This is a genomic window from Paraburkholderia nodosa DSM 21604, from assembly GCF_000519185.1.
GTDB lineage: Bacteria > Pseudomonadota > Gammaproteobacteria > Burkholderiales > Burkholderiaceae > Paraburkholderia > Paraburkholderia nodosa.
Genome location: NZ_JAFA01000028.1, coordinates 57,099 through 110,462, shown reverse-complemented (window position 1 = coordinate 110,462; position 53,364 = coordinate 57,099). Strand labels below are relative to the sequence as shown.

The 53,364-nt window shown below is 65.5% G+C and carries 42 protein-coding genes (1 of these 42 cut by a window edge); 25 read left to right on the top strand and 17 right to left on the bottom strand.

Annotated features, from left to right (window positions below):
- Positions 1–284, bottom strand: a 284-nt coding sequence (locus tag A3CW_RS0131490) for an electron transfer flavoprotein subunit beta/FixA family protein (protein ID WP_035514518.1), incomplete at its 3' end; no start/stop codon positions are given.
- Positions 285–799: 515 nt separating this feature from the next.
- Here A3CW_RS0131490 and A3CW_RS0131485 point away from each other — a divergent pair.
- The 7 genes from A3CW_RS0131485 (at position 800) to A3CW_RS0131455 (ending at position 9,164) form a co-directional block, all read left to right on the top strand.
- Complete coding sequence (locus tag A3CW_RS0131485; RefSeq protein ID WP_028207122.1) at positions 800–2,911, top strand: hydantoinase/oxoprolinase family protein; 2,112 nt, start codon at positions 800–802, stop codon at positions 2,909–2,911.
- A 3-nt stretch (positions 2,912–2,914) separates the two neighbouring features.
- Complete coding sequence (locus tag A3CW_RS0131480; RefSeq protein WP_028207121.1) at positions 2,915–4,597, top strand: hydantoinase B/oxoprolinase family protein; 1,683 nt, start codon at positions 2,915–2,917, stop codon at positions 4,595–4,597.
- 10 nt (positions 4,598–4,607) lie between these two features.
- Positions 4,608–5,438, top strand: coding sequence for an NAD-dependent epimerase/dehydratase family protein (locus A3CW_RS0131475; protein ID WP_028207120.1), 831 nt, complete (start codon positions 4,608–4,610; stop codon positions 5,436–5,438).
- 38 nt (positions 5,439–5,476) lie between these two features.
- Positions 5,477–6,673, top strand: a complete 1,197-nt coding sequence (locus tag A3CW_RS0131470; protein WP_028207119.1) for an NAD(P)/FAD-dependent oxidoreductase — start codon at positions 5,477–5,479, stop codon at positions 6,671–6,673.
- A gap of 33 nt (positions 6,674–6,706) precedes the next feature.
- Positions 6,707–7,447 (top strand): SDR family oxidoreductase, encoded by a 741-nt coding sequence (locus A3CW_RS0131465; protein WP_028207118.1) that lies wholly within the window; start codon positions 6,707–6,709, stop codon positions 7,445–7,447.
- A gap of 33 nt (positions 7,448–7,480) precedes the next feature.
- On the top strand, positions 7,481–8,233 hold the full coding sequence (locus A3CW_RS0131460) for an SDR family NAD(P)-dependent oxidoreductase (protein WP_028207117.1): 753 nt from the start codon (positions 7,481–7,483) through the stop codon (positions 8,231–8,233).
- 178 nt (positions 8,234–8,411) lie between these two features.
- Positions 8,412–9,164 carry a FadR/GntR family transcriptional regulator gene (locus A3CW_RS0131455; protein WP_035514516.1) on the top strand — a complete coding sequence of 251 codons (753 nt, stop codon included), beginning with the start codon at positions 8,412–8,414 and terminating at the stop codon, positions 9,162–9,164.
- Positions 9,165–9,289: 125 nt separating this feature from the next.
- On the opposite strand, the gene A3CW_RS0131450 is transcribed toward A3CW_RS0131455, so the two are convergent.
- Positions 9,290–10,462 carry a branched-chain amino acid ABC transporter substrate-binding protein gene (locus tag A3CW_RS0131450; protein ID WP_028207115.1) on the bottom strand — a complete coding sequence of 391 codons (1,173 nt, stop codon included), beginning with the start codon at positions 10,460–10,462 and terminating at the stop codon, positions 9,290–9,292.
- 438 nt (positions 10,463–10,900) lie between these two features.
- Between A3CW_RS0131450 and A3CW_RS0131445 the strand changes: the two genes are divergently transcribed.
- From A3CW_RS0131445 to A3CW_RS0131410, 8 genes are all read left to right on the top strand, one after another.
- Complete coding sequence (locus A3CW_RS0131445; protein ID WP_028207114.1) at positions 10,901–12,049, top strand: porin; 1,149 nt, start codon at positions 10,901–10,903, stop codon at positions 12,047–12,049.
- A gap of 108 nt (positions 12,050–12,157) precedes the next feature.
- The gene (gene dapA, locus A3CW_RS0131440) at positions 12,158–13,045 is read left to right on the top strand and encodes a 4-hydroxy-tetrahydrodipicolinate synthase (protein WP_028207113.1); all 888 of its coding nucleotides are present in this window, start codon (positions 12,158–12,160) and stop codon (positions 13,043–13,045) included.
- Positions 13,046–13,103: 58 nt separating this feature from the next.
- On the top strand, positions 13,104–14,273 hold the full coding sequence (locus A3CW_RS0131435) for an iron-containing alcohol dehydrogenase (RefSeq protein WP_028207112.1): 1,170 nt from the start codon (positions 13,104–13,106) through the stop codon (positions 14,271–14,273).
- Positions 14,270–16,600, top strand: a complete 2,331-nt coding sequence (gene pdxA, locus A3CW_RS51350) for a 4-hydroxythreonine-4-phosphate dehydrogenase PdxA (protein ID WP_081771893.1) — start codon at positions 14,270–14,272, stop codon at positions 16,598–16,600. The genes A3CW_RS0131435 and pdxA overlap by 4 nt, the downstream gene beginning before the upstream one ends.
- A gap of 67 nt (positions 16,601–16,667) precedes the next feature.
- Positions 16,668–18,077 carry a sodium:solute symporter family protein gene (locus A3CW_RS0131425; protein WP_028207110.1) on the top strand — a complete coding sequence of 470 codons (1,410 nt, stop codon included), beginning with the start codon at positions 16,668–16,670 and terminating at the stop codon, positions 18,075–18,077.
- A gap of 45 nt (positions 18,078–18,122) precedes the next feature.
- Positions 18,123–19,346: a sialidase family protein gene (locus A3CW_RS0131420; RefSeq protein ID WP_028207109.1), complete on the top strand. Its 1,224-nt coding sequence runs from the start codon at positions 18,123–18,125 to the stop codon at positions 19,344–19,346.
- A gap of 173 nt (positions 19,347–19,519) precedes the next feature.
- Positions 19,520–20,308: a DeoR/GlpR family DNA-binding transcription regulator gene (locus A3CW_RS0131415; RefSeq protein ID WP_028207108.1), complete on the top strand. Its 789-nt coding sequence runs from the start codon at positions 19,520–19,522 to the stop codon at positions 20,306–20,308.
- A gap of 9 nt (positions 20,309–20,317) precedes the next feature.
- Positions 20,318–21,040 carry an SDR family NAD(P)-dependent oxidoreductase gene (locus A3CW_RS0131410; RefSeq protein WP_051481833.1) on the top strand — a complete coding sequence of 241 codons (723 nt, stop codon included), beginning with the start codon at positions 20,318–20,320 and terminating at the stop codon, positions 21,038–21,040.
- A gap of 78 nt (positions 21,041–21,118) precedes the next feature.
- On the opposite strand, the gene A3CW_RS0131405 is transcribed toward A3CW_RS0131410, so the two are convergent.
- Complete coding sequence (locus A3CW_RS0131405; protein ID WP_028207106.1) at positions 21,119–21,979, bottom strand: LysR family transcriptional regulator; 861 nt, start codon at positions 21,977–21,979, stop codon at positions 21,119–21,121.
- 147 nt (positions 21,980–22,126) lie between these two features.
- Between A3CW_RS0131405 and mdtD the strand changes: the two genes are divergently transcribed.
- A complete protein-coding gene (gene mdtD / locus A3CW_RS0131400; RefSeq protein ID WP_028207105.1) occupies positions 22,127–23,530 on the top strand; it encodes a multidrug transporter subunit MdtD in 1,404 nt (467 codons plus the stop codon).
- Between the two features lie 8 nt (positions 23,531–23,538).
- Here mdtD and A3CW_RS0131395 read toward each other — a convergent pair whose 3' ends face one another.
- From A3CW_RS0131395 to A3CW_RS0131385, 3 genes are read right to left on the bottom strand one after another with little or no spacing between them, the layout of a single operon-like run.
- Positions 23,539–24,276, bottom strand: coding sequence for an ABC transporter ATP-binding protein (locus tag A3CW_RS0131395; RefSeq protein WP_028207104.1), 738 nt, complete (start codon positions 24,274–24,276; stop codon positions 23,539–23,541).
- 36 nt (positions 24,277–24,312) lie between these two features.
- Positions 24,313–25,332, bottom strand: coding sequence for a taurine ABC transporter substrate-binding protein (locus A3CW_RS0131390; protein WP_028207103.1), 1,020 nt, complete (start codon positions 25,330–25,332; stop codon positions 24,313–24,315).
- Positions 25,333–25,356: 24 nt separating this feature from the next.
- Positions 25,357–26,208: an ABC transporter permease gene (locus A3CW_RS0131385; RefSeq protein ID WP_028207102.1), complete on the bottom strand. Its 852-nt coding sequence runs from the start codon at positions 26,206–26,208 to the stop codon at positions 25,357–25,359.
- Between the two features lie 528 nt (positions 26,209–26,736).
- Here A3CW_RS0131385 and pdxR point away from each other — a divergent pair.
- The 5 genes from pdxR to A3CW_RS0131360 all read left to right on the top strand — a co-directional run bounded on the left by pdxR (position 26,737) and on the right by A3CW_RS0131360 (position 32,834).
- Positions 26,737–28,311 carry a MocR-like pyridoxine biosynthesis transcription factor PdxR gene (pdxR, locus tag A3CW_RS0131380; protein ID WP_028207101.1) on the top strand — a complete coding sequence of 525 codons (1,575 nt, stop codon included), beginning with the start codon at positions 26,737–26,739 and terminating at the stop codon, positions 28,309–28,311.
- 151 nt (positions 28,312–28,462) lie between these two features.
- Positions 28,463–28,867 (top strand): nuclear transport factor 2 family protein, encoded by a 405-nt coding sequence (locus A3CW_RS0131375; protein ID WP_028207100.1) that lies wholly within the window; start codon positions 28,463–28,465, stop codon positions 28,865–28,867.
- 190 nt (positions 28,868–29,057) lie between these two features.
- A complete protein-coding gene (xsc, locus tag A3CW_RS0131370) occupies positions 29,058–30,869 on the top strand; it encodes a sulfoacetaldehyde acetyltransferase (protein WP_028207099.1) in 1,812 nt (603 codons plus the stop codon).
- Positions 30,870–31,035: 166 nt separating this feature from the next.
- Positions 31,036–32,076 (top strand): phosphate acetyltransferase, encoded by a 1,041-nt coding sequence (pta, locus tag A3CW_RS0131365; protein ID WP_028207098.1) that lies wholly within the window; start codon positions 31,036–31,038, stop codon positions 32,074–32,076.
- Positions 32,073–32,834 (top strand): sulfite exporter TauE/SafE family protein, encoded by a 762-nt coding sequence (locus A3CW_RS0131360; protein ID WP_028207097.1) that lies wholly within the window; start codon positions 32,073–32,075, stop codon positions 32,832–32,834. Before pta ends, A3CW_RS0131360 begins: the two co-directional genes overlap by 4 nt.
- 60 nt (positions 32,835–32,894) lie before the next feature.
- Here the strand turns inward: A3CW_RS0131360 and A3CW_RS0131355 are convergent, their stop codons facing one another.
- From A3CW_RS0131355 to A3CW_RS0131340, 4 genes are all read right to left on the bottom strand, one after another.
- Positions 32,895–34,622 (bottom strand): cobaltochelatase CobT-related protein, encoded by a 1,728-nt coding sequence (locus A3CW_RS0131355; protein WP_028207096.1) that lies wholly within the window; start codon positions 34,620–34,622, stop codon positions 32,895–32,897.
- A complete protein-coding gene (locus A3CW_RS0131350; RefSeq protein ID WP_407669780.1) occupies positions 34,619–35,626 on the bottom strand; it encodes an AAA family ATPase in 1,008 nt (335 codons plus the stop codon). Before A3CW_RS0131350 ends, A3CW_RS0131355 begins: the two co-directional genes overlap by 4 nt.
- A 44-nt stretch (positions 35,627–35,670) precedes the next feature.
- Positions 35,671–37,128, bottom strand: a complete 1,458-nt coding sequence (locus A3CW_RS48130; protein WP_407669781.1) for an amino acid permease — start codon at positions 37,126–37,128, stop codon at positions 35,671–35,673.
- Between the two features lie 675 nt (positions 37,129–37,803).
- Entirely contained in the window at positions 37,804–39,219 is a 1,416-nt protein-coding gene (locus A3CW_RS0131340; RefSeq protein ID WP_028207094.1) for an NAD(P)/FAD-dependent oxidoreductase, read from the bottom strand.
- A gap of 387 nt (positions 39,220–39,606) precedes the next feature.
- Between A3CW_RS0131340 and A3CW_RS0131335 the strand changes: the two genes are divergently transcribed.
- From A3CW_RS0131335 to A3CW_RS0131325, 3 genes are all read left to right on the top strand, one after another.
- Entirely contained in the window at positions 39,607–40,470 is an 864-nt protein-coding gene (locus A3CW_RS0131335; RefSeq protein ID WP_051481832.1) for an IclR family transcriptional regulator, read from the top strand.
- A 197-nt stretch (positions 40,471–40,667) separates the two neighbouring features.
- Positions 40,668–42,305 carry a GMC family oxidoreductase gene (locus A3CW_RS0131330; RefSeq protein WP_028207092.1) on the top strand — a complete coding sequence of 546 codons (1,638 nt, stop codon included), beginning with the start codon at positions 40,668–40,670 and terminating at the stop codon, positions 42,303–42,305.
- Positions 42,306–42,443: 138 nt separating this feature from the next.
- Positions 42,444–43,763 carry an MFS transporter gene (locus tag A3CW_RS0131325; RefSeq protein WP_028207091.1) on the top strand — a complete coding sequence of 440 codons (1,320 nt, stop codon included), beginning with the start codon at positions 42,444–42,446 and terminating at the stop codon, positions 43,761–43,763.
- Between the two features lie 52 nt (positions 43,764–43,815).
- On the opposite strand, the gene A3CW_RS0131320 is transcribed toward A3CW_RS0131325, so the two are convergent.
- The 4 genes from A3CW_RS0131320 to A3CW_RS0131305 form a co-directional block, all read right to left on the bottom strand.
- Complete coding sequence (locus tag A3CW_RS0131320) at positions 43,816–44,820, bottom strand: CobW family GTP-binding protein (RefSeq protein WP_028207090.1); 1,005 nt, start codon at positions 44,818–44,820, stop codon at positions 43,816–43,818.
- Positions 44,817–46,499 carry an amidohydrolase gene (locus A3CW_RS0131315; RefSeq protein WP_028207089.1) on the bottom strand — a complete coding sequence of 561 codons (1,683 nt, stop codon included), beginning with the start codon at positions 46,497–46,499 and terminating at the stop codon, positions 44,817–44,819. The genes A3CW_RS0131320 and A3CW_RS0131315 overlap by 4 nt, the downstream gene beginning before the upstream one ends.
- A gap of 15 nt (positions 46,500–46,514) precedes the next feature.
- A complete protein-coding gene (locus tag A3CW_RS0131310) occupies positions 46,515–47,927 on the bottom strand; it encodes a sodium:solute symporter family protein (RefSeq protein ID WP_028207088.1) in 1,413 nt (470 codons plus the stop codon).
- A gap of 75 nt (positions 47,928–48,002) precedes the next feature.
- Positions 48,003–48,206: a DUF3311 domain-containing protein gene (locus A3CW_RS0131305; protein WP_028207087.1), complete on the bottom strand. Its 204-nt coding sequence runs from the start codon at positions 48,204–48,206 to the stop codon at positions 48,003–48,005.
- A gap of 242 nt (positions 48,207–48,448) precedes the next feature.
- Here A3CW_RS0131305 and A3CW_RS0131300 point away from each other — a divergent pair, with 242 nt between their 5' ends.
- On the top strand, positions 48,449–49,366 hold the full coding sequence (locus tag A3CW_RS0131300; RefSeq protein WP_028207086.1) for an NAD(P)-dependent oxidoreductase: 918 nt from the start codon (positions 48,449–48,451) through the stop codon (positions 49,364–49,366).
- A gap of 90 nt (positions 49,367–49,456) precedes the next feature.
- On the opposite strand, the gene A3CW_RS0131295 is transcribed toward A3CW_RS0131300, so the two are convergent.
- The 3 genes from A3CW_RS0131295 to sauS form a co-directional block, all read right to left on the bottom strand.
- On the bottom strand, positions 49,457–50,839 hold the full coding sequence (locus A3CW_RS0131295) for an MFS transporter (RefSeq protein WP_028207085.1): 1,383 nt from the start codon (positions 50,837–50,839) through the stop codon (positions 49,457–49,459).
- A gap of 77 nt (positions 50,840–50,916) precedes the next feature.
- Positions 50,917–52,581 carry an AMP-binding protein gene (locus tag A3CW_RS0131290; protein WP_028207084.1) on the bottom strand — a complete coding sequence of 555 codons (1,665 nt, stop codon included), beginning with the start codon at positions 52,579–52,581 and terminating at the stop codon, positions 50,917–50,919.
- Positions 52,578–53,364, bottom strand: the 3' portion of a protein-coding gene (gene sauS, locus A3CW_RS0131285) for an acylating sulfoacetaldehyde dehydrogenase (protein WP_028207083.1). It continues 662 nt past the right edge of the window; the window shows 787 of its 1,449 coding nt (coding positions 663–1,449); the start codon falls outside the window, past its right edge; the stop codon is at positions 52,578–52,580. Before sauS ends, A3CW_RS0131290 begins: the two co-directional genes overlap by 4 nt.

Here is a 53,364-nt window from a genome sequence, read left to right as displayed (position 1 = left end):
AGCGGCTGCAGGTCTTCGTTCGACTCGATCAGGATCGCGCGATCCGCGCCGATGGCCAGCGCCGTGCGCAGCGTTTCCTGCGCTTGCGTGACGCCCGCGGACACCGCGATGACTTCCGTCGCCACNCCCGCTTCCTTCAGACGCACCGCTTCTTCCACGGCGATTTCGTCGAACGGGTTCATCGACATCTTCACGTTGGCGATATCGACGCCCGTGCCATCCGACTTCACCCGAACCTTCACGTTGTAGTCAACGACCCGCTTCACTGCTACCAGAACTTTCATCATTGTTCCCTTTCGTCCTACCCTTTCACGTCGACGGCAAGCCGCACTCAGTGCGGCGACATGAATATTTCATAGTCCTAATTCATGCATCTTCCGTAGCAACACACGGCTGCTACAGGTGGCGTCGCCGCATCGCCTCAAAATTCCACGAAAAGTTAATTTTTTACGCGGCGATAACCTATCAGTGTTTACGCTGATAACCGCGTCACAACGAACCTCTTTCGTTGCCGTGACACGAACAATAAATCATGAAAAACAATGTGTTACAGCGGTAGCCCGGTACGGCAAGAAGCCACGAAACATGAAAATCTTTTTGTTCGTGTTGACAGCACTGTAAGACGTCACTCATCATATGTCAACGAGCAAAAAATAACGTTCGGAGACGCCAGACACGCATCAACGAGCACGCGAAAATCGAGGTGCGGCACGCTCGCCAGCGCCCCCTCACAAGGATCGTCAACAGCAGTTCGCGGAACACGCATTCCGCATACGTTTAGGCTTTGAACAGGAGAGTCATGGTGGCCAGTCACGACAAGGCACGGGTAGGTGTTGATATCGGCGGAACGTTCACCGATGTCGCGCTGGAGCTGGGTGGAGAACTTTTTTCCACCAAGGTCCTCACGGATTACACGGCGCCCGAGCGCGCAATCATCAAGGGCGTGGGTATCGTCGCCGCGAAGGCTGGCATCGGGTTGAAGGACATTGGCGTCATCATTCACGGCACCACACTCGCGACGAACGCACTCATCGAGCGCCGCGGCGCGAAGACGGCCTTCATTACCACGGAGGGCTTCCGCGACACCATCGAGATGCGCACGGAAAACCGCTTCGAACAGTACGATCTGAACATCAAGCTGCCGCCGCCGCTCATCGAGCGCTGCGATCGCTTCACGCTCGCCGAGCGGATCGACGCCCAAGGCGGCGTGCTGCTCGCCCCCACCGAAGCGCAGATCGATGCCATCGCGACCCGCATCGAGCAACACGGTTATGAAAGCGTCGCAGTCGGCTTCATTCACGCGTACGTGAACGGCGTGCACGAGCGCATGATGCGCGACGCACTCGAAAAGCGTCTGCCGCACGTGTCGGTGTCGATCTCCAGCGAAGTGTCGCCGCAGATCCGCGAGTTCGAGCGCTTCAACACCGTTTGCGCGAACGCCTACGTTCGCCCGATCATGAAGTCGTATCTCGACCGCCTGCTCGGCGAGGTGCGCGCGGCGGGCGCCGTTTGCCCCATCTTCATCATTCACTCGGGCGGCGGCATCGTCTCGATCGAAAGCGCGTCGGAGTTTCCGGTGCGTCTCGTCGAATCGGGTCCTGCGGGCGGCGCGATCTTCGCGGCGCATATCGCAGCGCGCTACGATCTCAACACGGTGCTCTCGTTCGACATGGGCGGCACTACGGCCAAGATCTGCCTGATCGACGACCTCACGCCGAAGACGGCCAACACGTTCGAAGTCGCGCGCACCTATCGCTTCAAGAAAGGCAGCGGCATGCCGATTTCGATTCCCGTCGTGGAGATGGTGGAAATCGGCGCGGGCGGCGGTTCGATCGCTTCGCTCGACGTGATGCGCCAGATTCGCGTGGGCCCGCATAGCGCGGCCTCGGAGCCTGGCCCCGCGTGCTATCAGCGCGGCGGCGTGCAGCCCACGGTGACCGACGCCGACCTGCTGCTCGGCCGCCTCGATCCCGCGAATTTTGCGGGCGGCAGCATTGTGCTCTCCACCGAGAAGGCCGCGAGCGCGATGGTCGAACAGGTCGGCGGCGCGATCAATCTGAGCCCCGATGAAACGGCGTATGGCGTCGCCGAAGTCGTGGACGAGAACATGAGCAACGCGGCGCGCGTGCATGCCGTGGAAAGCGGCAAGGATATCGGCGACTACACGATGATCACGTTCGGCGGCGCGGGTCCGCTGCACGCCGCGCGTCTGTGCGAAAAGAGCGGCATCAAGAAGTTCATCGTGCCGCCGGGTGCCGGCGTGGGTTCCGCCATCGGCTTCCTGCGCGCGCCCTTCGGCTACGAAAGCGTGCGCAGCGCGACCATGCGCTTCAACGACTTCGACGCTGCGGTGCTCAACGACATCGTCGGCGAACTGAGCGAGGAAGCCCTGCGCTTCGCGCGCCAGGGTTCGGGCGACGCCGAGCCCGAAGTCGAAGTGAAGGCGTTCATGCGCTACGTCGGCCAGGGCTGGGAAATCCCCGTGGCGTTCCCGTATCGCAAGTTCACCGCCGAAGATCGCGACGCATTCACGCAAGCGTTCACGCGCGCCTACACGCAATATTTCGGCCGCCCGATCGACGGCCTCGATATCGAAATCGTAAGCTGGGCCGTGAAGGCCAGCTCCCCGCTGCCGCCCGTCGAGCGCCTGAAGCTGCTCACGTCGCGCGACGCCGTCGTGCCGCCGAAGACGCGCAAGATCTTCGACGCCGCGCAGCATCGCTTTGTTGTTGCGGCCATCGTCGAGCGCGCTTCGCTCAAGGTCGGCGAAAGCGTAACGGGGCCGGCGATCATCGTCGAGCCGGAAACGTCGACGCTCGTCACCTCCTCCTTCGACGCCATGGTTCAGCCCGATGGCTGCCTGCTCGTCGTCGCCAAAGAACTGAATGCCGCCAAGGCCAATCAGGAGTAAAGCATGTCGCTCAGCAATCTCGATACGATTCACATGCAGGTCATGTGGAACCGCCTGATTTCCGTCGTGGAAGAACAGGCCATGGCACTCATCCGCACCGCCTTCAGCACCAGCGTGCGCGAAGCGGGTGACCTTTCCGCGGGCATTTTCGACCAGCGCGGCCGCATGCTCGCGCAGGCCGTCACGGGCACGCCCGGTCACGTGAATACGATGGCCGAAGCCGTCGAGCATTTCATGAACGATATCGGCGTCGAGCGCATGTACGAGGGCGACGTGTACCTCACGAACGACCCGTGGAAAGGCACCGGCCACCTGCACGATTTCACCGTGGTTTCGCCCTCTTTCCACAATGGCGAACTGATCGGCTATTTCGCAAGCACCGCGCACGTGGTCGATATCGGCGGGCGTGGCTTCGGTCCCGACTCGCGTGAGATCTACGAAGAAGGTCTGTTCGTGCCGATCATGAAGCTGATCGAGCGCGGCGAAGTGAATCGCGATCTCGTGAATATCCTGCGCAACAACGTGCGCGAAGCCGACAAGGTGGTCGGCGATCTCTATGCGCTTGCCTCGTGCAACGAGACCGGCCACAAGCGCCTGATCGAGATGCTCAAGGAGTTCGAACTCAAGGACGTGGAAGGGATCGGCGAATTCATTCTTGCGCGCAGCCGCGAAGCGACGCTCGAACGCATTGCCGCGCTGCCGAAGCAAACGCAGACGAACGAGATGACGCTCGACGGCTACGATACGCCGGTGAAGCTCAACGTCACGCTCACCGTTTCCGACGATCATCTGCTCGCCGATTTCGCGGGCACGTCGCCTTCGAGCCCGTTCGGCATCAACGTGCCGCTGCTGTATGCGAAAGCTTACGCATGCTACGGCCTCAAGTGCATCATCGCGCCAGAAGTGCCGAACAATGCAGCCTCGCTCGAACCTTTCCGCGTGCAGGCGCCTGAAGGCTGCATTCTCAACGCGCAACGGCCGAGCCCGGTTGCCGTGCGCCACGTGCTCGGCCACTTCGTGCCGGACCTGGTGCTCGGCGCGCTGAACAAGATCCTGCCGAACCGTGTGCCGGCCGAGGGCGCGGGCGCGCTCTGGAATCTGCACGTGAGTGCGCGAGCCGCGCAGGAAGGTTCGCGTCTCAAGGGCAGCGAGATCCTCATGTTCAATAGCGGCGGCACCGGTGCGCGCGCAGAACTCGATGGTCTTTCGGCTACGGCGTTTCCGAGCGGCGTGCACGCGATGTCGGTCGAAGCCACCGAACAGGTCGGTCCGATCGTCGTCTGGCGCAAGGAAATGCGCTCGGGGTCGGGCGGCGCCGGGCAGCATCGCGGCGGCCTCGGCCAGATCGTCGAAATCGGTCCGCGCGAGGGCTACCAGTTCCGCTTCAACGCGATGTTCGATCGTATCGATCATCCCGCGAACGGCCGCTCGGGCGGCAAGGAAGGCGCAGCCGGTCAGGTCACGCTTTCGGACGGCACGCGCATGAAGGGCAAAGGCACGCAGTTCGTCGGCGAGCACGAGCGCGTCACGCTTTCGCTGCCGGGCGGCGGCGGCGTGGGCACGCCCGCGCAACGCGATCGCGAAGCCCTGCTGCGCGACATCCGCAATGAATACATCACCGAAGCGCAGTTGCGCGACGATTACGGCCTCACGCTCGACGCGCTCACGGCGTCGAACCCACAGTAAGGAGCAAGGCATGACCGACATCACCAAGCCGCCGTTCAAGAACATCCTGGTCACGGGCGCCGGCGGCGCGCTGGGCTCCGTACTGCGCGAGAGCTTGCGCCCCTATGCACAGACGCTGAGCCTCAACGGGCGTCAGCCGATGGGCGAAGCGCGCGAGAACGAAAAGCACTTCATCTGCGATCTCGCCGATCGCGACGCCGTGTTCGAAATGCTCAAGGGCGTGGATTTGGTCATCCATATGGGCGGCGCGCCGCGCGAGAATACGTTTCAGGTCATTCTCGACTCGAATATAGTCGGCAGCTACAACATTTACGAAGGCGCGCGCCAGGCCGGTGTGAAGCGCGTGATCTACGCGAGTTCGGTGCACGCCATCGGGTTTTACGAATGCACGCAGACGATCGACGCGCACTCGCCACAGCGCCCGGACAGTCTTTACGGCGTGAGCAAGACCTTCGTCGAAAACCTCTCGCGCTATTACTTCGACAAATTCGGCATCGAGTCGGTGTGCCTGCGCATCGGCTCGTGTTTTCCGAAGCCGGTCGATCGCCGCATGCTCGCGACGTGGCTTTCGTATGACGACTTCTCGCACCTGTGCGTGCAGTCGATCATGACGCCGAGCGTCGGCCATATGATCGTGTACGGCAACTCGAACAACAGCGCGAACTTCTGGGACAACACGCAGGCCGCGTACCTCGGTTACCGCCCGAAGGATTCCGCCGATGCGTATCGCGCCGAAGTCTATGCGAACACGGAGGTGGGCGATCCGCGCAACCCGGCTGTGCGCTTTCAAGGCGGCCAGTTCGCGGCGGACGGCCACTTCGAAGACCCAAAAGATAACTGAGCCCCGCTTCCCCAACGATCTATCTGGAACACACTGAGATGGCACAGCATGCACTCAAGCCTCACTACGACGTGGTGATCGTGGGCGGCGCAGTCGTTGGAAGCGCGACTGCGTATTTCCTTGCGGAGAATCCCGACTTCAACGGCTCGGTTCTCGTGATCGAACGCGACTGGACCTATGCGAAGTCGGCGACCGCGTTGTCGAGCGCGTCGATCCGGCATCAATTCTCGAATCCGCTGAACATCCAGATCTCGCAGTTCGGCACGGAGTTCATCCGCGACTTTCATGCGCGCGTGGCCGTGAATGGCGACGCACCCGAACTCGGTTTCAAGGAAAACGGCTACCTGTATCTCGGCGATGCGAACGGCGCGCCGATGTTCGAGCGCAATTGCGCCACACAGCAGTCATGCGGCGCCGACGTGGTGCTGCTCGATCCGGACCAGCTGAAAGCCCGCTTTCCGTGGCTCAACACCGAAGGGCTCGTCAACGGTGTCTACGGCCAGTCGGGCGAAGGCTGGTTCGACAGCTACGGCCTGCTGCAAGGCATGCGCAGCAAGGCGCGCTCGCTCGGCATCGAATACATCGAAAACGAAGTGGTCGACGTGTTGCGCGAAGGCTCGACCATCACGGGTGTGATGCTCAAGAGCGGCGAGACGATCGGCTGCGGCCTGATGGTCAACGCCGCGGGCACCTGCGGCCCGGCAATGGCGCGCCTCGCAGGGCTGGACATTCCCGTCGAGCCGCGCAAGCGCTGCCTGTTCGTGTTCGACTGCCGCACGCCGCTGGAAGGCGTCGTGCCGCTCACCATCGACACGACCGGCATCTTCTTCCGCCCCGAAGGCAAGTACTACCTCACGGGCTGCTACCCCGACCCGGACCCGCTCGCGGACGTCAACGACTTCGACGTGATTCATGCGGAATTCGAAGAAGTCATCTGGCCCGCACTCGCCGAACGCATTCCCGCATTCGAGGCGATCAAGGTCGTGAATTCGTGGGCCGGCCACTACGACTTCTGCATGCTCGATCACAATGCGATCGTCGGGCCGCATCCCGAGGTGACGAATTTCCTCTTTGCGAATGGCTTCAGCGGCCACGGCCTGCAGCAGTCGCCCGCGGTCGGACGCGGTCTGAGCGAACTGATCGTGTACGGCGGCTATCGCTCGCTCGATCTCGCGCCGCTCGGTTATGCGCGCGTGGTCGAGAACAAGCCGTTTCTCGAAGAAGGCGTGATCTGATGCCCTCCCCATTCTTCCACGAAGGCTTTTGACATGAGTTCCCATTCGTATCAAACCGCGTTGATTACCGGGGCATCGAGCGGCATTGGCCGCGCGATCGCCGAGCGGCTCGTCAAGGACGGCATGAAGGTCTACGCGCTAGGCCGTGACGCGAAGGCGCTCGACGCGCTCGCGAGCGCATGCGGCGTCAAGCCTCTCGCTGTCGATCTGCACGATATCGCGCCACTGCGCGAATTGTTCGGGCGCGAAGCGATCGACGTCGTCGTGAACAATGCCGGGCTGCTGCCTGCTATCGCGAAGTTCGGCGAAACTACCCCGGCCGATATCGACAACATGATCGATATTAATCTGCGTGCGCCGCTGCATATCGCGCAACTCGCGCTCGATGGCATGGTGCGGCGCAAGCGCGGCCATCTGTTTTTCATCGGTTCGAGCGCGGGCCGTTTTCCGCATCCGAACACCGCTGTTTACGGCGCGACCAAAGCCGCCGTGAGCATGTTCTGCGATTCGCTGCGCTGCGACCTGCTCGGCACGAAAGTGCGCGTCACCGAAATCGCGCCGGGCCGCGTGCAGACGAATCTCTATCGCACGGCGCTCGGCGAGCAAGGCGCGAACGAAAAGCTCTACGAAGCCTACCGTTCGATTCAGCCCGAAAACATCGCGGAACTGATCGCGACGGCGCTCGCACTGCCCGAAGCGGTAGACGTATCGCGCATGGAAGTCTTCCCCACCGACCAGGCAGCGGGCGGCTCGCAAATCGTCACGGTCGACTGAAAACCCTGCTTTAAAACCGGAAATCTACGCATCATGAAAAATCAACGAGTGGTGATCGTCGGCGGCGCCTCGGGTCTCGGCCTTTCTGTCGCCAAACTGATGCTCGCCGATGGCGCGCACAGCATCGCGCTGATCGACAAGAACGGCCCGTTGCTCGAGGAAACCGTGGGCAATTTGAAGGCGCAAGGCCATACGGTCTTCGGCGCCGAAGGCGATATCACGCGCAAGGAATCCGCGCACGCCGTCTTCGCCAAGGCGCTGGACGCGCTCGGGCGCGTGGATTGCCTCGTCAACAGCGCGGCGATCTATCCGCGCCGCCCTATCCTCGAAATCAGTGACGACGAGTGGGATCTGGAGAACGCCGTCAACATCAAGGGCACGTATCACATGATGGTCGCCGCTATTGAGCACATGCGCGGCCGCCCGAAGGTCGAAGCGCACGTTGCCGGGCGCATCGTGAACATCACGTCCGTGGACGCATTCAAGGCGCACCCGCAAAACGCGCATTATGCGGCGACCAAAGCCGCGGTCGTGAGCCTCACGAAGTCGTTCGCGCAGGAAGTCGCGAAGGATGGCATTCTCGTGAACTCGGTCGCGCCCGCAGGATTCGCGACGGACCGTGCAAAGAAGCTCGGCTTCCTCGGCGAACTCGCGAGCGCCAATCCTCTGGGCCGCGCCGCCGAGCCCGAAGAGATCGCGCAGTGGGTCGTCATGATGGCCAGCGAGCGCAACACCTACGCCACCGGTGAGAACGTGATCGTAAGCGGCGGCTATATCTACGCTTGATGGAAATCAATACCCGCTTGAGCCGCAACGGCGGGCGGGATGAGCCTGCGCCGGACTGTGTTACAGTCATAGTATGTCATACGGCGCAGGTCAGACGCGACTAGCAACTGCCGCGCCACGCGGTACGTCTGCATCCGTGAATTGCAGCGCTCTCCTGATCCGGTGTGGAGCACTCGGAATGACTCTGGACGCTGAAACCCTACTGAAGAATGCTGCGAGTTCCGGCAAGCGGCGCAGCCTGACTGAACTCGTCATTCAGGCACTCAACGACAAGATCGACCGGGGCGAATACCCGCCGGGCGGCAAGTTGCCGACCGAACCCGAACTGTGCGAAGAATTTGGCGTGAGCCGCACCGTGGTGCGCGAAGCCGTTGCCTCGCTCAAGCTTGGACGACGACTGATCGCGCGGCATGGCGTGGGCGTGTTCGTTTCCGAAGCACCGAATCAGCCGGCGAGCCCCGACTTCATCGACGGCACCACGCTCAACAATTCGATGCACGTGCTCGAATTGCGGATTGGCGTGGAAACGGAATGCGCGGCCTACGCGGCGCAGCGCCGCTCCGAAGCCCACCTGCGTGCGCTCAAGGAAGTCTACGCGCGCATGGAGATAGTCTCCGTGGAAGACGACGCCGAATGCGCGCGCGCCGATTTCGAGTTCCACCTCGCCGTCGCGACATGCTCGGAGAATCCCCATTTCGCGTCCATCCTGCGCACGCTGGGTCAAGAAATCATCATCGACCTGCGCCTCAAACATGGGAAGGCGAACGCGAAGGAGCGCAAGACCTATATCCGGCGCATCCAGCGCGAACATGCGGATATTCTCGACGCCATCGAAAAGCAGGATGTGGCGGCCGCGCGTCGCGCCATGCGCCGCCATCTGAACGAAAGCCTCGAGCGGTACCACAATCTGTCGAGTACGCGCGTCGAGTAAAGATGTGCGCGGAACGAACGCTCCGCGCACATGCGCCAGTTGGATCGATGGCGAAGCGGGTGTCGAGTTTTCATCTGCATTCCTGATTAATCAGACAATAACCAGGCGCGACACCCGCTACGCAATCAGTTCTGCAGCGCCGAGACCTTTTCGCCGTACGCGACCGCCTGCGGCACCCACTTCCCGTCGATCACCTTGTAGAACGTCGCAGCCGGGTCTTTCATGTCGCCGTTCGGCATGAAGGCAATGTTGCCCGAAATACCCGTGAACGCGACCGACTTGATGAACGGGCCGTAGACCTTCGGGTCGGTCGAATTCGCCTTCTTCATCGCGTTGACGAGCACCCATGTCGCGTCATACGCCGCGGGCGCATAGGCCACGACGCCTTCGCCGTACTTCGCCTTCATCTTGTTGTCGAAATCCTTGCCTTGCTTCATTTTCGACAGCGGCACGCCGTAGTCCCACGACACCGCGCCGTTCGCGCTCTCGCCGGCGACATTCAGGAAGGTCTCGTTCTCGAAGCTGCCGCCGCCCAGCAAGGTCGCGCGCATGCCCAGCTGGCGCATCTGTTTGACGAGCATGCCCGCCTGCTGATCGAGGCCACCCCAGAACACCACGTCGGGATTGAATGACTTCATGCGGGTCAACTGCGCCTTGAAGTCGACGGCCTTGTCCGTGGCAAATTCGCGGTCCACGATCTTGCCGCCCGCCTGCGTCACGCCTTTGACGAACTCGTCGGACATGCCCTGGCCGAATGCCGTCCGGTCGTCGATCACGGCGATGCTCTTGCCCTTGAGCGCCTCCACCGCCGAGTGGCCCGCCAGCTGACCCATCTGCGCGTCCGAGTTCACCACGCGAAAGACGTTGCCGAAACCCTGCGAGGTCAGTGTGGGGTTGGTCGCCGTGGGCGAAACCATCGGAATGCCCGCTGAGTTGTAGATGCGCGAAGCCGGGATCGTGGTGCCCGAATTGAAGTGCCCCACCACGCCCGCCACCTTCGCGTCCACCATCTTCTGCGCCACCTGCGAGCCCACGCGCGGGTCGGCCTGATCGTCCTCCGCGTCGAGCACGAAATGCACGGGCTGGCCGCCGATGACGAGCTTCTGTGCATTGGCGTCGTCGAGCGCCAGTTCCGCGCCGCGCTTCAGATCGATGCCGTAGTGCGCCGATCCACCGGTCAGCGGCGCGGCGAAGCCGATCACGACGTCGCCCGCCAGAGCGGCTGCGCTGAACGACGCGGCGCCCGCCGCCACGAAAACGGCGAGCGCGGCGCGCTTGTATGCAAACGGTACTTTCATGGGATACCTCAACGTGTTGTGGTCAGGGAGAACTATTCGGTCGAACCGCTTTTGCCAGACAAAACCGGCTCGCCAGCTCCCGATGACCTGGACGTGCGCTGACCTTCCAGAGAAGCGCGAGGCCTGCGGCGACCGCCGTCATCGAGTCGGCTTAGTCGTCAAGGTATTAGGTGAGACGTCATATGTCAATCACTCAAAAAGCGGCCGCTCACCAGGGATTTCATGGGTGCCTGCATCCCGCCGGGCCGCCCACGCAATCTGTCGGTGCGACCGATGTTTTGATCGATTCAATCATTTATAGGGTTTTACCGTAGTTGTATTGCTCGATTCAATCAAATAAGATGACTGAACTGATCGAGTCAAGCGAGCTGTGGCAGGTAAACACCCCGGGCTTGATCGAAACAGTCAAAAAACTAACCCTGCCGGAGACAAGAAACGATGAGAAGGACCACCGCCATGCTTGGCCTGTTGGGCGTCGCGATCGGCGCACATGCGCAAAGCAGCGTCACCCTCTACGGTTTGATCGACACGTCGCTCGTGTACACGAACAACCAGAAGGGTTCGGCGAACTACCAGATGTCGAGTGGTGTCTTGTCCGGCAGCCGCTGGGGCCTCAAGGGCACCGAGGATCTGGGCGGCGGGTATGCGGCCATCTACCAGCTGGAAAACGGTTTTAGCAGCACCACGGGTACGCTGGGCCAGAACGGCCGCATGTTCGGCCGCGCGGCCTGGGTGGGCGCGTCAACGCCGTTCGGCAGCGTCACGCTCGGCCGCCAGAACGAGCCTTCGGCCGATCTCGTCGGACCGCTCGTCGTCGCGAATCAGTGGGCTGGCGGCATCGGCGCGCATCCGGGCGACACCGACAACCTGTATGTGAATTCGCGCGTCAGCAACAGCATCAAGTTCCTGAGCCAGAGCTATCACGGTTTCCGTGGCGGCGCGCTGTTCAGCTTCGGCGGCACGCCGGGCGCCTTCAACAACAACCGCATCTGGAGCGTCGTGGCGGGCTACTCGCAAGGGCCGCTCGCGCTGGCCGCGTCGTACATCAACACCTCGCGCCCCAACACCGCGCTGTGGGACGGCACGGCCGGCGCCGCGCCCATTTCTCCGAACAACTCGCCGATCTTCTCGGGCTACACGTCGGCGCGCACGCAGCAAGTCGCCTCCGTGGCGGGCAACTACACGTTCGGCAACGCAAAGGTCGGTCTCGTGTATTCGAACTCGCGTTTCGAGGATCTCGGCTCGGGCGCGGCGGCGGCGCCGATTGCGGCCTACCGCGGGGCAACGGCGGTGTTCGACAACGCCGAAGTGAACTTCAGCTATCAGTTCACGCCTGCGCTGCTGATGGGCGTAGCGTACGCATATACGAATAGCCACGGCGCCGGCGACGCGCACTACAACCAGGCCAATATCGGCGGCGACTATCTGCTTTCGAAGCGCACCGACATTTACCTGACCGCCGCTTACCAGCGCGCGAGCGGCACCGACTCGACCGGCAAGGCGGCAGTGGCCGCGCTCTGGCCGATCACGGCTTCGAGCAATTCGCATCAGATCGTCGCGGCATTGGGGTTGCGGCACCGGTTCTAGCAAGCAAACCCGCAGGCAAATCAGCAGGCAAACCGCGCGGCGCGCCCCATCGCGCCGCCAGGCTGGAGGACAACGTGGCGTTGCCCTCCAGCGAAGTGGAGAACGAACATGGCAGTGAATTTCCGGGGCATCATCCCCGCCCTCATCACCCCGATGACCGCCGACGAAGAAGTCGACGAAGCCGGCCTGCGCACGCTCGTCGAGCGCCTGATCGGCGCGGGCGTGCACGCGCTGTTCGTGCTCGGCACCAACGGTGAATTCATCGCGCTTTCCGAGGCGGAAAAGCTGCGCATCGCGCGCATCGCCGTGGATCAGGCGCGCTCGCGCGTGCCTGTGATCGCGGGCACCGGCGCCTACGCCACGCGCGACGTGATCGAGCTGAACAGCAAGATGCAGGACACGGGCGTCGACGCCGTCTCCGTCATCACGCCATACTTCAACGGTGCTTCGCAGCCCGAACTGTTCACGCACTACGAGCGCATCGCACGCGCCACGCCGCTGCCGGTGATGCTCTACACGATTCCGGCCAAGGCGGGCGTGACGCTCACCATCGACACCGTGCGCCGACTCGCCGAGATTCCGAACATTCGCGGCATCAAGGACAGCGGCGGCGATTTCGACCGCCTGCTGCAGCTCATCAACCTGCGCCGCGACGATTTCGCCGTGTTTACGGGCACCGATTCGATGATCCTCTGGTCGCTGATCGCAGGCGGCGACGGCGCCGTTGCCGCCACGACGAACGCGGTACCGGGCGTCGTGATGTCGATCTGGAATCACTTCCAGGCAGGCGAAATCGAGGCGGCCCGCCGCGCCCAGGAATCGCTGCGTGCGCTGCGCGACGCCTTCGCGCTCGGCACGATGCCGGTCGTGCTCAAGACCGCGGCCGCCATGCTCGGCATGCCCGCCGGCCCGGCGCGCTCGCCCGCGCAGCCGCTCGACGCCGCCACGCGCGAACGCCTCGCGAAGGCGCTCGAAATCTACCCGCGCGTAGCCTGACGCCCCGACTGCCACAGAACGAACGCCCCTCCGCAAGACCGAAATCGAGACTCACGATATGAACCCCGTCTATCACTTCCAGACCGTCAAGCACGTCGTGCACGGCGCCAACAGCCTCGACCAGCTGCCCGAAAAGCTCGCGCTGCTCGACCGCCCGGTTCGCCGCATTGCGTTCATCACGCAACCGGTGATGGAGGAGAACGGGGTCGCGGCGCGCGTGGTGGCGGCACTCGAAGCGAAGGACATCGAAGTCTTGCTCGTGCGCGACGTGCAGCCCGAGCCGACCATCGAGAACGTGGAAACGGTGTTTCGCGGCCAGATCGAGCCGTTCGCACCCGACGCGGTGCTTTCCGTCGGCGGCGGCAGCGTGCTCGACGCCGCGAAACTCTTCGCCGTGCGCCTCACCAACGCGCAGCCGCTGCGCGAATGGCTCGGCATCGACCTGATCAAGACGCCGGGCGTGCCGCTCGTGCTCGTGCCGACCACGGCCGGCACCGGCTCCGAGGTCACGCCCAACGCCATCGTCACGCTGCCCGACGAAGCGTTGAAAGTGGGCATCGTGAGCCGCCATCTGCTGCCGCAGCTCGTGATTCTCGACGCCACGCTCACGCTCGATCTGCCGAAGCCCATTACGGCTGCCACGGGCATGGACGCGTTCATTCACGCGCTCGAGTCGTATATCTCGACCAAGGCCAATCCCATCAGCGACATGTTCGCGATGGAATCGATGCGGCTGATCGGCGCGAACCTGCTCGAAGCCTATGAGAACGGCCATTCGCTGAAGGCGCGCGAAGCCATGCTGCTCGGCTCGATGTACGGCGGCCTTGCGCTCACCGCGGCCGGTACGGCGGCCGTGCACGCCCTCGCCTACCCGCTCGGCGGCATGTTCAATATCACGCACGGCGTGGCCAACTCGATGCTGCTGCCGCACGTGATGGCGTTCAATCTCGACGCCATCGTCGGCCGCCTCGCCACCGTCGCGCACGCGCTCGGCATCGCGCAGCACGACGACAGCGATCAGGCAGCCGCCGATAAATTTCTCGAGCGCCTGCGCGACTGGACCGCGGCGCTCGCGATTCCGCAGGATCTGCGCCAGTTCGGCGTGTCGGAAACGCATCTCGACGCGCTCGCCGTTGCGGCCGCCAAGGTCAAGCGCCTGCTCGGCAACAACCCCAAGGCGCTGAGCCTCGACGACATCAAGGCGATCTACAGCCGTCTGCTGCCATGAACACGCCAACCACCCGCAACGTGCGCCTGCTGATACTCGGAGACGATCTCTCCGGCACGGCCGACTGCGCCGTGAAGAGCACGCATCGCGGCCTTGCCAGCGTGGTCTGCCTGAACGCGGCGGCGGCGCAAGGCGGCGGCGACGCTCCTGACGTGCTCGCGATCGACACCGACACGCGCCGCGCCTCGCCCGCCGACGCCGCGAGCGCGAACGCGCAGGCCTGGCGTGCGCACGCAGCCGGCCGGCGGCTCTACAAGAAGATCGATTCGACACTGCGTGGCAACGTTGCCGCCGAAGTGGCCGCGCTTGCCGCACACGCCGGTATGGCGATCGTGGCGCCCGCGCTGCCGGAAGCCGGCCGCACGACACGGGGCGGATGCCTGCTCGTGAACGGCACGCCCGTCGAAGAGACGGAAGTCTGGCGCAACGAAAGCATCGGCGGCACGGGCCATCTGCCCACCATGCTGGCGGGCGCCGGCTTGCAGGTCGCGCACATCGACCTGCAGGCCGTGCGCGAAGGCGCTGAGCCGTTGCGCGCGCGTCTCGATGCCTTGCGCGCCGCAAAGTGCGAGGCCGTGGTCTGCGACAGCGAAACGGACGCCGACCTCACCATGCTTGCCGAAGCCTCCGCCACGCTCGACGGCGTGTTCTGGGTCGGCTCGGCGGGACTCGCACAAACGTTGATCGTGCGTCTCACGAACGACAACGCGCAGCAAAGCACAACGCCCCCGACAGCCGTTGCACCCGCAACGATTGCGCAACACCCGCGCGGCGTGCTGGCGGTAGTGGGCAGCATGTCGAGCATCTCGCACGAACAGGTCGCCACACTGCGCGCCAATGCGGGCGATGCGTTCGACGTCTTCACTGTCGACGCCGTTGCACTGCTCGACCCCGTGAGCCCCGAGTCGCTCACGCTGGGCACGCGCGTGACGAACACGCTCATGCGCGGGCGTCACGCGGTGGTTGCCGTGAGCCAGACCGAGCGTGTCCTGGTCGGCGACGGCGAACTGCTTGCCCGCCAGCTAGCGGAGTGCCTCGCCCCCGCTGCTGCGCACGCGGCCGCGCTGATCGCCACGGGCGGCGAAACGGCGCGCGCGCTGCTCGCGGCCATGGGCGTGGCCACGCTGCGCGTGATCGAAGAAATTGAAAATGGCGTGCCGCTCATGGCCGCCGCCCAGGCGGCGCGCGTATTGCCCGTCGTCACCAAGGCGGGCGGCTTCGGGCGTCCCGACACCCTTTATCGCGCATGGCAGCGTCTCGCCGCCATGACGCAAGCGGACGCGAACGCGCCGCGCCACTCCAGCAAAGAGGAAGCCATGAACTATCGTCCCGTAATCGGCATCACGATGGGCGATGCCGCCGGCGTGGGCCCGGAAATCATCATGAAGAGCCTGGCGCACCAGTCGGTGTACGACGGCTGCCGCCCGCTCGTGATCGGCGACGCCAGGCGGCTCGTCGACGCCGGGCGGCGCGTCGGCGTCACGCTCGAAGTGCGCTCGATCAAGGCCCCCGCCGAAGCACGCTTCCAGCTCGGCGTGGTCGATTGCATCGACCTCGGCCTGATTCCGGAGTCGATGCCCTATGGCCAGCTTTCCTCCGTCGCCGGCGACGCCGCGTACCAGTACATCGCGCGCACGGTTGAGCTGACCTCGGCGGGCGAGCTCGACGCGATCTGCACTGCGCCGCTGAACAAGGAAGCGCTCCACGCGGGCGGCCATATCTTCCCCGGCCACACGGAAATGCTCGCGCACCTTACGGGCATTCCTGAAGTCTCGATGATGCTCGTGGCACCGAAGTTGCGCGTGATTCACGTGACGACGCATATCGGCCTGCTCGACGCGATCCGCAAGATTGAGCCGGGCCTCGTGCAGCGCACGATCGAGCGCGCGCACGAAACGCTCGTGCGCGCCGGGATCGAAGAGCCGCGCATCGGCGTTTGCGGCATCAATCCGCATGCGGGCGAAAACGGCCTGTTCGGCTATGGCGAGGAAGAGGAAAAGATCATGCCTGCCGTGGCCGTGCTGCGCGAGCGCGGCTGGGACGTGGAAGGCCCGCTGCCCGCCGACACCCTGTTCTTCCGCGCGGGCCGCGGCGACTTCGACGTGGTCGTGGCGATGTATCACGACCAGGGCCACGGCCCCGTGAAGGTGATGGGCCTCGAAGCCGGCGTGAACGTGACAGTGGGCCTGCCCGTGATCCGCACCTCGGTCGATCACGGCACGGCGTTCGATATCGCGGGCAAGGGCATTGCCGACGAACGCAGCATGCTCGAAGCGCTGAAGCAGGCACAAGACCTCGCCACGCGCCGCGCCGTGCAAACGGCTTAGTGCGGCCCCGCCGGCGTCCGAGCGCGGTCGCCGGCCGCCCAGCACACAATAATCGGAGACATCACCTATGAATCGCCTCACCGTGTGGGACACCTCCATCATCATCGCGATGGTGGTCGTGTATATCGTCGTCACGGCCTGGATCAGCATCCGGCTGCGCAGCAAGACCACCGAACAGTTCATGGTCGCGGGCCGCTCCACGCCCGCCATCGTGATCGCCATCCTGCTGATGTCGGAGTATATCGGCGCGAAGTCGACCATCGGCACCTCGCAGGAAGCCTTCAACGTGGGCATCGCGGCTTCGTGGTCGGTGATCTCCGCTTCCATCGGCTTCGTGTTCTTCGGCCTGTTCATGGCCAGGCGCCTGTATCGGTCCGGCGAATTCACGATCTCGGGCTTCATCGCGCAGAAGTACGGCAAGACGGCCAGGCTCGTTGTTTCGGCCGTCATGATCTACGCGCTCTTCATCGTGAACGTGGGCAACTACGTGAGCGGCGCCGCGGCCATTTCGACCGTGATGCGCGTGAACCTGCCCACCGCGGCGTTCATCACCGCCGTCGTCAGCACGATCTACTTCGCCTGGGGCGGCCTGAAGAGCGTGGCCTACGTGACGATCCTGCACAGCACCGTGAAGCTCATCGGCATTTGCATTCTCGTGTGGGTCGCGCTCTCCATGACCGGCGGCGTCGCGCCGATGATGCACGCCATGCCCGCCCAGTACTTCACCTGGAACGGCATGCTGGGCGGCGGCACGATTGGCGCATGGATCATCGGCACGGCCGGGGCGATCTTCTCCACGCAGTTCATCATTCAGGCGATCTCGGGCGCGAAGTCGGCGAACGAGGCGCGCAACTCCACGCTGATCGCAGGCGCGCTGTGCCTTCCCATCGCGATTGCGCTCGGCTTTCTCGGCGTCGCGGCGAAGTTCCTGTTCCCCAACATCAAGAGCCTCTACGCGCTGCCGATCTTTCTCCAGCACATGCACCCGCTGCTCTCCGGTGTGGTCACGGTCTCGCTCGTCGCCTCGATTTTCGTGAGCGTGAGCACGGTGGCGCTCGCCATCGCCTCGCTGATCGTCAAGGACTTCTACGTACCGCGCTATCGCCCGACGCCTGAGAAAGAACTTCGCGCCACGCGCACGATCTCCTTCGTGGTGGGCTTCCTGCCGCTCATTTTCGTACTGTTCGTGCCGCAGATTCTCGCGCTCTCGTTCTTCACCCGCGCACTGCGCCTTTCGGTCACCGTGGTCGCGCTGATGGGCATTTACCTGCCCTTCTTCAACAGCAACCGCGGCGCGATCAGCGCGCTCGTGGTCGCCACGATCGCCACGACGATCTGGTATGTGCTCGGCAATCCGCTTGGCATCGACAACATGTACGTCGCGCTCGTTTCGCCTGCGATCGTGATGGTCGTCGAGAAGCTGCTCGCGCCCACGGCGAGCGGCAACGGCCAGCGTGTCGTGCATTCCGACTCGTAAGGCGCGACTCGCGAACCCCTTGCCACACCGCAACAGGAATTCATCATGACGACTCCCTCCACGCTGCCTGAAGCCGCGTTCACCATGCCTGGCCGCCTGCACGCCGCCGCCGGCGACGCTGCGCGCACGGACGCCTACCTCCCTGCCGCCACGGTGCAGTGCCACGCGGCGAACCTGCTCGCGCTTGCCAACGGCGACGTGCTCTGCGCATGGTTTGGCGGCACCCAGGAAGGCGTGCCCGACATTTCGGTCTACCTCGCGCGCCTGACCAGGGGCAGCGACACGTGGAGCGAGCCGGTGCGCCTCTCCGACGACCCCACGCGCTCCGAGCAGAACCCGGTGCTCTTTGTGGCGCCCAACGGCGAAATCTGGCTGATCTACACGGCGCAACTTTCCGGGCACCAGAACACCTCGATCGTGCGCCGCCGCGTTTCCAGCGATCAGGGCCGCACCTGGGGCCCCATCGAAACGCTGTTCGACCGCCCCGGCACCTTCGTGCGCCAGCCTGTCGTGGTGGCGCGCGACGGCGCATGGCTGTGCCCCGTGTTCCTGTGCCGCGTGCAGCCCGGCGAGCGTTGGTCGGGCAACAACGACGTGAGCGTGGTGATGCGCTCGACCGACAACGGTGCGAGCTGGACCGAGCACACGGTGCCCGCGAGCGTGGGCTGCGTGCACATGAACATCCAGCCGCTCGCCGACGGCTCGCTCCTCGCGCTCTACCGTAGCCGCTGGGCCGATCATATCTACGCGAGCCGCTCCCCCGACGGCATGACGTGGAGCGCGCCCGAACCGCTCGCCCTGCCGAACAACAACTCGTCGATCCAGTTCGTCGCGCTCGCCAACGGACACCTGGGCCTCGTGTTCAACGCGAGCAGCGCGGCGCAGAGCACCGGGCGGCGCGCCTCGCTCTACGACGACATCGAGGATTCGGAGGACAGCGGCGAGCTGGTGACGCAAGCCGCCTCCGCGCACGGCAGCGCGTTCTGGGGCGCGCCGCGCGCGCCGATGACGCTCGCCATCTCGACGGACGGCGGCCGTACCTGGCCCATCACGCGCAACCTGGAAACCGGCGACGGCTACTGCATGACGAACAACTCGACGGACAAGCTCAACCGGGAGTTCTCGTATCCGTCGATCGCGCAGTCGCCCGACGGGCGCCTGCATATCGCTTACACGTACTTCCGCCAGCGCATCAAGTACGTGAGCGTGGCGGAGGAATGGGCCAGCGCGGCGGGCGCCGCGTCACAGCCCGCGCCCGCCGCCGCCTGACGGGACACTGGGATACACCGGGAGCCCACGCGATGAACGCGAGGCGGTGGAAAGTGGCTACAGTACGGGGTGCAGCACGCGGTAAAGTACCGTGTAAACTGCGTGCGCGCCGTATTGTCCACGCCGTCTGCCTCGCCGCGAAGCGGCGCCCCGAACCCAACGCCGAACACTCCATGAAAGTAGCCCGCCGCCGCGAAGCCATGCTCCAGGCCGTCCTCTCCGGCACGACCGAAGTGTCCGAGCTGTGCGAACACTTCGGCATGTCGGAGGCCACCGTGCGCCGCGACCTGCGCGCGCTCGCCGACGAGCGGCTCATCCTGCGCACCTATGGCGGTGCGGCTTCGGTCGGCACGCATGCGCCCGAGGAATCGCTCGAAGAGCGCCGCCAGAGCTTCCAGGCGGAGAAGGACGCCATTGGCCACGCGGCTGCCGCCCACGTGCGCGCCGGCGACACGATCTTCCTCGACAGCGGCACCACCACCGCCGCGCTGGCGCGCGCGCTCGCGCAGGCGGGGCGCCATGACATTCGCGTGGTGACGAACAACCTGCTCGTCGTCCAGGCACTCGCCGGCAGCAGTGTGCCGCTCACGCTGATCGGCGGCGAGGTGCGCGAGTCGAGCATGAGTACGCTCGGGCCGATCGCGCAGCTCGCGCTCACGCGCGTGACGGTCGACAAGGCCTTCCTCGGCGCCGATGGCGTGGTGGCCGGCCGCGGCCTGTGCGAAGCGACCGCCGATCAGGCCTACCTCAAGGAATGCCTCATGCGGCAGGCCGCGAGCCTCTTCGTGCTCGTGACCGCCGACAAGCTCAACCGCGACAGCCAGCAGCACTGGGCGCCGATCGAGAAACCGTGGACGCTCATCACGGACGCGAGCGCTTCGCATGGCGAATTGCAGGCGTTCCGCAATCTCGCGGGGCTCACGATCGAGCCGATCGAAGTGCGTGCGGGAGCCGCGCATTGAAAGACGACAATGGACAACGCAACGAACGCAGCAAATAGCACGGCAGCAACCGCCACGAACAAGCGTATGGTCGTGACGGGCGCAAGCTCCGGCATCGGCTACGCCATTGCGCAGCACCTGCTCGCCGAAGGCCACGACGTGATCGGGCTAAGCCGCAGCGCGCCGGACCTCGATCATCCCCGCTTCACCTGGTGCGCCGCGGACCTCGACGATACCGCCGCGATTGCCGGACTCGCGCAACGCCTGGGCGCGGTCGATGGCCTCGTGCACGCGGCCGGCTTCATGAAAACAGCGCGCATCGGCGAACTCGACGCAGCGAGCGGCGAAGCGATGTGGCGTCTGCACGTGGCCGCCGCCTCGGCGCTCGCCAACGCGCTCGTGCCCGCCATGCCCGAGGGCGGCCGCATCGTGCTGATCGGCAGCCGCGTGTCGGGCGGCGCCGCCGGGCGCAGCCAGTACGCCGCCGTCAAGGCCGCCATGGTCGGCATGGCGCGGTCGTGGGCCATCGAACTCGCGCCGCGCGGCATCACCGTCAACGTGGTTTCCCCCGCAGCAACCGCCACGCCCATGTTGAACGACCCGAAGCGCACGTCCAGCGCGCCGGTCATGCCGCCGATCGGGCGCTACGTGACGGTGGAGGAAGTGGCCTCGATGGTCGCGTATCTGCTCGGCCCGCAGGCCGGCGCGATCACGGGGCAGCAGATCATGATCTGCGGGGGGAGTTCGCTGTAGGCGCGTTCGAATACAGAGCGTGCGCATCGACACCTGATCCGCGCGCCGCGCCGCATTCCCGGCGTTCCCGCCTCGCGCTCATTCACCGATCCACGAGCCGCGCAAGTCGCTGTCGTGCATGAGTTGCAGCAGCGTTTGCGCCGGGCGGGAAAGCCGCTTTCCCGCGAGCGCGATGAATTCGACGTTGGGCAGCGCCGGCAGGCTCGCGACATTCACGGGCGGCGCCAGCCCGCGTGCCGCAAGATATTGGGGCCGTACGGTGACCCCGAGTCCGGCGCGCGCCGCCGCCACGCAGCCCGAATGGCTGCTGCTCGTACACACCAGTTGCCAGCGGAAGTCAGTCTGCGCAAGCGCGTCGAGCACCACGGCCCGCGTCACGCTCGGCTCGGCCACAAGAATGAGCGGCAGCGGCTGCGCGAGATCCATCGTCGTGCCGGCGCGCGCGAGCCATTCGAGCCGTCCGGTGAAGAGCACCGTGCCGCGTTTGTCGCCCAATCGCCGCTTGCCCACCATCAGGTCGATGGCGCCGGAATCCAGCAGCTCGTAAAGCCGGCCCGTCATGCCGATGGTGATCTCCAGCTCCACGTCGGGATGCGCGTTGCGAAACGCCGTCAGCACGGCGGGCAGCGGGCCCAGCGCAACGTCGTCGGAACAGCCGAGCCGCACCCGCCCGCGCAGGCGCGGCGCGCGGAACTGCGACTCGGCGCGGTTGATCGCCTGCAGGATGCTGCCGGCATGTGCCAGCATCGCCTCGCCATCGGACGTGATGGCGAGCGAATGCGTGTCGCGGATAAACAGGCGGCGCCCGATCGCTTCTTCAAGCCGGCGCACGTGATCGCTCACGCTCGACTGCGTGAGTCCGAGCTGGCGTGCCGCTTCCGTGAAACTGTGGCAGCGCGCGACCGCTTCGAAGGTCCTGAGCCAGATGGGGTTGAGCATGGCGGATGGTTATCGGCAATGCCGATGACAGTCAAAGTCTCTACTGGGGTTCCCGATGAGCGATGGTAACAATATCATGACGGCATTGATGATGATTGCGCCGCAAAGCCGTACCCGCCCCTGACGCGGCGCGCCGAGAAGTCCCAGATGAACAAGAATTCGAGCCACACGGCGCTGCTATGGATCGTCGCCGCCGGTTTTTTCATGCAGACGCTCGACACGACGATCGTCAACACCGCGCTCCCCTCGATTGCGCGCAGCCTTGGCGTGCGACCGCTCGTGATGCAGCCGGTCATCGTCGCGTACACGCTGACCATGGCCATGCTCACGCCCGCATCGGGCTGGCTCGCCGACCGCTTCGGCACGCGCCGCGTCTATTTCGTCGCGATTCTGATCTTCGTGCTCGGCTCGCTGTGCTGCGCGAGTGCGCACACGCTCGAGCAGCTGGTGGTCGCGCGCGTGCTGCAGGGGATCGGTGGATCGATGCTGATGCCCATCGGCCGGCTCGCGGTGCTGCGTGCGGTGAGCGGCGAGCAATACGTCTCGGCGCTCGCGCTCATTTCGGTGGCGGGCCAGGTGGGGCCGATCGTCGGCCCGACGCTGGGCGGCTGGTTCGTGCAGGCCATTTCATGGCACTGGATCTTCCTGATCAACGTGCCGATCGGCCTCGCCGGCGTGTTCGCGGTGCACCGCTATCTGCCGAACGCGACGAGCACTGCGGCGCCTCGGTTCGATCTCGCCGGCTGCGCACTCGTGTCGCTGTGCATGATTGCGTTTTCACTGGCCTTCGACACACCGGTCCAGACGCATCGCGCCGCGTGGTCTGCCGGGCTCTTCGCACTCGGCATCGCGGCCGCCTTCGCTTACGTGGCGTATGCGCGCGGCCGCCGCGATCCGCTCTTCAAGCTGCGCTTGTTCGGCGAGCCGAATTTCAGCGTCGGCCTGATCGGCAATCTCGTCTGCCGCATCGGCTCGAGCGCCGTGCCGTTTCTCGTGCCGCTGCTCATGCAACTCGAGCTTGGTTACTCGCCGCTGCGCTCGGGCCTCATGATGCTGCCCGCCGCGCTCGCGGGGACGGTCGCCAAACGCTGGATTGCGCCGCTGATCCGCCGTTACGGCTACGAGACATTCCTGCTGGTCAACACGCTGATCGTGGGCGCATCGATCGTTGCGTTCGCACTGATCTCGCGCGGCACGCCCATCGCCGTGGAGATTGTCGTGCTGGCCATCTTCGGCGCGGCCAACTCGATGCAGTTCGCCGCGATGAACAGCGTCACGCTCAAGGACCTCTCCCACGAAGACGCCGGCAGCGGCAACAGCCTCTTTTCCATGGTGCAAATGCTCGCCATGGGACTCGGCGTCACCATCGGCGGCGCGCTCGTGAGCCTTGGCGAGGCACAGTGGGGATCGGTTGCGCCCGGCTTTCGCATGAGCTTCGCAGGTGTGGGCGCGATCACGCTGATCTCCGCCCTGATCTTCCGCCGCATCGACACGCAGACGCGCGTCGCTGCTTCGCCTTCGGCGATGGCGGCCACGGCCGCCCGCCGCTGAGCGCGCGATCAGTGCGCAAGAATTCCCATCGCGCGTTTCTTCAGATCCAGGAAGTGTGATTCGAATGCGACCTGAGGCGTACGCGGTCTTTCCAGTTCGATGGGTACGTCGAGTGCCACCCGCCCCGGTCGCGCTGAAAGCACGACAAGGCGCGTACCGAGAAAGATCGCTTCGTCGATGTCATGGGTGATGAAGACCACCGTGCAGTGGAGCTGCTCCCACAGCGCGGTCAAGAACGTCTGCATGGAACTGCGCGTCTGCGCATCCAGCGCGCCGAAGGGCTCGTCCATCAGCAGCACCTTCGGCTTCATCACGAGCGCCCGCGCAATTGCCACGCGCTGCTGCATGCCGCCCGATAGCTCATAGGGCTTATGGTGGGCGAAAGACTCCAGACCGATGATGCGCAAAATGTCCGCCGACTCCTTGCGCCGTTGCGCCTTGGGCACCGAATGCAGTGACGGCCCGAACTCGATGTTTTCTTCCACGCTGAGCCACGGAAACAAGCCGGCCTGCTGGAACACGACGACACGGTCGGCCCCAGGCTGGTCCTTGATCTCGCCATCGACATAGATGTTGCCCTTGGTGGGCGACGTCAAGCCGGCAAGCAAATGCAGCAAGGTCGTCTTTCCACAGCCCGAGGCGCCGAGCACGGTGATGAATTCGCCGCCCCGGAACTGCAGATTGATGTTTTCCAGTGCCGATGTGGCGCCGAATGTCTTGTACAGAGAATCGATGACGATGTTCAAGTTCGTCTCCTGCTCGACAGTCAGACAGTCAATGGATCAATGCGCCAGATGCTTCGAGTACTGCGGCGCGACGTTGTTGTCGAAACTCGCCGGCACACTCGGAATGCGGCCTATCGAGTTGAGCACCTTGGCCGTGTTCACCAGAGTCAGGTACGTGGCGGAGGTTTTGACGCCTGCGTCGAGGCCCATGACTTTCGGCGTGGTCTGGTCGGCGCCGGAAAACAGCTCATAACCGGCGAGCTCGCTCGTCGCCACCGGCACTGTCACGCCCGTTGCCTTCGCCATCTCGGCGAGCGCCTTGTCGCGATCCTTCATCGTCACCTGATAGCCCTGGTCGAGCGCCGCGACGAAACCGCGGACCAGGTCCGGATGCGCCTTCGCCCACTCGGAGTTGGCGATACAGACGTTGTAGCTCGAAGCTTCGCGCGGCAGATCGCCGTCCGTCTTGATCGCCTTGCCGCCGGCCGTACGCAGCGCGCTGAATACCGGATCCCAGACGATCGCCGCATCGATCGCACCGGTCACCCACGAGGTGCGCATCTGCGGCGGCGCCATATTGATCTGCGTGACGGACGCATACGGCACGTGCGCAGCCGCAAGGAAGGTCGCCAGTTCGAACGAGGCCTGCGAGCCGGCGACGATCGCGATCTTCTTGCCTTGCAGCCCCGCGACGTCGTGGATGCCGCTATCCGGCTTGACCACGATGCCGGCCGCATTCGTGTAGCGCTCCTGGTTGTACACGATGGTCATCGGCAAGCCCTGTGCAATAGCCGTGACGAGCGGCGGAACGCCCAGCCCGCACATGAACGTGAGACTGTTCGATGCCAATGCACTCATCGCCGCCGGACCCGAACTGAAGAGCTTGTACTGGACATCGGCGTTCATCTGCTTTTCGAACATATGCTCGGCCATCGACACCATGTACGGATCGGCGCCGTTGTCCTCGTAGCCGATGATCACCTCGGGCTTGCTCTGCGAATGCACCGCGCCGGGAATCAGACAACTGCTCGCCAGCACAGCCGCGCTCATGCCATAGATCCATTGCATCTTTTTCATTTTTCGTCTCCTCCGATTACCCGATTAGTTATGTCCGCGCCACGGTACGACGATATTTTCGATCTTGCGAATCGCCAGCTCCATTCCATATCCGATCAACCCGATGATCACGATGCCGACGATCACGATGGCAACCTGCAAGGCCTGTCCGGCGAACTGGACGAGCCAGCCAAGGCCGCTGCTCGCCGCGATCAGTTCCGCGGCAACCAGACAGGTCCACGCCACGCCGATACCCACGCGCATTGCGGTGAAGATCTCCGGCATTGCCGAGGGCAGCACGACCTTGCGGAAGATTTGCGCGTTGGTTGCGCCAAGCGTGCGGGCAACCTCGATGCGCAGCGCCGGCGTGCTTTTCACGCCCGACATCGTGCCGATGATGATGACCGGAATGGTGCCGACCAGAATCAGAATGGCTTTGGGCAATTCGCCGATGCCGAACCACACCACCAGCAGCGGAATATAGGCAAGCGGCGGAACCGGCCGGACGAACTGCAGCAGCGGATCGATGATGTCGAACACGATCTTGTTGCGTGACATCAGCAGCCCGATCGGCACGCCGATCGCAATCGCGCCCACAAAACCAATGACGATGCGAAAGCAACTAATCAGGACATCGCTGACGAGCGACTGGCCGCCGTAGCCGTTGTGGACGATTTCGACGAAGGCCTGCCACACCGCCACCGGCGAGGGCAGCGCGAACGACGGGAAGATGCCCGCCATCGATACCGCCTGCCAGAGCAGGACGCATATCACGATCACGGCAGTGGTCAACGCCCAGGAATTCAGTTTCCCGTGGCCGCGGCGGATCTTGATGACCGGCTCGATCGACGAATCCGCGTGATGCTTCATCATCTTTAGTCTGGGTAGGGCTCTCACCGCCGTCTCCTCAAGTTGAAAAACTATGCGCACGCCAGCGCGAAGTTCCGCGTCCGGTTCGGGTTCCGTCTCAATTCAAGTATAGTCAGCGGCTACAGGGCAGATTTCGGCTTCTTTTATTTCGCACTCGCGAACTCGCCCGTTTAGTCAAGCATTCTCAATCAATAAAGCGGCGGGTAGTACCAGGCAGGAAGTTCCGATGGGGCCAGTCGCGGATGACCGCTGTCTCCCGCTTTCCCGACGCGCAGCAGGCCCCGTCCAGCCGATTTCTTCCGATTATTTGCCCCCCGCGCGCTCGCAGCCCCAACGCCCGCCAGCCGGTCGCGCTGCGCCGCAGCAAGGGCCTGGCGTGCGCGCGCGCGTCGAGTTTCTTGCCGAAAGCGGCGTGCTGACCGTTTCGTCGCGAACCGTCGCTCCGAAATTTACCTAATCGACTCGGACGGCCAGTGTTGAATATCGTGTGTTGATTGAGCGGCCGATTTCGCCGCTCAAACGTCCTCACCCCCGTCATCGATCACAGGAGCCAGCATGCCGACCCGTACCCCGTCCGCCCTTTGGGCACAGCAATTCCGACGGTCACCGGAGTCGAAGACTAGTCTGCAGCACCAGATCCGCGAGATGCTGGTGGCCTCCATCCTCGACGGGCAGTTGCCGCCGGACTCCGCCCTGCCTTCGAGCCGCGAGTTGGCCGAGCAACTCGGCGTAGCGCGCAATACCGTGGTGCTCGCCTACCAGATGCTCGTGGAGGAAGGCTATCTGGTCTCGCGCGAACGCAGCGGGCACTTCGTCAACCCCGAGATGCTGGAGGGCCTGCACGGCGTAACGGTCCAGCAGCGGGTCCAACAGCGGGTCCAGCAGCGCGTGCAGCAACGGGTGCAGCAGCCCGACATCGTCAAGCCCCATGGCGCCCAGTCGCCCGCCCCGCCCGCGTGGAAATCGCGCATCGTGCGCCCGCCCTCCGCCCAGCGCAACATCGTCAAACCCGCCAATTGGCAGAACTACGCATATCCCTTCATCTACGGGCAATTCGATCAATCGCTCTTTCCGACCAACGACTGGCGCGAGTGCTGCCTGAAAGCGCTCTCGATCATGGAGATCCGCAACTGGGCGCCCGACCTGATCGAGCGCGATGACGAGTCGCTGATCCAGCAGATCCGCACGCGCGTGCTGCCGCGGCGCGGCGTGTTCGCCATGCCCGAGGAGATCATCATCACGAATGGCTGCCAGCAGGCGCTCTATCTCGTCGCCGACCTGCTCTGCGGCAAGAACACGACCGTCGGCTTCGAGAATCCGGGATATCCCGATGCACGCAATATTTTCGTGAATCGCAACGCGCAGCTGCTCGAATTGCCGATCGACGGCGAAGGGATCGACCCGGAGCGCCTGCGCGACTCGCTCGCCCGCTGCGATTACGTGTTCGTCACGCCGAGCCATCAGTGCCCGACCACGGCCACCATGCCCATCGCGCGCCGCCAGGCGCTGCTCGAACTGGCCCAACAGCACGACTTCGTCATCATCGAAGACGACTACGAGAGCGAAAACACCTTCTCCGGCACGCCGCATCCGGCCTTGAAGAGCCTCGACACGGCCGATCGCGTGATCTACGTGGGCAGCCTTTCGAAGACGTTCGCCCCCGGCCTGCGTCTCGGTTACGTGGTCGGCCCGCAGGAACTTGTGCGCGAGCTGCGCTCGCTACGCCGCCTGATGGTCCGGCACCCGGTGGCCTATATCCAGCGCGCGTTCGCGACGTTTCTCGCGCTCGGACACCACGACGCGCTGCTGCGCCGGCTCGCGCATGCCTACAAGGAGCGCGCCCGCGCGTTGATGGCGGCGCTCGACACCCATCTGCCCGAGGTGCGTTACGTGCCGATCGGCGGTGGCGCCTCGTGCTGGGTCGAGGGCCCGGCGTGGCTGGATTCCGCGCGCCTTGCCGACGACGCGCGCGAAGCCGGCATCCTGATCGAGCCCGGCGGCGTGTTCTTCGCCGACGAAGCCGAACACAGTCCATGGTTCCGCATGGGATTCTCCGCCATCAAGCTCGAGAAAATCGAACCCGGCGTGCGCGCGCTCGCCGAGGTCGTGCGCAAGCAGCGGCCCGCCTGAGCCTCTCAGGAAGCATTCGGGCGCTGGCCCAGGCGAAAGCTCCGCACTGGTGCTACCGCCGTCGAGAGGCAAACCCTAACGTGTCGATATACCGTGCCGCGCGCGAGTCCTCGCGCACCGGCCGGCGCCGGCTTTTCCACTGGAGACACGTATGGCAGACACGCTCAGCGCCCAACCCGCCGTCACGGCCGACACGCTCGCCGCCTTTTCCGACGCCTTCAACCGCCATGACGCCGACGCGCTGATGGGGTTCATGACCGAAGACTGCGTGTTCGACGCGGCCGGCGGCCCCGAGGTATACGGCGCCCGCTTCGTCGGGCGTGAGGCGGTGCGCGCCGCTTTCGAAGCGGTCTTCCGCACGTTCCCCGACGCCCATTGGGGCGGCGGCCGCCACTACGTCGCGGGCGAACGCGGCGTATCCGAATGGGTGTTCAGCGGCACGCATGCCGAAGGCTGGCGGATCGAAGCCGAAGGCTGCGATCTCTTCGAATTCCGCGACGGCCTGATCGCCGTGAAGCGCGCGTTCCGCAAGGAGCGCCCGAAGCAGGCCGCCTGACCCGCGTGCAGCGGCGCAGCGGCGCATCGGCGCAGCGGCGCAGCGGCGCATCGGTCGCCCAGTGTTTTGAAACGAAACGTTCCATTCCATTTCAGATTCACCCATCAAGGACGGAATCCCTTGACCCTCATTGGGTGCCGAATAGCATTCAAAACACGGCGTTCCGTCAAACGATAACCGGAGACAGTTGATGAGCGAAAAGACCCCCACCCAGACGGCCAGCGGCCCGCAGGACATGACCCCGTCCGAGGCCTTTGTCGAAACCCTCGCGGCCAACGGCGTGACCGACATGTTCGGCATCATGGGCTCCGCGTTCATGGATGCGATGGACATCTTCGCGCCCGCCGGCATTCGCCTCATTCCCGTCGTTCACGAGCAGGGCGCAGGGCACATGGCCGACGGCTACTCGCGCGTATCGGGCCGCCATGGCGTCGTGATCGGCCAGAACGGTCCCGGCATCAGCAACTGCGTGACGGCCATCGCGGCGGCTTACTGGGCCCATAGCCCGGTCGTGATCGTCACGCCCGAAGCCGGTACGATGGGCATCGGCCTCGGCGGCTTCCAGGAAGCGAATCAGTTGCCGATGTTCCAGGAGTTCACGAAGTACCAGGGCCACGTGACGAACCCCGCGCGCATGGCCGAGTACACCGCGCGCTGCTTCGACCGCGCCATGTCCGAAATGGGCCCGACCCAGCTCAACATTCCGCGCGACTACTTCTACGGCAAGATCAAGGCCGAGATTCCGCAGCCGCGCCGGCTCGACCGCGGCCCCGGCGGCGCCGAAAGCCTCAACGAAGCGGCCGATCTGATCGCGGCCGCGAAGTTCCCCGTCATCATTTCCGGCGGCGGCGTCGTGATGGGCGATGCGATCGAGGAGTGCAAGGCGCTCGCCGAACGCCTCGGCGCGCCCGTCGTGAACAGCTACCTGCACAACGATTCGTTCCCGGCGAATCATCCGCTCTGGTGCGGCCCGCTCGGCTATCAGGGATCGAAGGCCGCGATGAAGCTGATCTCGCGCGCGGACGTCGTGATTGCGCTGGGCTCGCGCCTCGGACCGTTCGGCACGCTGCCGCAACATGGTATGGACTACTGGCCAAAAGACGCGAAGATCATCCAGATCGACGCCGATCACAAGATGCTCGGCCTCGTGAAGAAGATTTCGGTGGGCATTTGCGGCGACGCGAAGGCTTCGGCGCAGGCGCTGACCGAGCTGCTCGCGAACCGCACCCTCGTGAGCGACGCCAACCGCGCCGAGCGCGCCGACCAGATCGCGACCGAAAAGGCCGCGTGGGAAAAGGAACTCGACTCGTGGACGCACGAGCGCGACGCCTACAGCCTCGACATGATCGAAGAGCAGAAGCACGAGCGCCCGCCCAGCGGCGGCGAGTATCTGCATCCGCGCCAGGTGCTGCGCGAACTCGAGAAGGCGATGCCCGAGGACGTCATGGTGTCGACCGACATCGGCAACATCAACTCCGTCGCGAACAGCTATCTGCGCTTCAACAAGCCGCGCAGCTTCTTCGCCGCGATGAGCTGGGGCAACTGCGGCTATGCGTTCCCGACGATCATGGGCGCGAAGGTGGCCGCGCCCCACCGCCCCGCAATCTCGTATGCGGGCGACGGCGCCTGGGGCATGAGCCTGATGGAAACGCTCACTTGCGTGCGCCACAACATTCCGGTGACGGCCGTCGTGTTCCACAACCGTCAGTGGGGCGCCGAGAAGAAGAACCAGGTGGACTTCTACGATCGCCGCTTCGTGGCGGGCGAGCTGGAAAGCCCGAGCTTCGCCGGCATCGCGAAGGCGATGGGCGCAGAAGGCATCGTGGTGGACAAGCTCGAGGACGTGGGTCCGGCGCTCAAGCGCGCAATCGATCTGCAGATGAACCAGGGCAAGACGACCATCGTCGAGATCATGTGCACGCGCGAGCTTGGCGATCCGTTCCGCCGCGACGCGCTTTCGAAGCCCGTGCGCCTGCTCGACAAGTACAAGGACTTCGTCTGAAGGGCCAGCCGCAGCCGGCGCGCGCGGTATGTTGCAAGCAGGTGCGCGCGGGCTGCGTCCGATCGCCGGCCGCAGGCGGTGCACCCGCTTGTGGCCGGTTTTCGTCTGGACACGCCAACTGCTGGCGTGAGTGCATTCGTTTGTGCGTCCGTGAGCCCATGACACCATGAAAGCCCTGAACCGTATCGTCGAAAGCGCCCGCTTCGCGCCCATGCGCATCGTGCTGTGCGAAGCCGATGACCCACGCGTGCTCGCCGCCGCGGCGCGGGCGCATCAGGAGGGCATCGCGCGCATCATGCTCCTGGGCGACCCGGGCACCATCCGCGCGGCCGCTGCGCGCGAGTCGCTCGATCTCGGCGAGATCACGCTGATCGACCCGCAAAAGAGCGCATGGCGAGCGGCCTTCGCCGACCAGCTGGTCGCGCTGCGCGGCGCCAAAGGCATGACGCCCGCGCTCGCGTGGGAGGAGGCCGCGAAGCCGCTCGTCTTTGCCAACCTGATGGTGCGTCTCGGCCACGCGGACGGTTCGGTAGCGGGCGCCGTTCACACGAGCGCCGATGTGGTGCGCACGGCCATCCAGCTGATCGGCGTCGAGCCGTCGTTCAAGCTCGTATCGAGCTTCTTCCTGATGATGCTGTGCGAGCCGTTCCATCGCTATAAAGGCGGCCTGATCTTCTCCGACTGCGCGCTCGTGGTGGACCCCGACGCCGCGCAGCTCGCCGAGATCGCCATGGCCGCCGCCGACAGCGCGCGCAGCCTGCTGATGGAAGAGCCGCGCGTGGCGATGCTGTCGTTCTCGACGAGCGGCAGCGCCCACCATGCGAGCGTGGACAAGGTGATCGAGGCGACACGGCGCGTGCACGAGCAGCGCCCCGCCCTCTGCGTGGACGGCGACGTGCAGCTCGACGCGGCGCTCGTGGCGGAGATCGCCGAGCGCAAGATCGAGCATTCGCAGTGCGGCGGCCACGCGAACGTGCTGGTCTTCCCGAATCTCGACGCGGGCAATATCGGCTACAAGCTCGCGGAGCGTCTTGGCGGCGCGAAGGCCATCGGCCCGCTGATGCAGGGCCTGAACCGGCCCGCCAACGATCTCTCGCGCGGCTGCTGCCCCGAGGATATCTATTACGTGATCGCCACCACGGCGGTCCAGGCGCAGACGGCCCGCCAGCGCGACGTCACTCACTCGAAGGAACCCCACGCAGCATGACGCATGAGAAGGTCCTGGTGCTGATCGCCGTGATCGGCGCGGCCAGTTATTTCCAGACGATCACCGGCTTCGGCCTCAGCATGATCGTCATGGGCGCCACGAGCGGCTTCGGCCTCGCGCCGCTCGCAAGCATCGCCACCCTGCTGAGTCTCGTCACGCTCGCGAACAGCGCGGCGGCACTGCCCGGCAAGCTTCACCATATTGACTGGCGGGCCGTGGGCGCCGCGACGCTCGGCGTGCTGCCCTCGGTCGTGGTGGGTGTCCTGGTGCTCGACTATCTAAGCGCTTCGGCTTCCGGCATGCTGCAATTGCTGCTCGGCGCCGTCGTGCTGTACGGCGGCCTGGGCGCCGCGCTGCGGCCCGCGCCGCTCGCGCAACGCTCGGGCGACCGCAGCTTTTTCGTGAGCGGCGTGTGCGGCGGCCTCCTGAGCGGCATGTTCGGCGTGTCCGGGCCGCCGCTCATCTTCCAGTTCTATCGCCAGCCGCTCAAGCTGATCGAGATTCGCTGCGCGCTGATCCTCCTTTTCACGGTGACGTCGCTCACGCGCGTGCTGTTCAGCGCCTGGGAGGGCGAGCTTCCCACTTCGATCTGCATCGAGGCTGCGCTCGCCGCGCCGGTCGTGATGCTGATGACGCTCGCGGCGCGCCACTACCCGCCGCCGCTTTCTTCCCTCGCGATGCGCAGGCTGGCGTTCGGCGTGCTGATGATCATTGGCGCTTCGCTCGTGCTGTGTGCGGTGAAGGCGCTGATGGTTTGATGTGAGCTGGGGATTGCCCGCGCAGGAATCGATAACCGCGCGCAGGCCGCCGCCATTGCGCTAACGCGGCGCGCCAATCCATCGCGCAAGATCGATCAGCCGCGCCATATCGAGCGCCTCGCCAGAGTCGATCGCGACGCAATGCCGGTAGTACGGACTGAGGTCCAGCCCAACACCCAACCCGATCACATCGACATCGCGCATCGCCTCGTGCCTCGCCACCACCTCCTTCAGGTGGTTGTCGAGATAGAAGGCGTCGTTCGTCTGCGCCGTGGCCGTGTCCATCGGGCTGCCGTCCGAGATCGCAACGAGAATGCGCCGCGCCTCGGCGCGGCTCGCGAGCCGCGCGCACGTCCATTCCACGGCCTCCCCGTCCACGCCCTCGCGAAACAGGTCCGCCTTCAGAAGCGCGGCGATGGCCGGGCGGGCGCGCCGCCAGCTCTCGTCGGCGGACTTGAACACCATATGGCAGGTCTCGTTCAGGCGCCCCGGATGGGGCGGCCGCCCGCCCCCGAGCCAGTCCGCACGCGCCCGGCCGCCGTTCCAGGCGAGCGTCGTGAAGCCGAGCACTTCCGTCGCGATGCCCGCCTGCTCGCATGCGCGCGCGAGCAGATCGACCATCATCGCAACGGGCTCGATATGCGCCTTCATGGACCCCGAGCAATCGATCAGGAAGCCCACCACGCAATCGCTGCGCGGCTCGAACCGCTCGCGCCTGAACACGCGCCGCTCGGCGGGCGAGCTGACGACCTGCGCGAGGCGTCGGCCGTCGATGCGGCCGTCCTCCTCGCCGAAGAGCCAGCCGTCGCGCTGCGGCACCGCAATCGCCATCTGCAGCGCGCGCGCGAGCCGCGCAACGTTGATACCGCACGCGGCGATGCGCTCGTCGAGCCGCGCCCGATACTCGCGCAGCAGCGCTTCGCGCACGCGCTCAGCGGGACGGATTTCGCGGTCGTACTGCGTCGTGTATGCGCGATAGCCATTCGCCGCCTCGGCCAGCACGCGGCTTACGCCGGTCGGGGCGAGCGCGGGCAGCTCGACACTCGTTTCGTCGAAGTCGACCCACAGCGAGAACGACGTCAATGCGTCGTCGGGTGCGCGCGCTTCCTCGGCGTCGTCCCCTGCCCGCGCCGCGCGCGCGTCGTCGAGCATCGTCGCGACGCGGCGCGCCAGCTCGCGGGCATGCGCCGCGTAGGCGCGTTGATCTGCGCGAGTCGCGCGCAGCCCCGCAAGCTGCACGCCGATCTCGGGCACGATGCCGCCGCGCGTCGCTTCGATCAGGTCCTCGGTCTCGTCGAGCACGGGCCAGCCGCTCACGCGCGACCATACGATCTGCGCCACCGTATAGAGCAGGATGCCGAGATGGCCTTCGCTCAAGCCCGCCCGGCAATACGCGCGCGACCACGTTTCGAAGCGGTGCCGCAGGTTGTGCGCGAGTCCCGGCATGCCGGGCGGCAATTGCGCTTCGCAGCGCACCTGCTCGAACAGCTCGAACAAGAGGCGCTCAATCGGCGCGTCGGGAGACAGCCGCCGGTGCAACGCCGCGTCGGAATGGAGCAGCCGCTGCGCGGCCGCGTCGGCGGCGCCACGCAGCGAGGCGAACTCGTCCTCGTAGACGTTGCTGCGCAAATGCGGCGCATGCAGCGGCAGGGGCCGCGACTCGCGACAAAGCCGGCCGCCGCGATAATGCAGCGCGGCGTCGCCGGTGAGCGCGCGCACGGCGGCCGCGCATAACGACTCGCGCCGCAGCGCGGTGCGCACGGCCTCGGGCGTGGGCGTGGCGCTCACGCGCGAGGCTCCCGCGGTTCGCCGCCCTCGCCGCCCTTCGCGGTGGCCGCTGCGTCCAGCTCGACGCCAAAGCAGCGCTGGTAGTACTCGGCGACGATTGGCCGCTCGGCCTCGTCGCACTTGTTCAGGAACGTGAGCCGGAACGCCAGCGCGGGGTCGTGGAAAATCTGGCAGTTCTCGGCCCAGTCGATGACGGTGCGCGGCGACATCAGCGTGGAAAGATCGCCGGTCGCGAACCCCTTGCGCGTCATCGCCGCCATGCTGATCATCGAATCGACGAGTTGCCGGCCCGCGTCGTCGGTCATCTCCGGCACACGGGCGAGCACGATGCCGGCCTCCTCCTCGCGCGGCAGGTAGTTGAGCGTGGCGACCACGTTCCAGCGGTCCATTTGCGCGTGGTTCAGCATTTGCGTGCCGTGATACAGGCCGTTGAGATTGCCGAGGCCGATCGTATTGGTGGTCGCGAACAGGCGGAAGTGGGCGTGCGGGCGGATCACGCGATTCTGGTCGAGCAGCGTGAAGCTGCCGTCGCGCTCGAGGATGCGCTGGATCACGAACATCACATCGGGGCGGCCTGCGTCGTATTCGTCGAAGATCAGCGCGACCGGACGCTGCAGCGCCCACGGCACGATGCCCTCCTGGAACTCCGTGACCTGGCGGCCGTCGCGCACGACGATGGCGTCCTTGCCGACGAGATCGAGCCGGCTGATATGGCCGTCGAGATTCACGCGCACGCAGGGCCAGTTCAGGCGCGCGGCGACCTGTTCGATATGCGTGGACTTGCCCGTGCCGTGCAGCCCCTGCACCATCACTCGCCGGTTGCGCGTAAAGCCGGCGAGTATCGCGAGCGTGACTTCGGGGTTGAAGCGATAAGCCTCATCCACATCGGGCACGTGGGCGTCGCGCTCGCTGAAGGCCGGCACCATCAGGTTCGAATCGAAGCCGAAGCGCTCGTGCACCGAGACCATGCGGTCCGGCCCCTCCATCGCGCGTTCTGTGGTCATCGCGTACTCCTTGTCGCGTTCATGACTGCATGCAGGCTGCGGCTTCATTTGCCGAAGCGGCCGGCGCCCGACTCCGTTGCGGCGGGCGGCCACGTCGCGAAGGACGGCGCGTAGTCGCGGGCACGCTCACGGATGCGCGCGCGGCGCTGCAGCCATGCGTAGGTGACGAGCAGCACGGCGAGGCTCGCCACGCCGAGCCAGAGCGGCTTGCGCTGCTCGGGGATGAACGCCATCGCGACGAGAATACCCACCATGCCGGCAATCGCCACCCACGTGAGGTAGGGGAAACACCACATCTTCACGCGCAGCTCACCAACTGCAGCCGGATCGAGACGCTTGCGCAGACGCAGTTGCGATAAGGCGATCAGCAGATAGACAAAGATCGCGACCGTGCCATACGAGTTGACGAGGAACGCGAACACCGTATCCGGCGACACGTACGACATCACGACCGACACATAGCCGAACACAGTGCCAAGCAGTATCGCGCGCACCGGTACGCCGCGGCGGTTGACTTTCGCTAGCGCCGCCGGTGCGTCGCCGTGGCGGGTCAGCGCGAACAGCATGCGCGAGGCCGCATAGAGCCCCGAGTTGAGCGCCGAGAGCACGGCGGTCAGCACGATCGCGTTCATGATGTTCGCGGCGGCGGGCAAGCCCATCACCTGGAGCGCGCTCACATAGGGCGTCGACATGGCCGGCGAATTCCACGGCACGAGCGCGACCACGAGCAGTACGGAACCGACGTAGAACACGAGCACGCGCGTGATGACGGAGTTCGTGGCTTTCGCGACGGCCTTGGCGGGCTCGCGCGCCTCGGCCGCCGCGATCGTGACGATCTCCGCGCCGAAGTAAAAGCCCGTTGCCGCGACGGCGCCGCTCAATACCGGCCCGATGCCCTTCGGCATGAGGCCGCCATGGCCGAGCAGCGTCGGCAATACGGCGGTTGTGTGCAGCGACGATGGCCACAATCCAAGGACATAGAGGCCGCCGAGAAAGAGGAAAACGATGATCGCCGCCACCTTGATCGAGGAGAACCAGAACTCGAATTCGCCGTAGCTGCCCACCGAAATCAGGTTCGTTGCGCTCAGGAGTACGAGCAATACGAGGCTGATGAGCCAGGCGGGCGCGTCCGGTAGCCAGAACTGGACGAGCTTGGCGCCCGCCACCGCCTCGACGGCGACCACGATTACCCAGAAGTACCAGTACATCCAGCCGGTGAGGAAGCCGGCCAGCTTGCCCGGTCCGCGCCAGGTAGCGAATGCTAGACGTGCATATTCGTAGAACGAACCGACTGCGGGCATGGCGCACGCCATTTCGCCGAGCATGCGCATCACCAGCACGACGAGGCCGCCGGTGATGAGGAATGAGAGCACGGCGGCTGGGCCGGTCTGCTGGATCACGACGCCGCTGCCGACAAAAAGACCGGCGCCGATTACGCCGCCTAGTGCGATCATTGTCATGTGGCGCTGCTTTAGGCCACATTTCAGTTGCTGGTTGTCCATCGGGGGTTGCATGTCACCTCCACAGATATCGGGGAATCGGTTTTGGGGCGCCTTTTGGGTGGCGCTTTTTTGTTTTGCTTTGTTTTGCTTTGTTTTGTTTTGGCTTTTGTGGGTTTTCTTGTTTTCGCGTCGGGACGCAGGCGTTGCCCCTGTGCGGGGCGGCACCTACTTTTCTTTGCCAGCGGCAAAGAAAAGTAGGCAAAAGAAAGCCGCTCAAACCGCCAGCGCCTGCCACCGTTCACATCTCGCCGTAATTGGTGAATGGCTCCGGAGCGTCTGTCGCCTCGCACCACCAAAGTGAGTGACAAGGCAATCATTCATCCCGCTGCTCGCTACGCGCGCTGCGGTTGGGCCTGCAAGGGAAACCAGGGGGCATTGTCAGCCTTAGCGAGAATGCACGCGCACCAATGGTCTTTGGTTATGCCATTCGGCGCGCGGAGCGCCGCCGGAGGTATGAGCGCCTTGTCACTCCGTTTGGGGGCGAGTGGTGACAGACGCTCCGGAGCCATTCACCAATTACGGCGAGATGTGAACGGTGGCAGGCATTAGCGGTTTGAGCGGCTTTCTTTTGCCTACTTTTCTTTGCCGCTGGCAAAGAAAAGTAGGTGCCGCCCCGCACAGGGGCAACGCCTGCGTCCCGACGCGAACAAAAGCAAAGGCCAAAAGCGCACACCATCAAGCCTTCTCATCCCGCCTGAAATACTGCAAATAAAGCATCCTTTGCCCAATCCGCCGGAACGGCGCAAACAGATGCCCAGGCAACGGCGTAGTAAAAATCGGCAACGTATGCTGCCCACCCTTACCGGCGATACGCTCAGCAAGCCTCCTCCCAGCCTGCTGCGAATAAGACACCCCATTCCCCCCATAGCCAAGTGCATAAAACACCGATTGCCGGGGATCGGGCTGACACACCCGAGGCATCATGTCGTGGCTCACATCCACCCAGCCCCACCACGAATAGTCGATCTGCACGCCACGCAGCGCCGGAAACTTGCGCGCCATGCCTTCCTTGAGCAGATCGAGATGACGCGGATTAGGCGCATCATCGCCGGTAATCGCGCTGCGGCTGCCGATCTGCAACCGGCCGTCAGGCAAGAACCGATAGTAAAAACGCAGCGTGCGCGTGTCCGTGAGCACCTGAGTCGTGCGAAAGCCGCACGCGGCGATCTCGGCTTCGGTGAGCGGGCGCGTGACCATCGAATTCGAGAGAATAGGCATGATCTTGCTGCGCAGCGTGGGATGCAGCGTCTGCGCCGTGTACGCGCCGGTCGCGATGCCAACCGCGCGCGCCCGCACCACGCCGCCCGGCGTGCGCAAGTGATGCACGCCATTGATGGTCTCCCATCCCATCACCGGGCTGCTCGTGTGGACCTTCGCGCCAGCGGCACGTGCAAGGCGCAGATAACCGAACGCGAGCTTCAGCGCATGGATGCCGATCCCTTCCGGCTCGTGCAGCGCGCCGGCCGCCTCGTGGTCGTCGATGAATTCGCGGCGAAACGTCTGCGCGCTCAAAAGCTCCGACGGATAGCCGAAAACGTCCTTCCAGACCTTCGCCTCGGCGGCGAGCTTCGCCATGATGCGCGGCCGGTGCGCGATCAGGAAGTGGCCGCCAGGCTGTGGATCGCAATCGATCTCGGCAACGAGTTCCTTGAAATGATCGAAGCCCTGCTGGATTTCGTCGTGCATTTTCAGGGCGACATCCTTGCCCCAACGCTCGATCCATTGCGAGCGCGAGAGGCGCCCCGAGGCGTTCTGCCCCTGTCCGCCATTGCGGCTGCTGCAGCCCCAACTCGTGCGGTTCGCCTCCAGCACCACGGCCTTGATGCCATGCTCGCGCGCGAGGCAGAGCGCCGTGGCGAGCCCCGTGTAGCCCGCACCGATGATCGCGACATCCACGTCGAGATCTTTCGTGACGGGGCCGTCGTCGGGCGGCGGGCTGCCCGCCGTCGCGACCCAGTAGGTCGGCGCGTAATCCTTGCCGACCCCAGGGCCCGGCGAGACGAGCGGATCGTACGTGGGGTCGTACTTCGTGGAGCCGGACTCGCTCGCGGCAAAGCCCGCGGCGGCGGAATCGACTGTGCTGTATCCCATGATCAATGCTCCACAGGCTTCGTGAAGACGCTTGCATGCTCCGCTGCGAGAGCGGTTCCTGCCGACTGCCTGTTCGTCATGCCTGTCTCCTGTCGAATTGAGCTGGCGCTTTGGCGCCCGACTCTCATCCTTTGCAAAGCTGTCGTCGTTCTTTGGCGCTCTGTTGGTAAAAATTCTAGGCAGACCAGCATCGCGCAGGTAGAGCCAGTGGCCCGGTATCGCCTGGTACAGCGGCCTGGTGCAGTGGCCTGGTACAGCGCAGGGATCATTTGCATGACGTATCGGGGTAATCCGCTACGTAACCCCGCGAACTTTGCGCTCATACTGAAAATGTGCCCGGAAACTCGAACAATTCGTTTCATTTCCACGCCCTTCAGGAGGAAGCCGATGCGCGAGACAGCGCGAGAGACGACGCAAACCCCAACGCAAAACAGGGCGCAAGACAACGCCCCCGCGCTGCGCGAAGAATCGTCGGCGGACGACGCCCGCGTGTTGCGCGCGCTCGTGGTGCTGGAGCAACTGGCGTCCGCGGGCCAGCCGTATACGCTTTCGCAGTTATCCGCCCGGCTGCATATTCCCAAGGCGACGCTGCTGCGGCTCATCGATTCGCTGGAAGCACGCGGCTATGTGATCCACATGCCCGATTCGCGTGGGCACGACCGCAGCATCGCGCTGGGCCCGCGCGCGGCGCAGCTCGCGCTCGCCACGCTCGCCAACAACACCTTCACGCGCTCGTGCCGCGTGCTGCTGCGCACCCTCGTGGAAGCGCTCGGCGAAACCTGCAATCTCACCGCGCTCGACGGCGACCGCGTGCTCTATATCGAGCGCGTCGAAACGACGGAGCCGCTGCGCATGGAGATGCGTCCGGGCATGCACGTGCCGCTGCACTGCACCGCGAGCGGCAAGCTCTTTCTCTCGCAGATGAGCGTGCTCGAGCGCAACGCGCTGCTCGAACGCCTCGTGCTGACAAAGATGACGCCCCGCACCCTGACCGCCCCCAGGGCGCTCGCGGCCGAGCTTGAACAGCTCGCGGTGCGCGGCATCGGCATCGACAACGAAGAGTTCGTGCGCGGCATGGTGGCGATAGCCGTGCCAGTGCGCGACCCCGCCAGCAAACGCGTGCTCGCCGCGCTTGCCGTACATGCCCCGACTGCGCGCGCGACCCTCGAGGAACTGCTGGAGTCGGTGGGCCGCATGAAGCAAACGGCGACCAGACTCGCGCCGCTGCTCCAGGGGCTCTCGCTCGCCTGAGCGGGCGCCGGTGCGTCGCCGCTTCGGCGGCAAAACGGCCGCGCTGCGCCGTAGACTTCTGATTCCGTTTCGGCAGTTTCCGTTTCACTTTCGGCCCGTGCGCACGATCCCCGCTTGCGGTCGGCATCCCCTTCCCCGACATTGATCCGAAAACGCGGCACGTCATGCCGCTCCTGGATTTCGAGGAGACGGGATTCATGGACCATGAGGTCGACTACCTGATCGTCGGCGCCGGATCGGCCGGTTGCGTGCTTGCCCACCGGCTGAGTGCCGACGCGCGCAACGCCGTGCTGCTGCTCGAAGCGGGTGGCGAGGACAACAATCCGTGGATCCACGTCCCGGTCGGCTACTTCAAGACCATGCACAACCCCGCGCTCGACTGGTGCTACCGCACCGAGCCGGACGAAGGCGTGGCCGGCCGGCAGATCGACTGGCCGCGCGGCAAGGTGCTCGGCGGATCCAGCTCGCTCAATGGCCTGCTCTACGTGCGCGGGCAGCGTGAGGATTACGATCGCTGGGCGGCGCTCGGCAATCGCGGCTGGAGTTATGCCGACGTTCTCCCGTATTTCAGGAAGTCCGAGGACCAGGAGCGCGGCGCGAACACCTGGCACGGCGTAGGCGGCCCGCTGAAGGTCTCCGATCTGCGCTTGCGCCGGCCCATTGCCGATCATTTCATCGCCGCCGCGCAGGAAATCGGCATCCCGTTGAATGAGGACTACAACGGCGCGGTCCAGGAAGGGGTCGGCTACTTTCAGCAGACGGCCTATAACGGCTTTCGCTGGAGCACCGCGAAGGGCTTTCTCAAACCCGCACGCAAACGCAGCAATCTGATCGTGGAAACGCGGGCGCAGGCGAGCCGGATACTGTTCGAAGGACGCCGTGCGGTCGGCGTGGAATATCTGCAGGACGGCGTGAAAAAGCGGGCGCGTGCGCGAGTCGAGGTCATTCTCGCTTCGGGCGCGATCGGCTCGCCGCAAATTCTTCAGCACTCCGGAGTTGGCCCGGCGCACGTGTTGCGCAACGCTGGCGTTGCCGTGCTGCACGACTTGCCGGGCGTCGGTCAGAACCTGCAGGACCATCTTCAGGTGCGGCTCGTGTTCCGCACGCGCGAACGCACGCTCAACGACGAGGTCAACCATCCGTTGCGCAAGGCGTGGATCGGTTTGCAATACGCGCTCTGGCGCACCGGGCCGCTCACACTGGCGGCCAGCCAGGTGGCGATCTTCACGCGATCGAACCCCGCGGCCGAGCGCCCCGACATCCAGTTCCACATGCAGCCGCTGAGCGCGGACAAGCCCGGCCAGGGCGCGCATCCCTTCTCGGCGTTCACGGCGTCCGTCTGCCAGTTGCGGCCGCATAGCCGCGGCAGCGTCGAAATCCGCTCCACCGACCCGCTCCAGTATCCGGCCATTCGCGCCAACTATCTGTCCGATCCGCGCGACCACCCCGTCGTGATCGGCGGCATTCGCGTGGCGCGCCGCATCGCCGCCGCGCCGTCGCTGGCACCGCACATCGTGTCCGAGTTCGTGCCCGGCGAGCGGTATCAAAGCGATGCCGAGTTGCTGGATGCGGCGCGCCAGTTCAGCCAGTCCATCTATCACCCCGCGGGCACCTGCAAGATGGGCCGCGACGCGACCGCAGTCGTCGACGAGCGCCTGCGCGTGCATGGCCTCGCCGCGCTGCGCGTCGTCGATGCGTCGATCATGCCGGAGCTCGTCTCCGGCAACACCAACGCCCCCGTGATCATGATCGCGGAGAAAGCCGCCGACATGATTCTCGAGGACCACGCGAGCCTTTCCCGGCTGCAACGGGAGCATGCCGAAGCCTACCCCTGAAGTCACCCGGCGCAAGGGCTCGAGTAAGTAGTTTGCGCAGCACGGCAACGACACGCAGCAAACAAAGGATACCTTACGAAAATACCTGCTTTTCAAGAGGCCGCACCGCTCCAGGTGCGCCCCAAAAAGGAGACAGCCATGAACGCATTGCCCCGCACCGACGCCCGGCAGATGAGGCGCGTGGTCGTCGCGAGCCTGATCGGCGCGACCATCGAGTGGTACGACTTCTTCCTCTACGGCGTCGTCGCCGGCATCGTCTTCAACAAGCTTTATTTCCCGAGCGGCGATCCCCTCATTTCGACGATGCTCGCCTACGGCACCTTCGCGGTGGGCTTCCTGAGCCGTCCGCTCGGCGGCATCGTCTTCGGTCACTTCGGCGACCGGCTCGGCCGCAAAAGCATGCTGATCATGACGCTCTCGATCATGGGCGTCGCCACCGTGTTGATCGGCACGGTGCCGACCTATGCGCAGATCGGCCTGTGGGCGCCCGCGCTGCTGCTCGTCCTGCGCGTTGCGCAGGGTTTGGGCCTTGGCGGCGAATGGGGCGGCGCCGTGCTGATGTCGTTCGAATACGCGCCCGAAGGCAAGCGCGGCCTCTATGCGAGCATTCCGCAGATCGGCCTCGCGATCGGGCTCTGCCTCGCGTCGGGCGTGGTCGCCCTGCTCTCCTCCGTGCTCAGCAATGCGCAGTTTCTCGCCTGGGGCTGGCGCGTGGCGTTCTTCCTTTCCTTCGCGCTCGTGGCGATCGGCATGTATATCCGCCTGCGCGTGCTGGAAACGCCCGAGTTCGAACGCGTGAAGCAACAGGGCGCCGAGGTCCGCGTGCCGATCGCCGAGGTGCTCGGCCGCTATCCCGGCAACGTGCTCGCCGGCATGGGCGCCCGTTTCATCGACGGTGTGTTCTTCAACGTCTTCGCCGTTTTCACGATCGCCTATCTCACGCAGACGCTCAAGCTCTCGCGCACCGACGCCCTGCTCGCTGTCATGGCCGCCGCGTTCACGATGATCTTCACGATTCCGTTTTTCGGCCGACTTTCGGACCGCATCGGCAGAACCCGCATCTACTTCTGGGGCTCGCTCTTCACGGGCTTGTCGTCGTTCTTCGGCTTCTGGCTCATGAAGCACAGCGGCGGCTCGCCGGTGCTCGTGTGGATCGCCGTGATCATTCCGCTAGGCGTCATTTACGCTTCTGTCTATGGGCCCGAGGCGGCGCTCTTCGCGGAGCTGTTCGACGCCAATGTGCGCTACTCCGGCATCTCGTTCGTCTATCAGTTCTCCGGCATTTTCGCGAGCGGCATCAGCCCGATCATCGCGACCTGGCTTTTGCAGCGCAACGGCGGCGATCCGTGGCTCATTTGCCTCTATACGATGTTCGCGGGTCTCGTGAGCGCACTCTCGGCCGCGTGGGTGGGCCGCCGCCATCACTCGCGGCAACTTGCCATGAGCGGGGCGCGGTGAGTGGCTCGCGGCGCTTCGCGCGCGGCATGCAATGCGGCACTACATGGCGACGCTACGCGGCGGCACGCAGGCAACACGCGAGCAGTCCGTCGCGCAGCATCGCTTCGGTCTCCGTATCGATGAAGCCGATGAAGACGAGGACGCTCTCTGCGCCCGGCGCATGCTCGCCCTGTGTGGGTTGCGTCATGCGCAGCCGGCGGCCCGCGACCTGGCACACGCGCGTGCTGACGCGGCCTTCTGCATCCACCACGCGCACGAAGCCTTTTGCACGCAGGATCGTGCGCGGCAGCGCCTTGAGCCACGCGCGCAGGCGCCCCTTCTCCAATACGCCGGGCGCGGCGAGCGCCACGCTCGTGAAGGTGGGGAACACGCTGGCGCCTTGCCCGAGCGGCCGGTGCTGCCAGCGGCCGGCATCGGCGAGCGCGCGCGTTTGCGGCGCGCTGGCGTCGAACAATAGCGCGAGCGGCACGCGGCCGTAATCCGCGGGCACGACGATATCGGTCGCGGCGAGCGCGCGCACGTCCGAGACGGCGCGCTCGCGCGACTCGGGCGCGATGAGGTCGAGTTTCGCCACGATCACCGCGCTCGCGCTGTCGATCTGCTGCTGCGCCATCGCGCCGACCAGCGGATCGACCAGTGTGCGCACGAGCTCCGGCGCGTCCACGACCACGAGCACCGCCGTGAGACGAAACGCGCTGTTGAGCAGGCCCACCTGAGCGATCTTCGCCGGGTCCGACACACCGCTCGCTTCGATCAGCAGGAGGTCCGGGCGATCCTCGCGCGCGGCGAGGCGCGCGAGTGCATCGACGAGCGCGCCGCCGATCGTGCAGCAGATGCAGCCGTTGTCTAGCTCGATCACGTCGTCGCTGCGCGCGCGCACGAGCCGGGCGTCGATATTCACGGCGCCGAAGTCGTTGACGAGCACCGCAATGCGCTTGCCGTGCGGCGCCTCCAGCAGATGGTTGACCACCGTGGTCTTGCCCGCGCCGAGGTAGCCGCCGATCACCGCGAGGTCGATGGGCGCGCGCACGGTCGGCGGCGTGGCGGCGGAATTCATCGCGGCGCGCGCATGACGCGTCCGCCGAGCACCGTGCCCCATACCGGCACGTCTTTCAGGCGCTCGGGCGCACAGGTGCTCGGGTCTTCGTCGAGCACCGCGAAGTCGGCGAACTTGCCCACCTCGATGCTGCCGATCAGGTGATCGAGGCGCAGCGTGTACGCGGCGCCGAGCGTGATCGCGTGCAGCGCCTCATCGACCGTGAGCCGCTCCGCCTCACCCAGCACGCGCCCGCTGGCCGTTTCGCGCCGCACCGCGCACCACGCGGTAAACAGCGGGCTCAGCGCCGTAATGGGGGCGTCCGAATGCAACGCGCAGGGAATGCCCATGCGCTGCGCCGAGCCGGCCGGGTCCATGCGGTTCGCGCGGTCCGGGCCCATGGTCTGGCTGTAGTGCGCATCGCCCCAGTAATAAATGTGGTTCGCGAAGAAGTTCACGCACAGGCCCAGCGCCCGGATGCGCCGCAATTGCGCCGCGTCCGCCATCTGGCAGTGCTGCAGCGTGTGCCGGTGGTCGGGCCGCGGATGGCGCGCGAGCAGCGTCGCAAGCGCGTCGAGCACGACCTCGGTCGCTTCGTCGCCGTTCGTGTGGATATGCAGTTGCAGCCCTGCGCAGTGGTACGGCTCGAACACCTCGACCAGTTGCTCGGGCGGAATCAGCCACAGGCCGTTGGGCTGCCCGCCCGCGTAGCCAGGCCAGCGCACGCGCGCCGTGAAGCCCTGTATCGAGCCATCGACGATGAACTTGACCGGCCCGAAGCGCAGCTTGTCGGTATTGCCCGCCATCGCCTCCAGCACACCGGCCGCGCGCTGCGCGGGATTACGCTGCGGCGCGAACGCGGGCACGATGCGCACGGGGTAGTCGGGGTCGGCCGTGACGCTGTGCAAGGTCCGGTTGCCCTCGGGCGAAAGGTCGTTGACGAGATCGGTCGCGGTCGTCACGCCCGCGAGCTGCGCGACGCGGCCGAAGTTCCAGACCGCGTGCGGCTTCTCGCTGGCCGCGATCGCGAGCTTGCCGCCAATCACCTGGTAGATCGGGAACATCGCCGCGAATTCCTGCAGCTCGCCCGTGGGCTGGCCCTGCGCGTCGCGCGCGATGCCGTCCACGTCGGTGTCCTCGTCGATGCCGGCGAGCGCGAGCATCGCGCTGTTCACGTTCATCAAATGCACGCTCGCATGGAGGATCGCGATCGGGCGGCTCGCCGAGACCGTATCCAGTTCGCGTGTCGTCAGACGGGCCGCGCCGAAGTAGATCGGATCGAAGCCCCACGCGAGCAGCGGGCCGTCGTCGCTCATGGCGCGCTCGGCTTCAGAGAGGCGTTCGAGCACCGCGTCGAGCGTGCGCAGCCCGTGCCACAGCTTGCCGTCCGGCCCGCGACGGTCGTAGTAGCCCACGTAGACCGCATCCCATACTGCGCCTTCCATCAGGTGGCAATGGCCTTCGACGAGCCCGGGCATCAGCACCTTGTCGCGCAGCGTGTCCTCGCGCGCGCAGGCGCCGAACTGCGCCTCCCAGCGCGCGGCATCCTCGCTCGTGCCGACCGCGAGAATGCGCCCTTCGCGCACGGCCACGTGGGTCGCATGCGGCTGGCAGGGGTTGAGCGTGAGGATGCGGCGCGCCGCGAAAACCGTGACCGGCTGACCGGCAGACGAGGACGAGGACGAGGCTTGCGGATTCATTGACAGGCTCAACTCCTATGAATGACGGTGCAGCGGATCGGGCATGGCATAGCGCCGCCCGGACGGCCGCAACAGAATATGTCCCACGAAGACGACGAGTACGTTCACGCCAAGGCATACGAGCCCGAGATTGATGCCGCCGAAGCCGATATGCAGCGCGTAGCACACGATCGCGAGGCCCTGCCCGCAGACGATGCCGGCCGCCACCGCGCCCGGCCGCACCTGGCGCCCGGCGAGCAGGATCAGCATGCCGGGCAGGAACTGCGTGATGCCATAGTAGGTCGTGTTGATGAGCGAGAGCATGAGGTTCGGCGTGAGCAGCGTGGTGGTGATCGACACCACCAGATACGCCACGATCACGAATTTCGCGGTGCGCTTCTGGCGCGCCTCGGGCAGGTTCGGAATGAGGTTGCGCGTGACGATCGGCCCGATCGCGAGGCAGATGCCCGCCAGCACGAGCAGCCCCGAGAGCGCGGCGCCCGCCGCGACGAGGCCGAGCAGCCAGTCGGGCAGCAGGTGGACGGCGGCCGCGAAGAACGCGTCGTTGGGCGAGGCGAGCTTGAGGTTCGCGCTGATCGCATAGTACGAGGCCACCACGAGGAACGGGTACATCATCATGTAGAGCGGCATGGCGATCTGGGTCCGGCGGATCGTGTTGGGCCCGCGCGCGGTGAAGAAGCCCTGCGCCGCAAACGGCATCATGTAGAAGCCGAGCGACTGGAACAGCATCGTGCTCATGGAGAAGCGCAGCTGCGGCGTCGTCATCGCGTTGCTCACCTGGTGGCTCGCGGCATGGAACACCTCGCGCGTGCCGCCGGCCATCCACGCGGCGGCCACGCCCGTCACGACGATCGCGAGCAGCATCAGGATGTCCTTGAGCACGGCGATCCAGGCGGAGGCGCGCACGCCGGAAATGGCGATGTAGGTGAACGCGAGCGCGGCGCAGACGACGATCAGCCAGAACGGCTGAACGTGCCAGCCGAGTCCCTTGAGCGCGGAGACGAGGCCCGTGAACTGCAGTTCGCCCCAGGGGATCAGGAACAGGATGGACGAGCCCGCCACGATCAGCTCGAGCACGCGGCTGCGATAGTGGCCCTTGAAGAGGTCCGCCTGCGTAATGGCGTTGTGCTGCTTGCCGGCCTCCCAGATGCGCGGCCCGATGAAATAGCCGATGGGGTAAGCCAGCAGGATGTAGCCGAGAAACCAGATGCCATAGGTCGGCCCTTTCGCATAGATGCCGCCCGGAAAGCCGACCATCGTGCCGATACTGTAGATCTCGCCGGCCGTGAGGAAGAACACGAGCGCGACGCCGAACTGGCGCGACGCGACGAAGAAGTCGTGCACGCTCTGCTTGCTGTGGCCGCGCCGGGAGCGGATGGCGAGATACAGCGAAAAGGCGATCAGGAGCGAGAAGACGAATGTGGACATGCGCGGCTCTCCAGGGTGGAGACGGTGGGAGGGGCGGCGGTGGCGCGCGGATGCAGTCTGCGCAGCCGGCGCTCGCTAGTTCTCGTTCTCGTAGCGGTGCCGGTCGAAGAAATGCCAGCAGGCAAAAAGGCACCCGGAGGTCACGAGGAACCACGCGAAGATCCACGCGTAGATGAAGGGCACGCCGAAGACGTAGCGGTCCTGCTGCGCGGCCACCCAGGGGAGCGCGCCGATGACGCCCAGAAAAGGGAGGCCGATTCCGATCAGATACCTGAGCATCCTTGTCTCCTTTTGGGGGCCTGGACGCCCTGCTCCGGTCACGAGCAAGGCCGGCCAGGCCGTCTTGTTGTACCGAGTATCGGCTGACAAAAACGCGCGCGGCTAGTGCCAGACGCGCCTTATCGTTGAGTCCAGGTCGCGTCCGGGCCGGCGCCGCCTCGTGCCGACGCCGCCCAGGCGCCGCGCCGATAGCTGAGATAATGAAACCGCCCCAGCCTCAAACCCCACCCCAAGGAGCCACTGTGAGCCAATCCGCATCCTCGTCCGCCCCCAATCCAGTACGCCGTGTCGCGTTCCTGGGCCTCGGCGTGATGGGCCATCCCATGGCCGGTCATCTCGCCAAGGCCGGGCTCGACGTCACGGTCTACAACCGCACCGCCGCAAAGGCCGCGCAATGGGTCGCCGAATACGGCGGCCGCGCGGCCGCCACGCCGCGCGAAGCGGCCCAGGGCGCCGACCTGGTGCTCGCCTGCGTCGGCAACGACGACGACCTGCGCAGCATCACGCTCGGCGCGGACGGCGCCTTCGCCGGTATGACGCGCGACGCCGTATTTGCCGACCATACGACCGCCTCCGCCAACGTGGCGCGCGAGCTTTCGGCGAGCGCCGCCGAACATGGCCTGCATTTCATCGACGCGCCCGTGTCGGGCGGCCAGGCGGGCGCCCAGAACGGCAAGCTCACGATCATGTGCGGCGGCGAAGCCGCGGCCTTCGAGCGCGCGAAGCCCACGCTCGCCCACTACGGGGCGGCCGTGACGCTGGTGGGCGCGGCGGGCGCCGGCCAGCTCGCCAAGATGGTCAACCAGATCTGTATCGCGGGCCTCGTGCAGGGGCTGTCCGAGGCGATCAACTTCGGCGAGCGCTCGGGGCTCGACATGGCGCTCGTGCTCGACGTGATCGGCAAGGGCGCCGCCGCGAGCTGGCAGATGGACAACCGCGGCCAGACCATGATGGCCAACAAGTTCGACTTCGGTTTCGCCGTGGACTGGATGCGCAAGGACCTCGGCTTCTGTCTCGACGAAGCGAAGCGCAACGGCGCGGCGCTGCCGGTTACCGCGCTCGTCGACCAGTTCTACGGCGACGTGCAGCGTCTCGGCGGCAGCCGCTTCGACACGTCGAGCCTCATCTGGCGCCTGCGCAAGCTCGACGGCGGCGCATAAGGCGTACGTGGGCGGCGGCTCCCTGAAGGCCCCGGAAGCCCCCGGAAGCCTTCAGGGCCGCCGCATGCACTGCCTCACACCCTGCGAGGCTCAGCGCCACCAGCGCAGCGGGCGCCGCAGCGTATGCCGTTCGAGCCGCACCGTCGGCATGCTGTCGAGGAACGCGAACGCCCCGGCCTCTTCCGGGCCCATGCGCCGCTCGCGTTCCTCGTCGGCCTCGACCGTGCGCGAGGTATCGATGAAGAGCGCCGCGACGATGCCCAGCGCCAGCAACCCGGCCGAGATCATGAACGGCACGTTATAGCTGCCGGTGTGCTGGATCAGGTAGCCGAACACGACCGGCGACACCATCCCCGCAATGCCGAAGCCCGTGTTCATCATGCCGCCCGCCGTACCCGCGTACTTGCCGGCGATATCGAGTGGCAGCGTCCACAGCACCGGATTCGTGATCTCGAGGAAGAAGAACGAAGCGGAGAGGAAGAGCACCGCGACCATCGGGTTCGCGACGGACACCATCGGCAGCAGGAAAGCGAGCGAGCCGCCCATGCCGGTCACGAGCACCGCGCAGCGCGCGAAGCGCAGCCGGCCCGTCCACTTGAAGAGCCGGTCGGAGATCACGCCGCCAAGCGTGTCGCCCACCACGCCGGCGAGCAGCGGCAGCGCCGTGAAGAGCGCGATCTGCTTGAGGTCGAAGCCGCGCGACTCCTTCAGATACGACGGCAGCCAGGTGAGATAGACCCACAACAGCCAGCCATAGCAGAAGTCGACGAACGTGACGAGCCACATGCGCCGCACGAGCTTGCGCCACGGCGTCGCCGCGCGCTTCGCGCGGTCGCAGTCGCCCTTGCAATAGCCGATCTCGGCGGTCTCTTCGGGCGTGACGCGCCGGTTCTGCTCCGGCGAGTTCGTGAACACGAAGAGATAGAGCACCGTCCACATGAGGCTCACGATGCCGAGCAGGATGAACGCGTCGCGCCAGCCGCCCGCCACCACCACCGCGAGCACGAGCGGCGGCGTGACCGCGCCGCCCAGGCGCGCGAAGCTGTGCGTCACGCCCTGCGCGAAACCGCGTTCGCCCACCGGCATCCAGTACGTGAAAGCGCGTGTGGCCGTCGGAAACGCCCCGCCCTCGCCCACGCCGAGCGCGAAGCGCAGCCCCACGAGCATCGCGACACTGCCGGCAAAGCCCGTGGCGAGCGTGGCCGCGCCCCAGATCAACGAGAGCACGGTGAGCACGAGTTTCGGTCCGAACTTGTCCGAAAGCCAGCCGCCAATGATCTGCATGACGGCATAGGGATAGGCGAATGCGGAAAATACCAGGCCGAGCTGCACCGCGCTCAGGCCCATTTCATGGCGGATCAGCGGTCCCGCGACCGCGATGTTCACGCGGTCGATGTACGAGATGAAATACATCAGACACATGACCGCGAGAATGATATGGCGCGTCTTGACGCGCTGCGCGTGCTGCTTCATGTCGTCGTCTCCTGAGTCTCTCTTTTGTGTCGCCGGGTCGGATGCGCGCGTCGGCGCGCGAAGCGCGTAGTCGCGTATCAGCCCGAGGGCGTCACGAGCTTCAGCCGCTGGACCTTGCCCGAGGGGCCGCGCGGCAGTTCGTTCACGAAGCGGATCTCTTTCGGCGTCTTGTAGCGGCCCAGTTCGCGCAGGCAGTGCTCGCGCAGATCGTCCGGGTCGGGCGCGCCCTGCCAGTGAGCCTCGCGCGCAACCACGAACGCGACGATCTCCTGCCCATAGGCGGGATCGGGCACGCCGACGGCCGCCGCGTCGAGCACGCCCGGATGGCGCAGCAGCGCCTCGTCGATCTCGCGCGGCGCGATGTTCTCGCCGCCCTTGATGATCAGTTCCTTCGAGCGGCCGTTGATATAGAAGTAGCCTTCGTCGTCGCGATAGCCAAGGTCGCCGGTGCGCAGCCAGCCGTCGGCGGTGAACGCCTTGGCCGTGTCCTCGTGGCGCTTGTAGTAGCCGCACATGACCTGGGCGCCGCGCAACACGATTTCGCCGCACTCGTTCGGTCCGCATTCGCGGCCGTCACGATCGATCACGCGCGCTTCGCCGCCCGATGGCAGGCCGATGCTGCCGATCCGGCGCCGCGATGCATCGTACGGATTGCTAAAGACCGGCGCGGCAGTCTCGGTCATCCCCATCGTTTCGATGACGCCAATGCCGAAGCGCGCCTCGAATGCGCGATGATGGTCGGCGGGCAGCGCGGCAGACGCGCTGCGGCAGAACTTGAGCGCCGAGAGGTCGAGCCCGCGCGGTTCGTCGCCGTTGAGGAGATAGGCGACGATGGTCGGCACCACGTTGATCCACGTGCAGCCGTAGCTGGCGGCGTCGCGCCAGAACGTGCGCCCGGAGAAGCGCGGCGTGAGCACGACCGAGCCCGCGTGCCAGAGCGGCGCAAGCAAGGTCACGACGAGGCCGTTGATGTGATAGAGCGGCAGCGATGCCAGCACGCGGTCGTCGTCGGCGAGCCGGTGCTCGAGGCTGATGTTGCGCGCGTTCGCATGGAGGCTTGCGTGGCTGAGCAGCACGCCCTTCGGCGCGCCGGTCGTGCCCGAGGTGTACATCAGGAGGGCGATGTCGGCAGCGTCGGGCCCGGGCTGGGTTTCCACGGGCGGTGATTCCAGCACCGGAAGGCCCGCGAGGCTCGACGCCGGCACGGCGCTCGCCACATCGGCGGCCGCCGTTTCGAGCGCGGGCAGCACTGGCAACGCGACGGCATCCGGTTCCGTACGCACGAGCGCGATGTTGCGCGACATGCCCTGCTCGCGCAGCGCGGCGAGCGCCGCCGCGAGCGCGACGCTGGTCTGCGCGCTCGCGAAGATCATCCGCGTATCCGAATGCTCGACGATATAGGCAAGCTGGGACGCCTGGCAAAGCAGGTTGAGCGGATGCGCGATCAGTCCGCTGTACATCGCGCCGAGCAGCAGCGTGGCAGTCTGGATGCCGTTGCCCATCAGGACCGAAACGACGTCGCCCGGCTTGAGGCCGGCGTCGCGAAAGCGGCTCTCGAGTGCGCGGCAACGCTCGAGCAGCGCGCCGAAGGTCAGCGTCGCGCCCGCCGCCGTGGCGCTCCCGGCGACTGCGCCGGCGTCTTCCGTAGCGCCTTCGTCGGGCGCCGCCAGCAGGAAGGGCTTGTCGGGGTACTGTGCGGCGCGTGCTTCGATCAGCGCGCGGATCGTGGCGGGCGCGCTCATTGGCCGAACCTCCGGAAATAGTCGCCGAGCAAGGTGTCGAGTTCGGGAACGTGCTCCGCAATCGGGTACGCCACGCGCGTGATGTTCAGGTACTGCCGAAAGCCGAGATTGTCCGAAAAGTTGTTGCGCCCCCAGGTCCCGCAGCCCATCGAGAGCGAGAACGGCAGGCCATTGTCGAAGTTGCCGCCCGTCGCGAAACAATGCGCCTGGTTGACGATCACGCGCGCCACCGGCAGCGTCGACCCCAGCGTCACGGCTTCGTGCGGGTCCTCAGTGTGCAGGCCGACCGAGTGACCCGCGCCCATGTACGCGTAGAGGCTGCGCACGATATCCGCCGCTGCGCCGAAATCGCGCGCGCGGTAGACCGTGAGCACAGGCGCGAGCTTTTCGCCCGAAAACGGATGTGCCGCGCCGAAGCCGCTCTCCTCGACCATCAGGAACGCGCTCTTCTCGTGCGTCGCCACCTCTTCGAGGCCGGCAGCGCGCGCGATCTGCACCGCGGATTTTGCGGTGCAACGCGACGAGAGCTTGCCGTCGGTCCACATCGCCGCCTGCAATTGCGCCTTTTGCTGCGCGTCGAGCAGCACGCCGCCACAGGCGGCGAGTTCGTGCAGCATCGCGTCGTAGACTGCCTCGTCGATCACGACGCTGTTCTCCGACGAGCAGCTCGTCGCGTAGTCGAAGGTCTTCGACGCGGCGATCTTGTGCGCCGCATCGCGAAGGTTCGCCGTGCGCGTGACGATCGACGCCACGTTGCCGGCGCCCACGCCGAAGGCCGGCGTG

Bases quoted from the DNA above. Each gene is read 5' to 3' on its own strand.
- A3CW_RS0131485 (WP_028207122.1), top strand. From the start codon at position 800: ATGGTGGCCAGTCACGACAAGGCACGGGTAGGTGTTGATATCGGCGGA.
- A3CW_RS0131480 (WP_028207121.1), top strand. From the start codon at position 2,915: ATGTCGCTCAGCAATCTCGATACGATTCACATGCAGGTCATGTGGAAC.
- A3CW_RS0131475 (WP_028207120.1), top strand. From the start codon at position 4,608: ATGACCGACATCACCAAGCCGCCGTTCAAGAACATCCTGGTCACGGGC.
- A3CW_RS0131470 (WP_028207119.1), top strand. From the start codon at position 5,477: ATGGCACAGCATGCACTCAAGCCTCACTACGACGTGGTGATCGTGGGC.
- A3CW_RS0131465 (WP_028207118.1), top strand. From the start codon at position 6,707: ATGAGTTCCCATTCGTATCAAACCGCGTTGATTACCGGGGCATCGAGC.
- A3CW_RS0131460 (WP_028207117.1), top strand. From the start codon at position 7,481: ATGAAAAATCAACGAGTGGTGATCGTCGGCGGCGCCTCGGGTCTCGGC.
- A3CW_RS0131455 (WP_035514516.1), top strand. From the start codon at position 8,412: ATGACTCTGGACGCTGAAACCCTACTGAAGAATGCTGCGAGTTCCGGC.
- A3CW_RS0131450 (WP_028207115.1), bottom strand. From the start codon at position 10,462: ATGAAAGTACCGTTTGCATACAAGCGCGCCGCGCTCGCCGTTTTCGTG.
- A3CW_RS0131445 (WP_028207114.1), top strand. From the start codon at position 10,901: ATGAGAAGGACCACCGCCATGCTTGGCCTGTTGGGCGTCGCGATCGGC.
- dapA (WP_028207113.1), top strand. From the start codon at position 12,158: ATGGCAGTGAATTTCCGGGGCATCATCCCCGCCCTCATCACCCCGATG.
- A3CW_RS0131435 (WP_028207112.1), top strand. From the start codon at position 13,104: ATGAACCCCGTCTATCACTTCCAGACCGTCAAGCACGTCGTGCACGGC.
- pdxA (WP_081771893.1), top strand. From the start codon at position 14,270: ATGAACACGCCAACCACCCGCAACGTGCGCCTGCTGATACTCGGAGAC.
- A3CW_RS0131425 (WP_028207110.1), top strand. From the start codon at position 16,668: ATGAATCGCCTCACCGTGTGGGACACCTCCATCATCATCGCGATGGTG.
- A3CW_RS0131420 (WP_028207109.1), top strand. From the start codon at position 18,123: ATGACGACTCCCTCCACGCTGCCTGAAGCCGCGTTCACCATGCCTGGC.
- A3CW_RS0131415 (WP_028207108.1), top strand. From the start codon at position 19,520: ATGAAAGTAGCCCGCCGCCGCGAAGCCATGCTCCAGGCCGTCCTCTCC.
- A3CW_RS0131410 (WP_051481833.1), top strand. From the start codon at position 20,318: ATGGACAACGCAACGAACGCAGCAAATAGCACGGCAGCAACCGCCACG.
- A3CW_RS0131405 (WP_028207106.1), bottom strand. From the start codon at position 21,979: ATGCTCAACCCCATCTGGCTCAGGACCTTCGAAGCGGTCGCGCGCTGC.
- mdtD (WP_028207105.1), top strand. From the start codon at position 22,127: ATGAACAAGAATTCGAGCCACACGGCGCTGCTATGGATCGTCGCCGCC.
- A3CW_RS0131390 (WP_028207103.1), bottom strand. From the start codon at position 25,332: ATGAAAAAGATGCAATGGATCTATGGCATGAGCGCGGCTGTGCTGGCG.
- pdxR (WP_028207101.1), top strand. From the start codon at position 26,737: ATGCCGACCCGTACCCCGTCCGCCCTTTGGGCACAGCAATTCCGACGG.
- A3CW_RS0131375 (WP_028207100.1), top strand. From the start codon at position 28,463: ATGGCAGACACGCTCAGCGCCCAACCCGCCGTCACGGCCGACACGCTC.
- xsc (WP_028207099.1), top strand. From the start codon at position 29,058: ATGAGCGAAAAGACCCCCACCCAGACGGCCAGCGGCCCGCAGGACATG.
- pta (WP_028207098.1), top strand. From the start codon at position 31,036: ATGAAAGCCCTGAACCGTATCGTCGAAAGCGCCCGCTTCGCGCCCATG.
- A3CW_RS0131360 (WP_028207097.1), top strand. From the start codon at position 32,073: ATGACGCATGAGAAGGTCCTGGTGCTGATCGCCGTGATCGGCGCGGCC.
- A3CW_RS0131350 (WP_407669780.1), bottom strand. From the start codon at position 35,626: ATGACCACAGAACGCGCGATGGAGGGGCCGGACCGCATGGTCTCGGTG.
- A3CW_RS48130 (WP_407669781.1), bottom strand. From the start codon at position 37,128: ATGGACAACCAGCAACTGAAATGTGGCCTAAAGCAGCGCCACATGACA.
- A3CW_RS0131340 (WP_028207094.1), bottom strand. From the start codon at position 39,219: ATGGGATACAGCACAGTCGATTCCGCCGCCGCGGGCTTTGCCGCGAGC.
- A3CW_RS0131335 (WP_051481832.1), top strand. From the start codon at position 39,607: ATGCGCGAGACAGCGCGAGAGACGACGCAAACCCCAACGCAAAACAGG.
- A3CW_RS0131330 (WP_028207092.1), top strand. From the start codon at position 40,668: ATGGACCATGAGGTCGACTACCTGATCGTCGGCGCCGGATCGGCCGGT.
- A3CW_RS0131325 (WP_028207091.1), top strand. From the start codon at position 42,444: ATGAACGCATTGCCCCGCACCGACGCCCGGCAGATGAGGCGCGTGGTC.
- A3CW_RS0131320 (WP_028207090.1), bottom strand. From the start codon at position 44,820: ATGAATTCCGCCGCCACGCCGCCGACCGTGCGCGCGCCCATCGACCTC.
- A3CW_RS0131315 (WP_028207089.1), bottom strand. From the start codon at position 46,499: ATGAATCCGCAAGCCTCGTCCTCGTCCTCGTCTGCCGGTCAGCCGGTC.
- A3CW_RS0131310 (WP_028207088.1), bottom strand. From the start codon at position 47,927: ATGTCCACATTCGTCTTCTCGCTCCTGATCGCCTTTTCGCTGTATCTC.
- A3CW_RS0131305 (WP_028207087.1), bottom strand. From the start codon at position 48,206: ATGCTCAGGTATCTGATCGGAATCGGCCTCCCTTTTCTGGGCGTCATC.
- A3CW_RS0131295 (WP_028207085.1), bottom strand. From the start codon at position 50,839: ATGAAGCAGCACGCGCAGCGCGTCAAGACGCGCCATATCATTCTCGCG.
- A3CW_RS0131290 (WP_028207084.1), bottom strand. From the start codon at position 52,581: ATGAGCGCGCCCGCCACGATCCGCGCGCTGATCGAAGCACGCGCCGCA.